The organism is Mycobacterium sp. Root265 (assembly GCF_001428895.1).
Taxonomy (GTDB): domain Bacteria; phylum Actinomycetota; class Actinomycetes; order Mycobacteriales; family Mycobacteriaceae; genus Mycobacterium.
The window spans coordinates 1-56,652 of the sequence record NZ_LMJA01000033.1; the positions used below are offsets into that span (position 1 = coordinate 1).

57 protein-coding genes, 1 tRNA gene and 1 pseudogene (1 of these 59 only partly in view) are annotated in these 56,652 nt (G+C 66.9%); 36 read left to right on the plus strand and 23 right to left on the minus strand.

Features of this window, described 5'->3' with window-relative positions; translation table 11 throughout:
• Positions 1-110: 110 nt before the first annotated feature.
• The 3 genes from ASE48_RS30595 to ASE48_RS30605 are packed head-to-tail and all read right to left on the minus strand — an operon-like array spanning position 111 to position 1,491.
• On the minus strand, positions 111-881 hold the full coding sequence (locus tag ASE48_RS30595; RefSeq protein ID WP_057170979.1) for an MBL fold metallo-hydrolase: 771 nt from the start codon (positions 879-881) through the stop codon (positions 111-113).
• Positions 878-1,333, minus strand: coding sequence for a RidA family protein (locus ASE48_RS30600; protein ID WP_057170980.1), 456 nt, complete (start codon positions 1,331-1,333; stop codon positions 878-880). Before ASE48_RS30600 ends, ASE48_RS30595 begins: the two co-directional genes overlap by 4 nt.
• A complete protein-coding gene (locus tag ASE48_RS30605; protein ID WP_105362063.1) occupies positions 1,330-1,491 on the minus strand; it encodes a hypothetical protein in 162 nt (53 codons plus the stop codon). Before ASE48_RS30605 ends, ASE48_RS30600 begins: the two co-directional genes overlap by 4 nt.
• Before the next feature lie 48 nt (positions 1,492-1,539).
• Here ASE48_RS30605 and ASE48_RS30610 point away from each other — a divergent pair, with 48 nt between their 5' ends.
• Complete coding sequence (locus tag ASE48_RS30610; RefSeq protein WP_057170982.1) at positions 1,540-2,568, plus strand: ArsA-related P-loop ATPase; 1,029 nt, start codon at positions 1,540-1,542, stop codon at positions 2,566-2,568.
• Between the two features lie 28 nt (positions 2,569-2,596).
• Positions 2,597-3,721 carry an ArsA family ATPase gene (locus ASE48_RS30615; protein WP_057170983.1) on the plus strand — a complete coding sequence of 375 codons (1,125 nt, stop codon included), beginning with the start codon at positions 2,597-2,599 and terminating at the stop codon, positions 3,719-3,721.
• On the opposite strand, the gene ASE48_RS30620 is transcribed toward ASE48_RS30615, so the two are convergent.
• Positions 3,718-4,044 (minus strand): WhiB family transcriptional regulator, encoded by a 327-nt coding sequence (locus ASE48_RS30620; RefSeq protein ID WP_057171209.1) that lies wholly within the window; start codon positions 4,042-4,044, stop codon positions 3,718-3,720. The two genes, ASE48_RS30615 and ASE48_RS30620, sit on opposite strands and share 4 nt — an antisense overlap.
• Before the next feature lie 255 nt (positions 4,045-4,299).
• Here ASE48_RS30620 and ponA2 point away from each other — a divergent pair, with 255 nt between their 5' ends.
• The 4 genes from ponA2 (at position 4,300) to ASE48_RS30640 (ending at position 9,111) form a co-directional block, all read left to right on the plus strand.
• Positions 4,300-6,744 carry a transglycosylase/D,D-transpeptidase PonA2 gene (gene ponA2, locus ASE48_RS30625; protein WP_057170984.1) on the plus strand — a complete coding sequence of 815 codons (2,445 nt, stop codon included), beginning with the start codon at positions 4,300-4,302 and terminating at the stop codon, positions 6,742-6,744.
• A 20-nt stretch (positions 6,745-6,764) separates the two neighbouring features.
• The gene (locus ASE48_RS30630; RefSeq protein ID WP_057170985.1) at positions 6,765-7,712 is read left to right on the plus strand and encodes a metallophosphoesterase; all 948 of its coding nucleotides are present in this window, start codon (positions 6,765-6,767) and stop codon (positions 7,710-7,712) included.
• Positions 7,709-8,812, plus strand: a complete 1,104-nt coding sequence (locus ASE48_RS30635; protein WP_057170986.1) for a PLP-dependent cysteine synthase family protein — start codon at positions 7,709-7,711, stop codon at positions 8,810-8,812. Before ASE48_RS30630 ends, ASE48_RS30635 begins: the two co-directional genes overlap by 4 nt.
• A gap of 225 nt (positions 8,813-9,037) precedes the next feature.
• Positions 9,038-9,111, plus strand: a tRNA-Pro gene (locus ASE48_RS30640).
• Between the two features lie 140 nt (positions 9,112-9,251).
• Here the strand turns inward: ASE48_RS30640 and ASE48_RS30645 are convergent.
• On the minus strand, positions 9,252-9,611 hold the full coding sequence (locus ASE48_RS30645) for an Rv2640c family ArsR-like transcriptional regulator (RefSeq protein ID WP_057170987.1): 360 nt from the start codon (positions 9,609-9,611) through the stop codon (positions 9,252-9,254).
• Between the two features lie 104 nt (positions 9,612-9,715).
• Here ASE48_RS30645 and ASE48_RS30650 point away from each other — a divergent pair, with 104 nt between their 5' ends.
• From ASE48_RS30650 to ASE48_RS30695, 9 genes and pseudogenes are all read left to right on the plus strand, one after another.
• Positions 9,716-10,183: an ArsI/CadI family heavy metal resistance metalloenzyme gene (locus tag ASE48_RS30650; protein WP_057171210.1), complete on the plus strand. Its 468-nt coding sequence runs from the start codon at positions 9,716-9,718 to the stop codon at positions 10,181-10,183.
• A gap of 67 nt (positions 10,184-10,250) precedes the next feature.
• Positions 10,251-10,610, plus strand: a complete 360-nt coding sequence (locus ASE48_RS30655) for an ArsR/SmtB family transcription factor (protein ID WP_057170988.1) — start codon at positions 10,251-10,253, stop codon at positions 10,608-10,610.
• A pseudogene (arsB, locus tag ASE48_RS30660) lies at positions 10,607-12,155 on the plus strand (ACR3 family arsenite efflux transporter). The gene ASE48_RS30655 and the pseudogene arsB overlap by 4 nt, the downstream one beginning before the upstream one ends.
• A 134-nt stretch (positions 12,156-12,289) precedes the next feature.
• Positions 12,290-13,078, plus strand: a complete 789-nt coding sequence (locus ASE48_RS30670; protein ID WP_057170991.1) for a bestrophin-like domain — start codon at positions 12,290-12,292, stop codon at positions 13,076-13,078.
• An 88-nt stretch (positions 13,079-13,166) separates the two neighbouring features.
• Complete coding sequence (locus ASE48_RS30675; RefSeq protein WP_057170992.1) at positions 13,167-14,069, plus strand: serine/threonine-protein kinase; 903 nt, start codon at positions 13,167-13,169, stop codon at positions 14,067-14,069.
• A gap of 201 nt (positions 14,070-14,270) precedes the next feature.
• Positions 14,271-15,755, plus strand: a complete 1,485-nt coding sequence (locus ASE48_RS30680; RefSeq protein ID WP_057170993.1) for an amino acid permease — start codon at positions 14,271-14,273, stop codon at positions 15,753-15,755.
• A gap of 93 nt (positions 15,756-15,848) precedes the next feature.
• Positions 15,849-17,327, plus strand: a complete 1,479-nt coding sequence (locus tag ASE48_RS30685; RefSeq protein ID WP_057170994.1) for an aldehyde dehydrogenase family protein — start codon at positions 15,849-15,851, stop codon at positions 17,325-17,327.
• Between the two features lie 74 nt (positions 17,328-17,401).
• On the plus strand, positions 17,402-18,187 hold the full coding sequence (locus tag ASE48_RS30690) for an acyl-CoA thioesterase (protein ID WP_057170995.1): 786 nt from the start codon (positions 17,402-17,404) through the stop codon (positions 18,185-18,187).
• Positions 18,188-18,245: 58 nt separating this feature from the next.
• A complete protein-coding gene (locus tag ASE48_RS30695) occupies positions 18,246-18,455 on the plus strand; it encodes a three-helix bundle dimerization domain-containing protein (RefSeq protein WP_057170996.1) in 210 nt (69 codons plus the stop codon).
• On the opposite strand, the gene ASE48_RS30700 is transcribed toward ASE48_RS30695, so the two are convergent.
• Positions 18,426-18,890 carry a GatB/YqeY domain-containing protein gene (locus tag ASE48_RS30700; RefSeq protein WP_057170997.1) on the minus strand — a complete coding sequence of 155 codons (465 nt, stop codon included), beginning with the start codon at positions 18,888-18,890 and terminating at the stop codon, positions 18,426-18,428. The two genes, ASE48_RS30695 and ASE48_RS30700, sit on opposite strands and share 30 nt — an antisense overlap.
• Before the next feature lie 34 nt (positions 18,891-18,924).
• Between ASE48_RS30700 and ASE48_RS30705 the strand changes: the two genes are divergently transcribed.
• Genes ASE48_RS30705 through ASE48_RS30725 form a run of 5 tightly spaced genes read left to right on the plus strand, consistent with a single transcriptional unit; the run spans position 18,925 to position 23,956 of the window.
• Positions 18,925-19,974: a hypothetical protein gene (locus ASE48_RS30705; RefSeq protein ID WP_057170998.1), complete on the plus strand. Its 1,050-nt coding sequence runs from the start codon at positions 18,925-18,927 to the stop codon at positions 19,972-19,974.
• A 1-nt stretch (position 19,975) separates the two neighbouring features.
• Complete coding sequence (locus ASE48_RS30710) at positions 19,976-20,575, plus strand: DUF4129 domain-containing protein (RefSeq protein ID WP_057170999.1); 600 nt, start codon at positions 19,976-19,978, stop codon at positions 20,573-20,575.
• The gene (locus ASE48_RS30715) at positions 20,572-21,675 is read left to right on the plus strand and encodes a DUF4350 domain-containing protein (protein ID WP_057171000.1); all 1,104 of its coding nucleotides are present in this window, start codon (positions 20,572-20,574) and stop codon (positions 21,673-21,675) included. The genes ASE48_RS30710 and ASE48_RS30715 overlap by 4 nt, the downstream gene beginning before the upstream one ends.
• Positions 21,672-22,637 carry an AAA family ATPase gene (locus ASE48_RS30720; protein ID WP_057171001.1) on the plus strand — a complete coding sequence of 322 codons (966 nt, stop codon included), beginning with the start codon at positions 21,672-21,674 and terminating at the stop codon, positions 22,635-22,637. Before ASE48_RS30715 ends, ASE48_RS30720 begins: the two co-directional genes overlap by 4 nt.
• The gene (locus ASE48_RS30725; RefSeq protein WP_057171002.1) at positions 22,634-23,956 is read left to right on the plus strand and encodes a DUF58 domain-containing protein; all 1,323 of its coding nucleotides are present in this window, start codon (positions 22,634-22,636) and stop codon (positions 23,954-23,956) included. The genes ASE48_RS30720 and ASE48_RS30725 overlap by 4 nt, the downstream gene beginning before the upstream one ends.
• Here the strand turns inward: ASE48_RS30725 and ASE48_RS30730 are convergent.
• The gene (locus tag ASE48_RS30730) at positions 23,953-24,945 is read right to left on the minus strand and encodes a stage II sporulation protein M (protein ID WP_057171003.1); all 993 of its coding nucleotides are present in this window, start codon (positions 24,943-24,945) and stop codon (positions 23,953-23,955) included. The genes ASE48_RS30725 and ASE48_RS30730 overlap by 4 nt on opposite strands.
• 27 nt (positions 24,946-24,972) lie before the next feature.
• Between ASE48_RS30730 and ASE48_RS30735 the strand changes: the two genes are divergently transcribed.
• The 3 genes from ASE48_RS30735 to lfrA are packed head-to-tail and all read left to right on the plus strand — an operon-like array spanning position 24,973 to position 27,891.
• On the plus strand, positions 24,973-25,737 hold the full coding sequence (locus ASE48_RS30735; RefSeq protein ID WP_057171004.1) for an RDD family protein: 765 nt from the start codon (positions 24,973-24,975) through the stop codon (positions 25,735-25,737).
• Positions 25,738-25,792: 55 nt separating this feature from the next.
• The gene (locus ASE48_RS30740; protein ID WP_057171005.1) at positions 25,793-26,356 is read left to right on the plus strand and encodes a TetR/AcrR family transcriptional regulator; all 564 of its coding nucleotides are present in this window, start codon (positions 25,793-25,795) and stop codon (positions 26,354-26,356) included.
• Positions 26,353-27,891, plus strand: coding sequence for an efflux MFS transporter LfrA (lfrA, locus tag ASE48_RS30745; RefSeq protein WP_057171006.1), 1,539 nt, complete (start codon positions 26,353-26,355; stop codon positions 27,889-27,891). The genes ASE48_RS30740 and lfrA overlap by 4 nt, the downstream gene beginning before the upstream one ends.
• Here lfrA and ASE48_RS30750 read toward each other — a convergent pair.
• From ASE48_RS30750 to ASE48_RS30760, 3 genes are all read right to left on the minus strand, one after another.
• Positions 27,839-28,285 (minus strand): anthrone oxygenase family protein, encoded by a 447-nt coding sequence (locus tag ASE48_RS30750; protein ID WP_057171007.1) that lies wholly within the window; start codon positions 28,283-28,285, stop codon positions 27,839-27,841. The two genes, lfrA and ASE48_RS30750, sit on opposite strands and share 53 nt — an antisense overlap.
• Before the next feature lie 52 nt (positions 28,286-28,337).
• Positions 28,338-29,486, minus strand: coding sequence for a hypothetical protein (locus ASE48_RS30755; protein WP_156409452.1), 1,149 nt, complete (start codon positions 29,484-29,486; stop codon positions 28,338-28,340).
• Positions 29,487-29,990: 504 nt separating this feature from the next.
• A complete protein-coding gene (locus ASE48_RS30760; protein ID WP_057171009.1) occupies positions 29,991-31,304 on the minus strand; it encodes a carotenoid oxygenase family protein in 1,314 nt (437 codons plus the stop codon).
• A gap of 58 nt (positions 31,305-31,362) precedes the next feature.
• Between ASE48_RS30760 and ASE48_RS30765 the strand changes: the two genes are divergently transcribed.
• The 7 genes from ASE48_RS30765 to ASE48_RS30795 all read left to right on the plus strand — a co-directional run bounded on the left by ASE48_RS30765 (position 31,363) and on the right by ASE48_RS30795 (position 37,669).
• Complete coding sequence (locus tag ASE48_RS30765; RefSeq protein ID WP_057171010.1) at positions 31,363-31,887, plus strand: PadR family transcriptional regulator; 525 nt, start codon at positions 31,363-31,365, stop codon at positions 31,885-31,887.
• 83 nt (positions 31,888-31,970) lie between these two features.
• Positions 31,971-32,642, plus strand: coding sequence for a PadR family transcriptional regulator (locus tag ASE48_RS30770; protein ID WP_057171011.1), 672 nt, complete (start codon positions 31,971-31,973; stop codon positions 32,640-32,642).
• Positions 32,643-32,663: 21 nt separating this feature from the next.
• A complete protein-coding gene (locus ASE48_RS30775; RefSeq protein WP_057171012.1) occupies positions 32,664-33,347 on the plus strand; it encodes a hypothetical protein in 684 nt (227 codons plus the stop codon).
• A gap of 68 nt (positions 33,348-33,415) precedes the next feature.
• A complete protein-coding gene (locus ASE48_RS30780; RefSeq protein ID WP_057171013.1) occupies positions 33,416-34,741 on the plus strand; it encodes an MFS transporter in 1,326 nt (441 codons plus the stop codon).
• A 27-nt stretch (positions 34,742-34,768) separates the two neighbouring features.
• Positions 34,769-35,485 (plus strand): class I SAM-dependent methyltransferase, encoded by a 717-nt coding sequence (locus ASE48_RS30785; RefSeq protein WP_057171211.1) that lies wholly within the window; start codon positions 34,769-34,771, stop codon positions 35,483-35,485.
• 10 nt (positions 35,486-35,495) lie between these two features.
• The gene (locus ASE48_RS30790) at positions 35,496-36,977 is read left to right on the plus strand and encodes a hypothetical protein (RefSeq protein WP_057171014.1); all 1,482 of its coding nucleotides are present in this window, start codon (positions 35,496-35,498) and stop codon (positions 36,975-36,977) included.
• Between the two features lie 20 nt (positions 36,978-36,997).
• Positions 36,998-37,669, plus strand: coding sequence for a class I SAM-dependent methyltransferase (locus tag ASE48_RS30795; RefSeq protein WP_057171015.1), 672 nt, complete (start codon positions 36,998-37,000; stop codon positions 37,667-37,669).
• Between the two features lie 162 nt (positions 37,670-37,831).
• On the opposite strand, the gene ASE48_RS30800 is transcribed toward ASE48_RS30795, so the two are convergent.
• Entirely contained in the window at positions 37,832-38,983 is a 1,152-nt protein-coding gene (locus tag ASE48_RS30800) for an acyl-CoA dehydrogenase family protein (RefSeq protein ID WP_057171016.1), read from the minus strand.
• Positions 38,984-39,089: 106 nt separating this feature from the next.
• Between ASE48_RS30800 and ASE48_RS30805 the strand changes: the two genes are divergently transcribed.
• Positions 39,090-39,482, plus strand: coding sequence for a nuclear transport factor 2 family protein (locus ASE48_RS30805; RefSeq protein ID WP_057171017.1), 393 nt, complete (start codon positions 39,090-39,092; stop codon positions 39,480-39,482).
• 31 nt (positions 39,483-39,513) lie between these two features.
• Here ASE48_RS30805 and egtE read toward each other — a convergent pair whose 3' ends face one another.
• The 12 genes from egtE to ASE48_RS30865 form a co-directional block, all read right to left on the minus strand.
• Entirely contained in the window at positions 39,514-40,593 is a 1,080-nt protein-coding gene (gene egtE, locus ASE48_RS30810; protein ID WP_057171018.1) for an ergothioneine biosynthesis PLP-dependent enzyme EgtE, read from the minus strand.
• Positions 40,590-41,540, minus strand: coding sequence for an L-histidine N(alpha)-methyltransferase (gene egtD, locus ASE48_RS30815; RefSeq protein WP_057171019.1), 951 nt, complete (start codon positions 41,538-41,540; stop codon positions 40,590-40,592). Before egtD ends, egtE begins: the two co-directional genes overlap by 4 nt.
• Entirely contained in the window at positions 41,537-42,226 is a 690-nt protein-coding gene (gene egtC, locus ASE48_RS30820; RefSeq protein ID WP_057171020.1) for an ergothioneine biosynthesis protein EgtC, read from the minus strand. The genes egtD and egtC overlap by 4 nt, the downstream gene beginning before the upstream one ends.
• The gene (gene egtB / locus ASE48_RS30825; RefSeq protein WP_057171021.1) at positions 42,226-43,500 is read right to left on the minus strand and encodes an ergothioneine biosynthesis protein EgtB; all 1,275 of its coding nucleotides are present in this window, start codon (positions 43,498-43,500) and stop codon (positions 42,226-42,228) included. Before egtB ends, egtC begins: the two co-directional genes overlap by 1 nt.
• The gene (gene egtA, locus ASE48_RS30830; protein ID WP_057171022.1) at positions 43,497-44,747 is read right to left on the minus strand and encodes an ergothioneine biosynthesis glutamate--cysteine ligase EgtA; all 1,251 of its coding nucleotides are present in this window, start codon (positions 44,745-44,747) and stop codon (positions 43,497-43,499) included. Before egtA ends, egtB begins: the two co-directional genes overlap by 4 nt.
• A 94-nt stretch (positions 44,748-44,841) precedes the next feature.
• On the minus strand, positions 44,842-45,480 hold the full coding sequence (locus ASE48_RS30835; protein ID WP_057171023.1) for a sensor domain-containing protein: 639 nt from the start codon (positions 45,478-45,480) through the stop codon (positions 44,842-44,844).
• Positions 45,481-45,516: 36 nt separating this feature from the next.
• Positions 45,517-46,047, minus strand: coding sequence for a hypothetical protein (locus ASE48_RS30840; RefSeq protein WP_057171024.1), 531 nt, complete (start codon positions 46,045-46,047; stop codon positions 45,517-45,519).
• 85 nt (positions 46,048-46,132) lie between these two features.
• On the minus strand, positions 46,133-46,582 hold the full coding sequence (locus ASE48_RS30845; RefSeq protein ID WP_057171025.1) for a hypothetical protein: 450 nt from the start codon (positions 46,580-46,582) through the stop codon (positions 46,133-46,135).
• 52 nt (positions 46,583-46,634) lie between these two features.
• A complete protein-coding gene (locus tag ASE48_RS30850) occupies positions 46,635-47,648 on the minus strand; it encodes a DUF4185 domain-containing protein (protein ID WP_082614553.1) in 1,014 nt (337 codons plus the stop codon).
• Positions 47,649-47,760: 112 nt separating this feature from the next.
• Positions 47,761-48,795, minus strand: a complete 1,035-nt coding sequence (locus tag ASE48_RS30855) for an aspartate-semialdehyde dehydrogenase (protein WP_057171027.1) — start codon at positions 48,793-48,795, stop codon at positions 47,761-47,763.
• Positions 48,795-50,060 (minus strand): aspartate kinase, encoded by a 1,266-nt coding sequence (locus tag ASE48_RS30860; RefSeq protein WP_057171028.1) that lies wholly within the window; start codon positions 50,058-50,060, stop codon positions 48,795-48,797. The genes ASE48_RS30855 and ASE48_RS30860 overlap by 1 nt, the downstream gene beginning before the upstream one ends.
• A gap of 84 nt (positions 50,061-50,144) precedes the next feature.
• Complete coding sequence (locus ASE48_RS30865; RefSeq protein ID WP_057171029.1) at positions 50,145-51,416, minus strand: glycosyl hydrolase family 28-related protein; 1,272 nt, start codon at positions 51,414-51,416, stop codon at positions 50,145-50,147.
• Positions 51,417-51,551: 135 nt separating this feature from the next.
• Between ASE48_RS30865 and ASE48_RS30870 the strand changes: the two genes are divergently transcribed.
• The 5 genes from ASE48_RS30870 to ASE48_RS30890 all read left to right on the plus strand — a co-directional run.
• Positions 51,552-52,805 carry an ammonium transporter gene (locus ASE48_RS30870; protein ID WP_057171212.1) on the plus strand — a complete coding sequence of 418 codons (1,254 nt, stop codon included), beginning with the start codon at positions 51,552-51,554 and terminating at the stop codon, positions 52,803-52,805.
• Between the two features lie 127 nt (positions 52,806-52,932).
• A complete protein-coding gene (glnT, locus tag ASE48_RS30875; protein ID WP_057171030.1) occupies positions 52,933-54,237 on the plus strand; it encodes a type III glutamate--ammonia ligase in 1,305 nt (434 codons plus the stop codon).
• A gap of 11 nt (positions 54,238-54,248) precedes the next feature.
• Positions 54,249-55,118, plus strand: coding sequence for a glutamine amidotransferase (locus tag ASE48_RS30880; protein ID WP_057171031.1), 870 nt, complete (start codon positions 54,249-54,251; stop codon positions 55,116-55,118).
• The gene (locus tag ASE48_RS30885) at positions 55,106-55,789 is read left to right on the plus strand and encodes a protein glxC (RefSeq protein WP_057171032.1); all 684 of its coding nucleotides are present in this window, start codon (positions 55,106-55,108) and stop codon (positions 55,787-55,789) included. Before ASE48_RS30880 ends, ASE48_RS30885 begins: the two co-directional genes overlap by 13 nt.
• A protein-coding gene (locus ASE48_RS30890; protein WP_057171033.1) for an FMN-binding glutamate synthase family protein crosses the window boundary here: on the plus strand, positions 55,790-56,652 show its 5' portion. 469 nt of this gene lie beyond the right edge of the window; 863 of the gene's 1,332 nt are visible here — the first part of the coding sequence; it begins with the start codon at positions 55,790-55,792; its stop codon lies off the right edge, out of view.

A 56,652-nucleotide genomic window follows, 5' to 3' on the forward strand; every position in this document is an offset into this window, starting at 1 on the left:
GGGCGATAACCCCTAGCCATCACCCCATTCTCGAGGACACCAACCGCCAAGTCACCCCGACACACTCACCAATTCGCAACAGCCACTGATTCCGACTGAGACTCCACAAATCACTGTCTGAGGTAATCCAGCTGGGCCTGCGTCGACTTCTCGGCGGCCGGCCACAGCTTCTTGTCCACATCGGTGTAGACGTGTGCGACGACCTGTTTCGCGGTGGCGTCCTCACCCAGAACACGCAGCGCTGCGCGGACCTGCCCCAGGCGGGCTTCGCGGTGGGCCAGGTATTTCGTGGTGGCGTCGGCCAGATCGGCGAGATCGGGTCCATGGCCCGGCAGCACGGTACGCGGGCCCAGTCCCTGCAGCCGGCGCAGCGATTCCAGGTAGGCCGCCAGGCTTCCGTCCTCATCGTCGATGACGGTGGTGCCGCGGCCCAGCACGGTGTCGGCGGTCAGGACGGCGTCATCGACGAGGAACGACAGCGAGTCCACGGTGTGGCCCGGGGTGGCCATCACGGTGATGCGCAGACCGGCCGCGTCGATGACCTCGCCGTCGGTCAGCGGTCCGCCCATACCCCGCAGGAACCCGCTGCCCACCGCACGGACCACGGCGCCGGTGCGCTCCACCAGCATGTCGATCCCGTCGGTGTGATCGCCGTGCTTGTGGCTGATCAACACCAGCGGGATCTTGCCCAGTGCCGCAATCCGCTCGATGTGCTCGGTGTCGTCGGGACCGGGGTCGACGATCACCATCTCGTCGCTGCGCGGGCCGCGCAGCACCCAGGTGTTGGTGCCGTCCAGCGTCATGATGCCCGGGTTGTCGCACAGCAGCACCGAGGCCGATGCGGTGACCGGCCTCAGGACGCCGTACGCGGGATGGGTCACGAAACCTCGACTATCACCTCGACCTCGACCGGGGCGTTGCGCGGGAGTTCGGAAACCCCGACGGCCGAGCGCGCGTGCGCGCCGGCCTCGCCGAAGACCTCACCGAACAGTTCGGAGGCGCCGTTGATGACGCCGGGCTGTCCGTCGAATCCCGGCGCCGAGGCCACGAAGCCGACGACCTTGACCACCTTGACCACCGAGTCGATGCCCACCAGCGAGTGCACGGCGGCCAGCGCGTTCAGCCCGCATTGGCGGGCCAGTTCCTTGGCCTGCTCCGCGGTGATCTCGGCGCCGACCTTGCCGGTGGCCAGCAGTGCACCGTCGCTGATCGGCAGCTGCCCGGCGGTGTAGACCAGGTTTCCGGTGCGCACCGCGGGCACGTAGGCCGCCAGCGGCGCCACCACGGCGGGCAGCTCGATGCCCAGTTCGGCGAGCTTCGACGAGACGGTCACTTGGGTCGCTTCAGATAGGCGACGTGCTGCTCACCGGTCGGACCGGGCAGCACCGACACCAGTTCCCAGCCGTCGACACCCCAGGTATCGAGGATCTGCTTGGTTGCATGCGTCAGCAACGGAACTGTGGCGTATTCCCAACGGGTTAACTCGCTCATGTGGGCGAGCTTATCCGGACGCGCGGTACGCATGGATAGCATGCAGTCGTGGAACAAGAATCCAACGACCGCAAACCGGTCGGCTGGCCGTCCCGCCTGACCAAGGCACGGCTGCACTTCGTCACCGGCAAGGGTGGCACCGGGAAGTCGACGATCGCGGCGGCCCTGGCGCTGGCGCTGGCCGCCGGGGGCCGCAAGGTGCTGCTGGTGGAGGTCGAAGGGCGCCAGGGCATCGCGCAACTCTTCGATGTGCCACCGCTTCCCTACAAGGAAGTGAAGATCGCCACCGCCGACGGTGGCGGGCAGGTCAACGCGCTCGCCATCGACACCGAGGCGGCGTTCCTGGAGTACCTGGACATGTTCTACAACCTCGGCATCGCCGGGCGCGCGATGCGCCGTATCGGTGCGGTCGAATTCGCCACCACCATCGCGCCGGGCCTGCGGGATGTGCTGCTCACCGGCAAGATCAAAGAGATCGTCGTCCGCAACGACAAACCGGCCAAAGGCGGCCAGACCGCCTACGACGCGATCGTCGTCGACGCTCCCCCGACCGGCCGGATCTCGCGCTTCCTCGATGTCACCAAGGCGGTGTCCGAATTGGCCAAGGGCGGCCCGGTGCATTCCCAGGCCGACGGCGTGGTCAAGATCCTGCACTCGGATCTGACCGCCATCCACCTGGTGACCCTGCTGGAGGCGCTGCCCGTGCAGGAGACCATCGAGGCGATCAGCGAACTGCGCGAGCTGGATCTGCCCATCGGTAGCGTCATCGTCAACCGCAACATCCCCTCACATCTGCCCGCCGCGGACCTCACCAAGGCCGCCGAGGGCGACATCGACGCCGACGCAGTCCGTGCCGGTCTCGCGTCGGCGGGTATCACGTTGTCGGACACTGATTTCGCCGGCCTGCTCACCGAATCCATCCAGCACGCCACCCGGATTGCCGCGCGCGCCGAGAGCGCGGAACTACTCGAGGATCTCGACGTGGCCCGCCTCGAACTTCCCGCCATCGCCGACGGCGTCGACCTCGGCAGCCTGTACGAACTCGCCGAAGCACTTGCCGCCCAGGGAGTCCGCTGATGAGCGCTTGCGCGAAGAGGAGTCAATCATGAGTAGCACGCCTCCTGTCCTGGACCTGGGCGCCATCCTCGCCGACACATCCAACCGGGTCGTCGTGTGCTGCGGCGCCGGCGGCGTCGGCAAGACGACCACCGCGGCGGCGATGGCATTGCGGGCGGCCGAAAGTGGTCGCACCGTCGTGGTTCTGACCATCGACCCGGCCAAGCGGTTGGCGCAGGCACTGGGAATCGAGAGCCTGGGCAACAACCCGCAGCGGGTGCCGCTGGCACCCGAGGTGACCGGTGAACTGCACGCCATGATGCTCGACATGCGCCGCACCTTCGATGAGATGGTGTTGCAGTATTCGTCGGATTCCGAACGCGCAGAGGCGATTCTGGAGAACCAGTTCTACCAGACGGTGGCGACGTCACTGGCGGGCACGCAGGAGTACATGGCGATGGAGAAGCTCGGCCAGCTGCTGGCCGAGGACAAGTGGGACCTGATCGTGGTCGACACTCCGCCGTCGCGCAATGCGCTGGACTTCCTGGACGCACCGAAGCGGCTCGGCAGCTTCATGGACAGCAGGCTGTGGCGACTGTTGCTGGCCCCGGGCCGCGGCATCGGCAAGCTCGTCACCGGGGCTGTCGGTTTGGCGATGAAGGCGCTGTCCACGGTGCTCGGATCCCAGATGCTTTCTGACGCAGCAGGTTTCGTGCAGGCGCTGGATGCCACCTTCGACGGTTTCCGGCAGAAGGCGGACAAGACCTACGAGCTGCTCAAGCGCCGGGGCACCCAGTTCGTCGTGGTGTCGGCGGCCGAACCGGATGCGTTGCGCGAGGCGTCGTTCTTCGTCGACCGGTTGTCGCAGGAGAAGATGCCGCTGGCCGGTCTGATCCTCAACCGCACCCACCCGACGCTGACCGGGCTGGCCGGAGAGAAGGCGGCCGAGGCCGCCGATCAGCTGGACGCCAGCCAGGGCGAGGGCGGGTTGACCGCGGCGGTATTACGTGTGCACGCGGCGCGGGCAGCCACCGCCAAGCGCGAGGTGCGGCTGCTGTCCCGGTTCACCGGCGCCAACCCGCACGTGGCGATCGTCGGGGTGCCGTCACTTCCGTTCGACGTATCGGATCTGGAAGCGCTGCGCGCCATCGGCGATCAGCTCGCGGGCGTCTAGACCGCGCTGCGGTGCTTGCGCTGGGCGGCGAAGAAGTCCGCCCAGGAAACCACCTCGGGATGCTGCTTGAGCAGGGCGCGGCGCTGACGTTCGGTCATACCGCCCCAGACACCGAACTCGACCTTGTTGTCCAGGGCGTCGGCGCCGCATTCGGCGATGACGGGACAGTGCCGGCAGATGACTGCGGCCTTACGTTGGGCTGCTCCACGCACGAAAAGCTCATCCGGGTCTGCCTGCCGGCAGCGCGCCTGCGAAACCCACGCGATCCTGGCCTCGGCCTCAGCTCCGGGGGCGGCTGCGTGGAGTTGGGGGCTAACGCCAATCTTGTGCGTGACAGATGATGTAACTGACACCAGCGATCCCTTCGTCCGGACTACATAACACGTAGATGTAATCTGCGCCACATTGCGTCAAGAGTGTTACCTGAATCGCATTGTGTGTCCAAGCTAGGTGGTCAGTGGCCTTTTACGCAACAGTCAGATCACGCTTTTTTGGGACGACCGTGCCGTCAGGCCCCCAAAATCGATATTTGCGCGGCTCGCGGGCCCCGATTGGACCCCCTGGCTACTCTGTAACTCATGCCAGAGCAGCCCCCGACACGTCCACCGGTAGCGGTGACGGTCATCAAACTGATGTGGTGCTGCCTGCTGGCCGCGGTCATCGCGGCCGGATTGATGTTCCCCGTCGTCGGTGGAATCGGCCTGATGTCCAACCGGGCCTCCGATGTGGTGGCCAACGGATCGGCCCAGTTGGTCGAGGGTGACATTCCTGCTGTTTCGACGATGACCGACGCCCGCGGCAACCCGATCGCCTGGCTGTACACCCAGCGCCGTTTCGAGGTGCCCACCGACCAGATCGCCAACGCCATGAAGTTGGCCATCGTCTCCATCGAGGACAAGCGGTTCGCCGAGCACAACGGCGTGGACTGGCAGGGCACGCTGACCGGCCTGTCCGGCTATCTGTCCGGCAACCTGGACACCCGCGGCGGCTCCACCATCGAGCAGCAGTACGTGAAGAACTACCAGCTGCTGGTGGTTGCGCAGACCGACGCCGAGAAGCGTGCCGCCATCGAGACCACCCCGGCCCGCAAGCTGCGCGAGATCCGGATGGCGCTGACGCTGGACAAGACGCTGACCAAGCCGGAGATCCTGACCCGGTATCTGAACCTGGTGTCGTTCGGTAACGGCGCCTTCGGGGTCCAGGACGCCGCCCAGACGTATTTCGGTGTCAATGCCTCCGAGCTGAATTGGCAGCAGGCCGCGCTGCTGGCCGGCATGGTCCAGTCGACCAGCGTGCTGAACCCCTACACCAACCCCGAGGGGGCACTGGCCCGCCGGAACCTGGTGCTGGACACCATGATCGAGAACGTCCCGCAGGAAGCCGAGGCGCTACGGGCCGCCAAGCAGGAGCCACTCGGCGTGCTCCCGACGCCCAACGAGTTGCCGCGCGGCTGCATCGCGGCCGGGGACCGCGCCTTCTTCTGCGACTACGCGCTGGATTACCTGGCCCGCGCCGGAATCAGCAAGGAGCAGATCGCCAAGGGCGGCTATCTGATCAAGACGACGCTGGATCCCGACGTGCAGGCCAACATCAAATCCGCCGTCAACCAGTTCGCCCCGCCGGACATCGACGGCGTTGCCAGCGTGATGAGCGTCGTGCGGCCGGGCAAGGAAGCCCATCCGGTCGTCGCGATGGCCAGCAACCGCACTTACGGCCTGAACACCGACGCAGGCGAGACCATGCAGCCACAGCCCTTCTCGCTGGCGGGCAACGGCGCGGGCTCGGTCTTCAAGATCTTCACCGTGGCCGCCGGCATGGAGATGGGGATGGGCATCGACACCCAGCTTCCGGTGCCGCCGGCATTCCAGGCCAAGGGGTTGGGCAGCAGTAGTTCGCCGGGTTGCCCCCCGGCCACCTGGTGTGTGCGCAACGCCGGTAATTACCAGGGCTCGATGAACGTGACCGATGCACTGGCCACCTCGCCGAACACCGCGTTCGCGAAGCTGATCTCGCAGGTGGGCGTGCAGAAAGCCGTCGACATGTCGGTGCGGCTGGGCCTGCGGTCCTACGCGCTGCCCGGCACGGCCCGCGATTATGACCCTGACAGCAATGAGAGCCTCGCCGATTTCGTGAAACGGCAGAACATCGGCTCTTTCACCCTGGGCCCCATCGAGGTCAACGGCCTCGAGCTGTCCAATGTCGCCGCCACCATCGCCTCGGGTGGGACGTGGTGCCCGCCGAACCCGATCGACAAGGTCTTCGACCGCAACGGCACCGAGGTCGCGGTGACCACCGAGACCTGCGAGCAGGTCGTGCCCGAGGGCTTGGCCAACACCCTGGCCAACGCGCTGAGCAAGGACGACACCGGTGCGGGCACCGCCGCCGGGGCCGCCGGTTCGGTGGGCTGGAACCTGCCGATGTCCGGTAAGACGGGGACCACCGAGTCGAACCGCTCGTCGGCCTTCCTCGGTTTCACCAGCGAGTTCGCCGCCGCCAACTACATCTACGACGATTCGACCACCCCGAGTGAGCTGTGCTCGTTCCCGTTGCGTCAGTGCGGCTCCGGCAACCTGTTCGGCGGTAACGAACCGGCCAGGACGTGGTTCGCCGCGATGAAGCCGATCACCCCGGACACCGTGGTGCTCCCGCCGACGGATCCGCGCTACGTCGAGGGCGGGCCGGGTTCCCGGGTGCCCAGCGTGGGTGGCATGAACCTGGACCTGGCCCGCCAGCGTCTGCGGGAAGCCGGTTTCCAGGTCGCCGACGAACCGCAGCCGGTGAACAGCACGTCGCCGGCCGGATACGTGGTGGGCACCTCGCCGTCCGGGCAGACCATCCCCGGCTCGATCATCACCATCCAGACCAGCAACGGCATCGCGCCGCCTCCGCCGCCACCGCCGGTGGGCATCCCGGGCCTGCCCGCACCGGTCGGGGAGACGGTCATCCAGATCCCCGGGCTACCGCCCATCACGGTGCCGGTGCTCGGGCCGCCACCTCCGCCGCCACCCCCTCCGGTGCCGTGACGGAGCAGTAAGCTGCTCACATGTCGCACCTGAAGAACACTGCCGCGATCGCCGCCGGCACCCTGGCCGCAGGGATCGGCTATGCGTCGTTGATCGAGCGCAATGCGTTCGCGCTTCGGGAACTGACGATGCCGGTGCTGACACCGGGATCGACCCCGCTGCGGGTGCTGCACCTGTCCGACCTGCACATGCTGCCGCGTCAGCGGCGCAAGCAGGCCTGGCTGCGCGAGCTGGCGACGTTGGCGCCCGACTTCGTGGTGAACACCGGGGACAATCTCTCGCACCAGAAGGCGGTGCCCGCCGTCGTGCAGGCGCTCGGTGACCTGCTGTCGGTGCCCGGCGTGTTCGTGTTCGGCAGCAACGACTACTTCGCGCCCAGGCCCAAGAACCCGGCCAACTACCTGTTCAACAAGAAGCGCCGCATCCACGGTGATCCGCTGCCCTGGCAGGACCTGCGGGCCGCGTTCACCGAGCGGGGCTGGCTGGACATGACGCACACCCGCCGCGAGTTCGATGTGGCCGGGCTGCGGATCGCCGCCGCCGGGGTGGACGATCCGCACCTCAAGCGGGACCGCTACGAGACCATCGCCGGAGCGCCCAGCCCGACGGCGAACCTGTCCCTGGGCGTCACGCACTCCCCCGAGCCGTGGGTGCTGGACCGGTTCGCCGCGGACGGCTACCAGCTGGTGATGGCCGGGCACACGCACGGCGGTCAGCTCTGCCTGCCGTTCTACGGCGCCATCGCGACCAACTGCGAACTGGACCGCACACGTGCCAAGGGCCCGTCGCAGTGGGGCGCCACCATGAAGCTGCACGTGTCGGCGGGGATCGGCACCTCCCCGTACGCGCCGGTGCGGTTCTGCTGCCGGCCCGAGGCCACCTTGCTGACTCTGGTGGCCACACCCACCAAGGGTTCGGTGCTGGGTACCCGTGCCGGGCAGGCACATCCGACCGTATCGGCACGGTGAGCGCCGGAGGCGATATCGCCTGTAGTCGGCCGCGGGACTGGGTGGACAACGCCGTCCGGTTGATCGAGGCCGATGCACGACGCAGCGCCGATACCCACCTGCTGCGCTATCCGCTGCCGGCGGCGTGGGCGGACGAGTTCGACGTCCAGCTCTATCTCAAGGACGAGACGACGCATATCACCGGCAGCCTCAAGCACCGGTTGGCGCGTTCGCTGTTCCTGTACGCGCTGTGCAACGGCTGGATCGGCGAGGGCACCACCGTCATCGAGGCCTCCTCCGGCTCCACGGCGGTGTCCGAGGCGTACTTCGCGGCGCTCCTGGGCCTGCCGTTCATCGCGGTGGTGCCGTCCTCGACCAGCCCGTCGAAGATCGCCCTCATCGAATCACAGGGCGGGCGTTGCCATTTCGTCGCGGCGTCATCCCAGGTGTACGCGGAGGCCGAGCGGCTGGCCGAGCAGACCGGCGGGCATTACCTGGACCAGTTCACCAATGCCGAGCGCGCCACCGACTGGCGCGGGAACAACAACATCGCCGAGTCGATCTTCGAGCAGATGGGCCAGGAGACGCACCCGATACCGGACTGGATCGTGGTGGGCGCCGGGACCGGAGGCACAAGCGCCACCATCGGCCGCTATCTGCGCTACCGCCGGCACCGCACCCGGTTGTGCGTCGTCGATCCCGAGAACTCGGCCTTCTTCCCGTCCTACGCCCAGCGCGACCCGGCAGTCGAGACCGGGGCTTCCTCCCGCATCGAGGGCATCGGGCGGCCGCGGGTCGAACCCTCGTTCCTACCCGGCGTGGTGGACCGGATGATGACGGTGCCCGACGCGGCCTCGGTCGCGGCGTCCCAGCACGTCAGCCGGGTCCTGGGCCGCCGGGTGGGGCCGTCGACAGGCACCAACATCTGGGGCGCGTTCCGGCTCCTGGCCGAGATGATGTCCCAACAGCAGAGCGGCTCAGTGGTGACGTTGTTGGCCGACAGCGGCGACCGCTACGCCGACACCTACTTCGACAGCGAGTGGCTGGCCAGCCAGGGGCTGAACCCGTCCGAACCAGCCTCGGTGCTGGCCCAGTTCGAATCCTCGGGCCGCTGGGCCTGATCCTCGCGCCGCCCGCTGAGGTACAGCCACACCGCCGCCAGTACGAAGAACCCGATGTAGATCGCCGCTCCCAACCCGGTCATATCTGCCTCACTTCATGTCATGGACCGCCCCCGACGGCGTCCTTGCCATCTACAACACCATTGGGGTCCGACATCCTTCCCGGGAGGCGGTAGCCGTTTGGCTTTCCGCCCGCCCGGTGCGATACGCTGTCGTGGCTTCACACGGGGTGTGGCGCAGCTTGGTAGCGTGCTTCGTTCGGGACGAAGAGGTCGCAGGTTCAAATCCTGTCACCCCGACACATGAGAGGCCCTCATCCGGTTCAACCGGGTCAGGGCCTTCTTGCTGTCGGGGTGTCAGCGGATGAGCGGGCGGCCGAGAGGTAGTGCGGTGCCGCCGGTTTCCGCCCAGAGTGCCGCGCCGTAGCAGCACACGGCGATCAGCGGCAGCAGTTCGGGTCGAGCACGGTGCACAACGCCTGCAGGGCCTCTGGGTGCGCGCGGTGAAACATGTTCATACCGCGGCGCTCCGAGAGGACGAGACCGGCCTTGCGCAGTTGGGCCAGGTGATGACTCACCGTGGATTCGGTCAGCCCCAGCGCCGCGGCGAGGTCGCCACTGTTCTGCTCCCCCGCCGACGACGAGAACAGGTACGACATCAGTTTCACCCGCGCTGGTTCGGCGAGCGCCTTGAGCCGCAACGCGACGTTGAGCGCGTCGTCATCGGTCATCGGCCCGGCCGCGACCGGGGCGCAGCACACCGGTGCGGACGTATCGATGACAGGCAGCGCTTTGGGCATGACGCCAGTCTGCCAGATGGATTGACATATATCTAAAAGGTGGCAAGCTGGGCCGTGACGCGCCACTTCGATATATGTCAAACAACCCCCAGGAGGATGAGTTCATGTCTCGTGTGCAACTAGCGCTCAATGTCGATGACCTCGACACAGCGATCGCGTTCTACCGCAAGCTGTTCGGCACCGATCCGGCCAAGGTGAAACCCGGCTACGCCAACTTCACCGTGGCGGATCCGCCGTTGAAGCTGGTACTGCTGGAGAACCCCGGCAAGGGCGGCACCATCAACCACCTCGGCGTGGAGGTCGCGTCCAGCGAGACCGTCCACGCCGAGATCGCTCGCCTGAGCGACGCGGGCCTGTTCACCGACGAGGAGATCGGCACCACGTGCTGCTTCGCCACTCAGGACAAGGTGTGGGTGACCGGGCCGGCCGGCGAAAAGTGGGAGATCTACACGGTGCTCGCCGACTCCGACAGCTTCGGTTCCAGCCCGCAGCATCTTGATGACAGCACCGACGTCTGTTGCGGCAGTCAGCGCACCACTGCATCGACTGCGACGGAGACCTCCTGCTGCTGACCCACCCGACGGGTCGTTCACCAACTGTTCGCTTGCTACCTGATTCGATGGATGTCAATATCGATGCATGTCGAACTCGTCCGATGCGGGAGACGCGTGTTGCGTCACTCCACCCCTGCTGAATGAGCCGCTGACCGAGCAGGCCGCCACCGAGATGGCCAAGAAATTGAAGGCGCTCGCCGACCCGGTGCGGCTGCGCTTGTTCAGCGCCATTGCCAGTCATGCCGGCGGTGAGGCCTGTGTGTGTGACATCTCGGGCGGCATCGATGTGTCGCAGCCGACGGTGTCTCACCATCTGAAGGTGCTGCGCGACGCCGGCCTGTTGACCTCCGAGCGCCGGGCCTCGTGGGTGTATTACGCCGTGATCCCCGCAGCATTACGCGAGCTGTCCGCGTTGTTGGACCCCGACACGTTGGTGCCTGCGTGACCTCGGCGCAGACGTCGGCGTCGCCCGTGGTCGCGAAGCTGTCCGTCCTCGACCGGTTCCTGCCGGTGTGGATCGGCATCGCGATGGTCGCCGGTCTGTTCCTGGGCCGATCGATCCCCGGGCTGAACACTGCCCTGGAAAGCGTTCAGCTCGACGGCATTTCGCTCCCGATCGCTGTCGGTCTGCTGATCATGATGTACCCGGTGCTCGCGAAAGTTCGGTACGACCGGCTCGACACGGTGACCGGCGACCGGCGACTGTTGCTGAGCTCGCTGTTCTTGAACTGGGTGTTCGGGCCGGCGTTGATGTTCGCCCTGGCCTGGCTGATGTTGGCGGACCTGCCGGAATATCGGACCGGCCTGATCATCGTCGGACTCGCCCGGTGCATCGCGATGGTCATCATCTGGAACGACCTCGCCTGCGGCGACCGCGAGGCCGCCGCCGTCCTGGTGGCGCTGAACTCGATCTTCCAGGTCGTCATGTTCGCCGTCCTGGGCTGGTTCTACCTGTCGGTGCTGCCCGGCTGGCTCGGCCTGGAACAGACCACCATCGACACCTCACCGTGGCAGATCGCCAAATCGGTGCTCATCTTCCTGGGCGTACCGCTGCTCGCCGGTTACCTGTCCCGCCGGATCGGCGAGAAGACCAAGGGCCGCGACTGGTACGAGTCGACATTCCTGCCCCGGATCGGACCGTGGGCCCTCTACGGGCTGCTGTTCACCATCGTGATTCTCTTTGCGCTGCAAGGCGAACAGATCACCGGCCGGCCTCTCGACGTGGTGCGCATCGCGCTTCCCCTGCTGGCGTACTTCGCGATCATGTGGGGTGGCGGCTACCTGCTCGGCGCCGCAATAGGCCTCGGCTACCAACGCACCACCACTCTGGCATTCACCGCCGCCGGCAACAACTTCGAACTCGCCATCGCGGTGGCGATCGCCACCTATGGTGCCACCTCGGGCCAAGCCCTGGCCGGCGTCGTCGGGCCACTGATCGAGGTTCCGGTCTTGGTCGCCCTCGTCTATGTATCACTTGCTCTGCGTAAGCGGTTCGCCGACCGCACGGCCTCAGCCGCCACATCGACGACGAAGGATTCCTGACACCATGCCCGACAGCCACGCAGCCCGGGTCGACGACGGCAAGCCCACCGTGCTGTTCCTGTGTACCCACAACGCCGGCCGCTCCCAGATGGCGCTGGGTTACTTCACTCACCTTGCCGGCGATCAAGCGGTGGCCTGGTCGGGTGGATCCGAACCCGGCGACCACATCAACCCTTCCGCCATTGCTGCCATGGCCGAGGTGGGCATCGATATCACCGGCGAGTTCCCCAAGCCGTGGACCGACGAGATCGTGCGGGCCGCCGACGTGGTGATCACCATGGGCTGCGGGGACGCCTGCCCGATCTTTCCCGGAAAGCGTTATCTGAACTGGGAACTGCCCGACCCGGCCGGCCAGGACGTCGACGCGGTGCGTCCCATCCGCGATGACATCGAAGAACGCGTACGGCGCCTGCTGGCCGAACTCAACGTGACCACACGCCAGGGCTGACCGTGCGCAGGCCGCACGACAAACTCACAAACGTCGCCACCTGAGGTTCGGACGCCCTAGATTGGCAGCGATGGTTGCGCGTTGCGCCAACCGAACCAGTAACACCGTGCTGGCCGAGCCGAGGAACTTCACCGATGAGTCAATGGCTCGTAAGTCATATTCCGTCCCTCGCTCTGTTGATCGGCCTGATCGTGATCATCTCCGGTGGTGCGGTCCTGGCCCAGAAGCTCATCCGCCGTCGATACCCGCGACTCGCGGTCGGCGAGCACAACGACGTCACCAAATTCACCTACGGCTTCATCGGATTCGTCTACGCCTTCTTCATCGGGTTCGTCGTCTCCGCCATGTGGAGCCAGATCAGCAGCGCCGACACCGCGGCGCGCGCTGAAGGTGCCGCGGCGGTCCAGATGGCCAGAGACCTCACCGTGTTCGAGCAGGCAGACCAGGACCGGATCCGGGAAGCACTGCTGGCCTACGAGCAGGCCGCTGTCGCCGAATGGACCAACGCCCATGCCGCAATCTCCGAAGAGGCCGACAGAGCCCTCGCCGAGGTGTACAACGTCTACCAACAAGTCCAGGCGAAGACCGACGTCCAGAAGACCTTTCTCTCAACGTCGTTTTCCAACCTCGACAAGATGAGTCAGGCCCGCACCGCCAGAATCTCGACCGCCAGGTCAGATGTCGGACCCCCGTGGCCGCTGTGGGCGGTCATCTTTCTGACCAGCGCGATGGTGCTCGGCACGGTGATCATCTACGGCGTCGAGAAGCCCGGCCAGCACTATCCCATCGTGGCCATCGTCGGCGCCATCATCGCGATGAATCTCTATCTGGTCCTTCAGTTGTCCCACCCTTACGTCGGCGAGATCGCGACATCGTCCGACCCGCTGCAGGCAGTGGTCCAGGTACTCACAAAACCGCGCTAGCAACACGCGGCGTCGTCGCGATTGCCATCAGCGTCCCGGCGGCCGTGATCGCGCTGCGCCGGCGGCATTCGCTGACTACCCTTTCCCTGTGCTGGAACCCGGTGACGTCATCGCCGACTACACCGTCGACGCCCTGTTGGGCCGTGGCGCCAGCGCCGATGTCTACCTCGTGCATCACACCGGGCGCACCGATGCGGTGGCGTGCAAGGTTCTGCACACGGATCCGACACGCCACCCACGGACGCGCGAGCGGTTCGCCCGCGAGTTCACCATCGCCGCGATGCTCGATCACCCGCACATCGTGGCCATGTACCAGCAGGGCGAGATACCGGCCCGGCCGCTGGCCCACCCCACCCTGTGGATGACAATGCAGTACATCGACGGCCCAGAATCCTCGGTGCTGGTGCCCAAGCCCGGACACGAACCCGATATCGCGTCCATCCTGCGGGCCTCACGCCAGATCGCCGACGCCCTCGACTACGCCCACTCGATGGATGTGCTGCATCGAGATGTCAAGCCCGCCAACATCTTGCTCAGCGCCGATCACACCGATGCCTTTCTGAACGACTTCGGGATCGCGCAGCTGATCGATGACGTATTGCCGCTGGCGCGCAACGGGCGCATCAGCGGCTCGATCGCCTACGCGGCACCGGAACTGCTTCAGGGCCAACAATTGACGCCGGCAACAGATCTCTACGCGTTGGCCTGCACCATGGTCGAGTGGATCACATCGGTACCGCCATATCCGCGCGGCACACCATTCGCGATCACCTACGCACACCTGCACGATCCCGTCCCCTCACTCAGCCGGCGAGTCCGCTGGCTGCCCAGCGGACTCGACTCCATCTTCACCAAAGCTCTGGCGAAAGATGCTGCAGCACGCTACGACTCGTGCACCGAGCTCGTCGAGATCGTCTCGCATATGCTGCGCGATGTTCCGGCGCCAGTGTCCCGCCCTGCCGGCCACCGATGGCCATGGGACCGGAACTGACAGCGCCTGACACTTGACCCTGCCGAATCCCACTGCCCGGCAATGGTGTTGATTGATCTTGATGAACAGCGTGTCAGTTGACGCAATGTTTACACGCTCAAGTATCGCCCCTCGCCAACCAGGCCTACGCTCAGCCAGGAACCACAGTGTGCGCCCAACGGTGAGCGTGCCTCACCACTGCGCACATTCATCGGGGGCGACATGTCGACCGACGCTTCAACGTATGACAACTCGGCACTGACACACGAGGACGAGGGCTACCACAAGTCCCTCAAACCCCGGCAGATCCAGATGATCGCCATCGGCGGGGCAATCGGCACCGGCCTGTTCATGGGCGCCGGAAGCCGACTTCACGACGCCGGCCCCGGCCTGTTCCTGGTGTACGCGTTCTGCGGCGTTTTTGTGTTCTTCATCATGCGCGCACTCGGCGAACTCGTGCTGCACCGGCCGTCGTCCGGCTCCTTCGTCTCCTATGCGCGCGAATTCTTCGGTGAGAAAACGGCTTACGTCACCGGCTGGCTGTACTTCTTCAACTGGGCGGCAACGGCCATTGTGGATGTCACCGCGGTGGCGCTCTACGTGCACTTCTGGGGAATGTTCGAGGCCATCCCGCAGTGGCTCATCGCCCTGGTCGCGCTCGCGATCGTGATGACGATGAACATCATCTCGGTGAAGCTGTTCGGCGAGATGGAGTTCTGGGCGTCCATCATCAAGGTCGCCGCGCTCGTGACGTTCCTGGTCGTCGGCATCGTGTTCCTCGCCGGACGCTTCGAGATCGAGGGTGCATCAACCGGTTTCAGTGTGATCAGTGACAACGGCGGGCTACTGCCCACCGGGATGTTCTCCTTGGTGATCGTCACCTCCGGCGTCATCTTCGCTTATGCGGCAGTCGAACTCGTCGGTATCGCGGCCGGCGAGACAGCCGAACCCGCGAAAGTGATGCCGCGCGCCATCAACTCGGTGATCGTGCGCATCGCGGTGTTCTACGTCGGATCGCTGATCCTGCTGGCACTGCTGCTCCCGTACACCACCTACCAGGCCGGTGAGAGCCCGTTCGTCACGTTCTTCTCCAAGATCGGCGTCCCCGCCGCCGGCGGCATCATGAACCTGGTGGTGCTGACCGCCGCCATGTCCAGCCTCAACGCCGGCCTGTACTCGACCGGCCGCATTCTGCGCTCGATGGCGATGAACGGCAGCGCCCCCGCGTTCACCGGCAAGATGAACCGCAACGGGGTGCCGTTCGGTGGCATCGCGCTGACCGGCGCACTGACCCTGCTCGGCGTGATCCTGAACCTCTTCGTCCCGGAGGAGGCGTTCAACATCGCGCTCGATCTTTCGGCGCTGGGCATCATCGCCACCTGGGCCATGATCGTGGCCTGTCAGCTCCAACTGTGGCGCTGGGAGCAGAAGGGCATCCTGCAACGACCGAAGTTCCGGCTGCCGGGCACGCCGTACACCAGCTACGCGACCCTGGTCTTCCTCGCCGCGGTGACGGTGCTCATGTGCTACGAGAACTACTGGAACCTCATCGCCATCCTGGTCATCGGCCCGATGCTGGTGGGCGGCTGGTACGTGGTCCGCGGCAAGGTCATGACGATGGCACAGGAGCGCATCGGCTACACCGGTGACTACCCCGTCGTCCCGCAGCCCCCCATCCCGGAACGCGGACACGGCGACGACAAGTAACCCTCGCCGCCTGATGCCGCGCTATTGACCCGGCCGTCGCCGCAATGCTAAGCAGGTGCTCAGCATTTACGAACAGGCGACGAAGGGCCACCGATGACATCCACGATTCCCGACAGTGCACTGCAGAGCGTCATCGACGACCTGCGGAACCGACCGGGCAGCGGCGAGCTCATCCCCGTCATCGACCCCGCCACCGAAGAACAGATCACCGAGTTCCGCGACTGCGGGGTGGAGGCCGTGAACGAGGCGGTCGCCAGCGCCAAGGCGGCCTATCTGTCCGGCGTCTGGACCGACATCCCGGCCCGGCAGCGCGCCAAGGTGTTGTGGAAACTGGGCGACCTGATCGATGAGCACGCCGAAGAATTCGCCCAACTGGAGTCGTTGGACGCCGGCATGCCCCCGTTCCAGGCCGGGATGATCGTATCCACCTGCGCCGAGTTCTTCCGTTACTACGCCGGCTGGTGCACCAAGATCAACGGCAACAGCTACCAGGTGCAGATGGAGGGTGGCGTCAACAGCAACTTCTCCAACCTGCACGCCTACACCACCAAAGAGCCCTACGGCGTTGTCGGACTGATCTATCCGTGGAACGGACCACTGTTCAACGCATGCGCCAAGATCGCCCCGGCGCTGGCTGCCGGCTGCTCGATCGTGGTCAAGCCGGCCGAGGAGACACCCCTGTCGGCGGTGTTGCTGGAGCGGCTGATCCGGGAGGCCGGCGTGCCCGACGGTGTGGCGAACTTCGTGATCGGCTACGGCGCCACCGCCGGTGCCGCGATCACCGCCCACCCCGATGTGGAGAAGGTCGCCTTCACCGGCTCGACCGAGGTCGGCAAGCAGATCATGCGCGACTCGGCCGACAACCTCAAGAAGGTGACGCTCGAACTCGGCGGCAAGTCCCCGGTGCTGATCTACGAGGACGCCGATCTGGACATGGCGATCATGATGGCCTCGATGGGTATCTTCGTGCACTCCGGTCAGGGCTGCGTCTGCGGCTCGCGAATCTTCGTGCAGCGCAGCGTCTATGAGCGAGTGGTGGCCGGCATCTCGATGATCGGCGACAACCTGGTGCTGGGCGGACCCAAGGACGAGGGCGCGATGATCAGCCCCCTGGTCAGCCAGAAGCAGCTCGACCGGGTGCTGGGCTACATCGAGCAGGGCAAGAAAGAGGGCGCCGAGATCGTTTCCGGTGGCTACCGCTTGGATCGCAAGGGCTACTTCGTCAAGCCGACCGTCGTCACCGACGTCGACCCGGCCACCAGCCGGCTGTACAGGGAGGAGATCTTCGGTCCGGTGGTGACGATCCTGCCCTTCGACAGTGACGACGAGGCGGTGGCCATGGCCAACGACACCAGCTACGGCCTGGCGGCCACCGTCTGGACCACCAACCTGGCCCGCGCACACAGCCTCGGCAAGCGCCTGCAGGCCGGCATGGTCGGACTGAACTGCCAGCTGACCTTCGACCACAATGTGCCGTTCGGCGGGTACAAGCAGTCGGGCCTCGGCAAGGAGTTCGGCTACGAAGGTATCGAGGCGTACCTGAAGACGAAGAGCATCTGGGCTCAGCTGTAGCGACCCGAGACCGGGCACTGCTGCAATCCCCCGTCGCTTCGCTCGCCCAACCAAGCGGTTGATACGGTCCGGGGATGACCACCGAGAGCTGGATCGCCGGCCTGCTCGACTTCGACCGTGATGGCGATGTGTTCATCGCGCCGCAGTGGAGTGGGCCGGGCGAGCGGTTGTTCGGCGGCCTGATCGCCGCCCAGTCGTTGGGCGCCGCGGGCGCGACCGTCGATCCCGACAAGCATCCGCAGTCCCTGCACGCCTACTTCGTGCGCGGCGGCCGGCACGGGGTCGACGTCGAACTACAGGTCGAGCGCACCCGTGACGGCCGATCCTTCGACACCCGCCGGGTCACCGCCCGCCAGCAGGGCAAGGTCATCCTGGAGATGATCGCGTCCTTCCAGGTCGACGAGGCGGGCGCGGACTGGTTCCCGCCGCGGCCGCCGGGCGTGGAGTTCGACGACGCCATCGAGAAGAACCCGGATCTGGACGTGGTGGACCGGTTCGAACTGCGCTGCAATCCCGACGACGACTCGCCGTTCGCGGTCCCGCCGTTCTGGATCCGCACCCGCGACCGGATCGAGGACGATCCGTTGATCCGGGCCTGCACCCTGACCTACATGTCCGACCTGGGGCCGGTCCCTGCCGCCCGCCCGCCCGGCACCCCGGTCGGTGAGGACGTCGGCTACGCCGCCAGCCTCGATCATTCGGTGTGGTTCCACCGCCCGTTCATCCCCGATGCGTGGCATCGCTACGAGGTCGACTCGCTGGGCAACAGCCATTCCCGCGGACTGGTCGTCGGCGGGTTGTATGACAAGGCCGGCTCGCTGATCGCGAACACCACCCAACAGGCTCTTTGGCGCGTGTGAGCAAAGACTCGCCGGGCAGACTTGACCGGCGAGTCGACTGTCAACAAAGATCCGTGACGTGCTCAAGATCGATGAGGGTGAACAGATCGCGAACGTCGAAGATCGACTCATGAAACGTTTCACCGAGGTGCCTGCGGAGACGGTCAGTGCCACCGTCGCCGAGGCCCACAGCCGTTTCATCACCAGCACGGTCCGCGACTACGTCGCGCTGCTCGTCGAGCGCCGTGCCCACGCGGAGCTACAGGCGAGCCTTCACAGCCGCGGATAACCGTGCCCCGTCGGCCTTGCCGGCGGCGATGACATTGGCCGCCTTCATCACCTGACCCATCTGCCGAACCCCGGGCCGCTCACCGAGTTCCTCGGCGACCTGGGCCAGCGCGGTGTCCACCACGTCGGCCAGCTCCGCATCGGTCAACGGAGTGGGCAGGTACTCGTCGATGATGCGCGCCTCGGCGTGCTCATTGGCGGCCAGCTCGCCGCGCCCGTTCTGGGTGTAGATCTCGGCGGCCTCGCCGCGCTTCTTCGCCTCCCGCGCCAACACCTTGAGCACATCCTCGTCGGACAGCTCGCGCGCCTGCTTGCCCGAAACCTCTTCGGACTGGATCGATGCAAGCAACATGCGCAGCGTCGCCGTACGCAGTTTGTCCTGGGCCTTCATCGCCGCCGTCAGGTCGGCACGCAACCTGTCCTTCAATTCCGACATGGCTGCGACGCTACGCCAATGACAGGATGGAGCCATGAGTAGTGACGCAGGCGGGTACCACCCGTACTACCCGCCACCGCCCTACCAATCGCCGTACAACCCGCTTCCGATCAAGCCCGGCATCATCCCGCTGCGCCCGCTGAACCTGTCCGACATCTTCAACGGCGCCTTCGCATATATCCGGGCCAACCCGAAGACCACCCTGGGCGTCACGACGATCGTCGTCGTCATCGCCCAATTGCTGGCGCTGCTGCTGCAGTTCGGGCCCCTGGCGACCAGCGGCATTCTGGAGCCCCCGAATCTGACCGGCCCGGATCCCGACGTCTCGATCCTGGTCGGGTCGGTCCTCGGCGCGCTCGCCGGTGGTCTGGCCACCTGGATCTCGATGATCCTGCTGAGCGGACTGCTCACCGTCATCGTGGGCCGGGCGGTGTTCGGCTCGCCCATCACCATCGGCGAAGCGTGGCAGCGGGTGAAGAGCAGGCTGGTCGCCCTGCTGGTCTACACCGCCCTGGAATCGCTGGGCGTGGTCCTGTTGGTGGCGGCGGTGGCCGGAGTCATCACGGCGGTCGCCTTCGCCTTGAACGGCTGGTTCGCGTTCGCGGTCGGCCTCCCGTTGGTGCTCGGTTCGATTGTGGCGCTGGCGTTCCTCTTCACCAAACTCAGCTTCGCTCCCACCCTCATCGTGCTGGAGCGACTCCCCGTCATCGCCGCGATCGAGCGGTCTTTCGCCCTGGTGCGCAACGACTTCTGGCGAGTTCTCGGCATCCGGCTGCTGGCCGTGCTGGTCGCCGGGCTGATCTCCGGGGCGGTCGCCATGCCCTTCAGCCTCGGATCGCAGGCCCTGATCATCATGGGCGGCTCGGCCGGCACCGCACTCGCGGGGCTGGCGCTCGCCTCCATCGGCGGCGCGATCGGGCAGATCCTCACCGCCCCGTTCACTGCCGGGGTGGTGGTGTTGCAGTACACCGATCGCCGCATCCGCGCCGAGGCCTTCGACCTCGTGTTGCAGACCGGCGCCGGTATCGGTCCGGCCTCACCCGCCGATTCCACCGACTACCTGTGGCTGACCCGCCGGCCCTGACGTGACCGGTATCAACATCGACAGCGACGCCGCGCACGATGCTGCCCAGCGCGAGCTCGGCAAGCCCATCTACCCCCGGCCCTCGCTGACCGAACAACTGATGGCCTGGCTCGACGAGATCCTCTACAAGGTCTTCACGAACGGATCATGGTTACCCGGCGGCTGGATCACCCTGGCGCTGCTGCTGACGGTCCTCGCCGTGGCGGTCTTCGTGGCGATCCGCGTCGCCCGGCACACCATGCGGACGAACCGCGGATCGGCGCAATCGCTGTTCGGCGGCCATGACCTCAGCGCCGCGCAGCACCGTGCCGAAGCCGAGAGGTCTGCCGCACAAGGTGATTGGGCATTGGCGATCCGGCACCGGTTGCGCGCGGTGGCGCGGGGGCTCGAGGAGACGGGCATCCTGGACCCAATTCCCGGACGCACCGCGACCGAACTGGCCCGCGACGGCGCGGCCGCGCGACCCGACCTGCAATCCGAGTTCCGTCATGCCGCAGACACATTCAACGATGTCAGCTACGGGGAACTTCAGGGCACCGAGACCGAGTACCGCCAGATCGCCGAGTTGGACCAAAATGTGCTCCGGGCGGTCCAGGCGTGACACGACAACGCTGGCGGACGGCACGCTGGGTCCTGTTGGCGCTGTTGGTGATTACGCTGGTGTCCACGCTCAGCACCTACCTGACCGCACCGCGCCCGGGCGGACCGATGGAGGCCGGCTCGACCTCTCCCGACGGTGCGCACGCGCTGGTCACCCTGCTGGAGGACCACGGCGTCGACGTGGTGGTCGCCGAGGACGTCAATGATGTTGCCGCGGCAGCCCGTCCGGACACGTTGATCCTCATCGCCCAGACCTTCTTCCTGCTCGACGAGGACGGCCTGAACACGCTGGCCGATCTTCCCGGTGATCGGCTACTGGTCGCCCCCTCCGCACGCACCCGGGAACGACTGGCGCCGACGATCCGGCTGGACGGTTCGGTCCAGTTCGGCGGCCCACCGGGTTGCGATCTGCGCGAGGCCGTGACATCGGGTGACGTGCAGTTCGGCATCAGCGACAGCTACCGCAGCGACGGTGATCTGCCGGTCGCCCGCTGCTATGACGGTGCGCTGGTGCGCTTCACCGAATCCGGGCGCACCACCACCGTGGTCGGCAGCTCGGACTTCATGACCAACGCAGGCCTGCTCGGTGTGGGCAGCGCGGCGCTGGCGATGAATCTGGCCGGCACCCACGACCGGGTGATCTGGTACGCACCGCAGCGCCTGCAGGGTGAATCGTCCGGGGAGGCATCGCTGTTGGATCTGGCACCGAGCCAGGTCGGCTGGGCGGTACTGCAGTTGTGCCTGGCGGTGGCGCTGGTGGCCTGGTGGCGCGGGCGCAGGCTGGGGCCGCTGGTCGCCGAGCGCCTACCCGTCGTGGTGCGGGCATCGGAGACGGTGGAGGGCCGGGCCCGGCTGTACCGCGCGCACCGCGCACGCGACCGCGCGGCCGACGCCCTGCGCACCGCGACACGTGCCCGCCTGCTGCCGCGGCTGGGCCTCGGACGCACCGCGGCGCCGTCGGCGGTGACCGCGGCTGTCGCCCAACGTATCGGCCGGGACTGCGGCACCGTGCTGTTCGGGCCGGCCCCCGGCACCGACGCCGAACTTCTCGAACTCGCCCACCAACTCGATGATCTCGAAAGGCAGGTCGCACAGTCGTGACGTCACCTTCGCACCCGGACGCCGCACGGGAGGCGCTGCTCGCGCTGCGCAACGAAATCTCCAAGGCCGTGGTCGGGCAGGACGCCGTGGTCAGCGGACTCGTCATCGCGCTCCTGTGCCGCGGGCACGTCTTGCTCGAAGGTGTACCGGGCGTGGCGAAGACCCTGCTGGTGCGCAGCCTCGCCGCCGCCCTGCAGCTGGATTTCAAACGGGTGCAGTTCACCCCGGACCTGATGCCCGGCGATGTCACCGGATCCCTGGTCTACGACGCCCGCACCGCGGAGTTCGAGTTCCGCGCCGGCCCGGTGTTCGCCAACCTGCTGCTGGCCGACGAGATCAACCGCACTCCACCGAAAACCCAGGCGGCGCTGCTGGAGGCGATGGAGGAGCGACAGGTCACCGTCGACGGGCAGGCCCGCCCGCTGCCCGACCCGTTCATCGTGGCGGCCACCCAGAACCCCATCGAGTACGAGGGCACCTACCAACTGCCCGAGGCCCAGCTGGACCGATTCCTGCTCAAGCTGAATGTGCCGCTGCCGCCGCGTGATCAGGAGATCACCATCCTGGGCAGACATGCCGCCGGATTCGACCCCCGCGATCTGTCCGGGCTCGCCCCGGTCGCCGGGCCCGCCGAACTGGCCGCCGGCCGCGAGGCGGTACGCAAAGTCCTGGTGGCCCAGGAGCTCCTCGGCTACATCGTCGACATCGCGGGGGCCACCCGACATTCGCCGGCCCTACAGCTCGGGGTGTCACCGCGCGGTGCGACAGCGCTACTCGCGACGGCGCGGTCCTGGGCCTGGCTGTCGGGACGCGATTACGTGACCCCCGACGATGTGAAGGCGATGGCCAGGCCGACCCTGCGCCACCGGATCGCGCTGCGACCGGAGGCCGAGCTGGAAGGCGCCAGCCCCGACGGCGTGCTCGACGGCATCCTGTCTTCGGTCCCGGTGCCGCGCTGGTGATCCTGACCGGCCGGGCCTGCCTGCTGGCGCTGATCGGCATCCTGCCGATCGCGGTATCACCTTGGCCTGCGGTCACTTTCGTCATCGTGCTGGCGGTGATCGCCACCGCACTGATCGTCGACACCGCCCTGGCGGCCGCCCCGGGGCGGCTGGTCCTGGCCCGCTCGGGTGATACCTCGGCACGGCTGGGACAGGCGATAGACATCCACCTCGAGGTGCACAATCCGGGGTCACGGCGGCTGCGCGGGCAGATCCGCGATGCCTGGGCGCCCAGCGCCCGCGCGTCTCCGCGCACCCGGCCCGTCGACGTTCCGGCCGGCGGGCGGGCGCGTCTGGTCACCACCTTGGCGCCCGTGCGGCGTGGTGACCAGGATGGCGCCCAGGTCACCGTGCGCGCCGTCGGCCCGCTGGGGCTGGCCGGGCGGCAACGCTCCCACGACGTGCCCTGGCAGGTGCACGTGCTGCCGCCGTTCCTGTCGCGCAAGCACCTGCCCTCGCGGCTGGCCAAACTGCGCGAGCTCGACGGGATGGTGCCGATCCTGATTCGCGGACAGGGCACCGAATTCGATTCGTTGCGTGAGTATGTCGTCGGCGACGATGTGCGATCCATCGACTGGCGCGCGACGGCCCGGCGGGCCGATGTGGTCGTGCGCACCTGGCGTCCCGAACGCGACCGGCGGGTGGTCATCGTGCTGGATACCGGCAGGACATCGGCGGGCCGGATCGGGGTGGACCCACTGTCGTCGGATCCCGCCGGCTGGCCGCGGCTGGACTGGTCGATGGATGCGGCACTGCTGCTTGCGGCATTGGCCGCCCGGGCCGGAGATCACGTGGATTTTCTTGCCCACGACCGGGTCTCCCGGGCCGGGCTGTTCAACGCGTCCCGCCGCGAACTGCTCGCCCAGCTGGTGACGGTGATGGCGCCGCTGCAGCCCGCACTCGTGGAGTCCGATGCCACCGCGATGGTCGCCGCTGTCCAGCGCCGGGTGCGCCGCCGGGCGCTGGTCGTCCTGCTCACCGACCTCAACGCCTCAGCTCTCGACGAGGGATTGATGAGCGTGCTGCCGCAGTTGTCCGCCAAGCATCAGGTGATGCTGGCGGCGGTCTCCGATCCGCGGGTGGACGCACTGGCGGCCGGCCGCGCCGATGCGGCGCAGGTGTACGACGCCGCGGCGGCAGAACGCTCCCGCAATGAGCGGCACACGATCGCCACCCGGCTGCGCAACCACGGCGTCGATGTCATCGACGCGCTCCCCGAGCAACTCGCACCGGCGCTGGCGGACCGCTACCTGGCCATGAAGGCCGCCGGGAAGCTCTAACCGGTGGGCACCACGTCGGGTGCATCGTCGAGGTCACCGGTCTCCCCGGCTCGCGAGGCCTTGCGCCCGAAGTGGAACACATAGGCCAGGAAGGCGATCTCGGCGGCCACACCGATCGCGATGCGGGCATACGTCGGCAGCGGTGACGGCGTCACCAGCGCCTCGATCAACCCGGATATCAGCAGCACCACGACCAGTCCGCCGGCCACCGAGACCACGGCGCGGCCCCGCTCGGCCAGCACCTGCGCGCGCGGGCGGTCCCCCGGTGCGATCACCGACCAGCCCAACCGCATACCGGCCGCCGCGGCCAGGAACACCGCCGTCAACTCCAGCAGGCCGTGCGGGGTGAGCAGCCCGAGGAACAGGTCGCCCTTGCCGGCACCGAACATCAGGCCCCCGGACACCCCGACATTGGCGGCGTTCTGGAACAACACCCAGGGGATCGGCAGGCCCAGCAGGACGGCGAAGGCGATGCACTGCGCGGCCACCCACGCGTTGTTGACCCAGACCTGCAGCCCGAACGACCCGGCCGGGTTCTCGCTGTAGTACGACTCGAAGTCGTGGTTGATCAGCTGCTCCAGCTCGGCCGGTGTGCCCAGGGTCGCGCGCACCTCCGGGCTGCCGGCCACCCAGAAGCCGATCACGATCGCGACGACCAGAAAGCTCAGCGCCGAACCCAGCCACCAGCGCCGGCAGTCGTAGGCGACGACCGGGAACGAGACCGTCCAGAACCGGACGAATTCGCGACCCAGCGGGGCGTGCGCACCGGTGACGGCGGCGCGCGCCCGCGCGACCAGACCCGAGAGCCTGCCCACCAGGACGGCGTCACCGGTCGCGCTGCGCGCCATCGAAAGATGGGTCGACACCCGCTGATACAGGTCGACCAACTCGTCGACCTCGGCGCCGGTCAGCCTGCGGCGGCGCTTGACCAACTGCTCGAGGCGGTCCCAGGTCGGGCTGTGGGCGAGCACGAACGCGTCGACATCCACGGTTCAGATCCTAGTAGCGTTTATCTCATGGTCTTCCAGCCAGAACCCGTGGTGACCGGTGATGCCGTCCAGCTCGAGGTGTCGATCGCCCAGCTGCCGGTGCGTGCCGCGGCGGCCCTGATCGACGTCGCGGTGATGGCCACCGGTTACGGGGTGCTGGCCGTGTTGTGGGCGCTGACGTTGTCCGAGCTGGACCCGGCGCTTTCGGCCGCGGTGCTGCTGATCTTCATGGTGCTGGTCCTGGTCGGGTATCCGGTGGTGTTCGAGACGGCCACCCGTGGCAGATCGCTGGGCAAGATGGCCCTGGGACTGCGGGTGGTCTCCGATGACGGTGGCCCGGAGCGGTTGCGGCAGGCGATTTTTCGTGCTCTGTCCAGCGTCATCGAGATCTGGATGCTGACCGGCGGGCCTGCGGTGATCTGCAGCATGCTCTCACCGCGGGGTAAGCGCATCGGCGACGTGTTCGCCGGCACCATGGTGATCAGCGAGCGCGCCCCGAAGCTGAACCCGCCGCCGATGATGCCGCCGGAACTGGCCTGGTGGGCGGCGAGCCTGCAGCTGTCCGGCCTGGCCGGCGAGCAGGCCGATATGGCACGGCAGTTCCTGTCCCGGGCCGGCCAGCTGGAACCCGGTATGCGCGAACAGATGGCACACCGCATCGCCGGTGACGTGGTGGCGCGCATCGCTCCTGCGCCGCCGCCCGGTGCGCCGCCCGAGTACGTGCTGGCCGCGGTGCTCGCCGAACGGCACCGCCGCGAGTTGGCGCGGTTACAGGCCAGACCTCTCGCCTGACCCAAAATGGGACATGAGTGTCCCATTTTGGGATATTGGTGCTACAGTTGGCGCCATGAGTGTCCTTGATATGGGTGAAACGGGTGCGCGTGGCCGCACCCGTCGCGCCATCATCGAGGCCGCCATCTCGGTCCTCACGGACAAGCCGGCGGCCACGCTGACCGATATCGCCGAGGTCGCCGGCGTCGGGCGCAGCACGCTGCACCGCCATTTTCCCGAGCGCAGCGATCTGCTCCGCGCGGTGGCCATCCAGGTGCACGCCGCCAGCAATGCGGCCATCGAAACGGCCGACCCGACCTGCGGCCCCGTGCACGCCGCACTGCGCCGGGTGGTGGAATCCCAGCTCGACCTCGGCCCGATCGCGCTGTTCATCTACACCGAACCATCGATCCAGGCCGATCCCGAACTGGCCGCCCACCTCGACACCGGGGACGAGGCGATCGCCGAGATCCTCGCGCGCGCAAGCGCGGACAAGCCGGAGTACCCGCCCGGATGGTCGCGACGGGTGTTCTGGTCACTGCTGCTGTCGGGCTACGAAGCCATGAAGCAGGACCGCACACCGCGACACCAGATCGTCGACGCCATCATGAGCAGCCTCACCGAAGGAACCATCAAATGACCACCCGGTCGGTCACACCGCCGACAACCACACCGCGACGCTCCTGGATAGCGCTCGCGGTCCTCACCCTGCCGGTGATGCTGATCGCGATCGACAACACGGTCCTGGCGTTCGCGCTCCCCGCGATCGCCGAGGACTTCCGGCCCGCGGCATCCACCCAGCTGTGGATCGTCGACGTGTATTCGTTGGTGCTGGCGGCGCTGTTGGTCGCCATGGGCAGCCTCGGTGACCGCATCGGCCGGCGCCGATTGCTGATGATCGGCGCCGCCGGGTTCGCGATCGTGTCCGCGGTGGCGGCCTTCGCACCCAGCGCCGAGATGCTGGTGCTCGCGCGCGCCGTGCTCGGCTTCTTCGGCGCCATGCTCATGCCCTCGACGCTGTCGCTGATCCGCAACATCTTCACCGAGGCGTCGGCACGCCGGTTGGCCATCGCCATCTGGGCGTCGTGCTTCACCGCCGGATCGACTCTCGGGCCGATCGTCGGCGGTGCGCTGCTCGAGCACTTCCATTGGGGTTCGGTCTTTTTGATCGCGGTCCCGATCCTGCTGCCGCTGCTGATTCTGGCCCCGAAGCTGGTGCCGGAGTCCCGCGACCCGAATCCGGGCCCGCTCGACCTGTTCAGCGTGGTGCTGTCCTTCGTGGCGATGCTGCCGCTGGTCTGGGCGATCAAGACGGCCGCGCACGACGGTCTGTCCGTACTCGTCGCGACCGCGGTTGTGGTGGGCATCGGCGCGGGCGTGCTGTTCGTGCGACGCCAGAACCGCAGGCCCATACCGATGCTCGATATGGAGCTGTTCCGCTCCGGGCCGTTCACCTCGTCGGTGCTGGCGAACTTCCTGTCGATCGTCGGGCTGATCGGGTTCATCTTCTTCGTATCCCAGCACCTGCAGTTGGTGCTCGGGTTGAGCCCGCTGGCGGCCGGCCTGGTCACCCTGCCAGGCGCTGTGGTGTCCATGATCGCGGGTATCTCGGTGGTCAAGGCGGCCAAGCACTTCAGCGCGCAGGCTCTGATCGTCTTCGGCCTGGTGTTCGTCGCTGCCGGCTTCATCTTGATCCTGCTGTTCCGTCACGATCTGTCGGTAGGCGCGATCATCGTGTCGTTCATCGTGCTCGAACTCGGTGTCGGTGTCTCGCAGACGATCTCGAACGACACCATCGTGGCCTCGGTGCCGGCCGCGAAAGCCGGAGCCGCGTCCGCCGTTTCGGAGACCGCATACGAACTGGGCGCAGTGGTGGGAGCGGCGACGCTCGGCACCATCTTCACGGCGTTCTACCGAACCAACGTCGAGGTGCCTGCCGGCCTGACGCCCGTTCAGGCCGGCGACGCGGCCGAAAGCATCGGTGGCGCGACCGCGGTGGCGCGCGAACTGCCCGCACCGACCGCCGAGAAGCTGCTCGAATCCGCGCATACCGCTTTCGATTCGGGGATCGCTCCGACCGCGACCCTCGCGGCGACGCTGGTCCTCGCCGCCGCGGTGATCGTCATCGTTGCGTTCCGGCGATCACCAGCAGCGCCCCTCCCAGCAGACCGGTGACGGTGCGGACGTGGTTCCACGCGGTCCACGGCCCCAGGTAGGACGCCCAGTCCAGACCGGCTTCCAGGCGGTTGTTCAACGGCACGTTGAAGGCGATGGTGATGACCGTCGGCAGCAGCGCGAGCACCGCACCCGCCAGGAGACAGCCGTCCCGGTTGATGACGGCGATGACGCCGAGCACGAGCGCCAGCACGCCGGTTCCGAGGAACAGCACCAGGAATGGGGCGTTCGCCTGGGCCTCGGCGTTGATACCGCGCATCGTCACCGCGGCTTCAACAGGGTCGGTGCGGTCCAGTCCGCGCATGACGAATGTCGAGAACGCGTAGAAAAGGCCGCCGACCGCCGCGCTGCACACGGCAGTCACGGCGGTCAGGGCCAGGACAGGGTTGGTCATGCGAGTAGTCTCCCCCGCCGACCGGCGAGGGAGACCACTCGTTTTTGTGCGATCAGGCCGCGGCGCGCGGGTTGCCCGCCCGTTTCGGCGAGGTCTTGCCGGACCCGGCCTGCTTGAGGCTCGGTCGGGTGACGGGCTCGGCGGCCTCCGGCTCCTCGATCTCGACCTCCTCGAGGGGTGCCTCTTCGACCGGCGTCTCGGTCACGGCTTCCTCGGCGGGCACCTCGGCGGGGGTTTCGACCGGAGTCTCGGCGGGGGTCTCAGCCGGCGTCTCGGCCGACTCAGCACCGGTGCTGACCGGGGTCACCGCCGGTGCGGCGCCGTCGGATTCGGCACCCGGGATCGAGATCGTGAAGGTCTGCGCATCGGCCGTGGGGGCGGTCGCCACCGACGCGGTCTTGGTCGCCGCGGCGGGCTGACCGGCCTTGAGCGCGTTGACGATCACATCGCGGATGTAGGACACGGTCTGCGTCATGAAATCACTGGTGTGCTGGATTCCGTTCAGCAGGATATCGGCGACGCCGTTCTGGACGGCGTTGATGATGTTGATCGGATTCAGCGTCCCGATGGACTTCAGGATCGACTCGGTGACGCTGACGAGGTTCTGCAGCACCGGGGTGGTCCCCACCGGGAAGCCGATGCCGATGAACGTCTGCGCCAGCGCCACCGTGAGGGCGAGCCCGCTCTCGAATGCCCCGGCGACCAGTGCTTGGCCGACCGCGAACGGACGCTCGAACGCGTCCTGCAGCGGCACGGTGACGCCGGAGATGAAGTTCAGGATCGGTCCCAGGCCGCTGGCGACCAGGCTGTCGATCGCACCGTTGATGTCGCCGGTGCGCGCGATGGCGCCGGCGGCCTGCAGTGCCGCGGGAAGCCCCTGAACCAGCTCGGTCAGGGCGGCCCCGCCACCGTTGATGGCCGCCAGCAGCTTCGAGACGGTGTACTGCTGGTTGGCGAAGATCTGGCGCAGGATGGGGAACGGATCGGCGAACTCGGCCTGCAGCGTCTCGCGGATCAGGTCGCCGGCAGCATTGACGACCGGTTTGAAGACCGTGATGGGATTCTCGATGGAGGCCGCCAGGGTGACCGACGGCATGTGCAGCTCGGCCCGCGGCGCGATCGGCGCCACCGCGATCACGCTGGCTCCGACCAGCGCGACACCGACCGTCACATACGGCTTCATCGTCAATTGCATGGACATTTTTCTCTTTGCCATCCCTTCAGGCGCTTCCCCCGGACTGGAGAGAACTTACCCACCAGTAAGTTGACGTCAAGAGAGATTTGTAAAGTTGCACCCTCTGCCAAATTTCCGAGACCCGCACATTGCGGTTTCGTAACGTTGCTGTTGAGAGCAATTTTTAGCTGTGGTCGAAAACCCGGCAAACAGTCGTACACGGCAAGTCGATAGTTTCGCCTACAAACTAATCAGTTGTTATTGCAACTACCGCCCCGGCGGTGTCAGCGTTTGCTGCTTATAAGCTACCCACCAGTACGACCTGCGTGATTCTGCGCACATCTCGGTGAGTGTGTGGTTTGCGCCACCTCGCGCTGCGGGTATCCCCGCAGCGCAGTTCGGCAATTTCATTTCGCACACCGGCCGGTCATTCCAGCAACAGCGCACACCCGGTCACATCTCGTTGCCGGGACCGCCGGTACCGTGCGGTAGGTGCGGATTTACGACGTCCACATCGTGAGACGCCGATGCTCACGCGCCGATCCAGTTGCCGTGGAACCCGAACGGCACCCGCTGCGGTAGCGAGATGGTCGCCACCGGTGCGCCTCCGAAATCGGACGCGTCCAGGATCACCAGATCGCTACCCTCGCGCACCGGGTCATACACGTAGCTCAGATACCAGCCGCTGCTCTCATCGCCCGGGCCCGCCGCCGGTACGAACACCGCTTCTCCGGACCTCCCCGGCCCGAAGGAGTGCGTCTCGGCGGCACCGGTGGACAGATCGTGACGAACCAGTGCGGTGTCTCCCACCGAGACCGAGAAACGGGCCGGCAGGCCGACCAGCCGGTCGTCGATCCTCGGGAACTCGATCCCCCGATCGTCGAGCTGGCGTTCGGTCACCGTGCCGGCGTTCAGGTCGATCCGCCACTCCCACAGCACCGCCTGCTCACCGAATCCGCCGTCGTTGCGCCACAGCTCCGGGTATCGGGCCGCCTGCAGCACAATCGAATTCGCGTGGTCGTAGGCGTTCGCAACGTGGAAGACGTAGCACGGGTCGATATCGAACCAGCGGATGACACCGAACGGGTCATCGCGGCGCAGCACGCCGAACCGAGCGCCGTAGGTGTCGCTCCAGCGGTAGGGCATATCGCCTTCGCCCTTGCCTGCGACGTCCAGGTCGAACACGATCGGCAGGTCCATGAAGATCACGTGATCGGCCGTCAAGGCGAAGTCATGCATCATGGTGTGCGCCTTGACATCCACCGGCCGGTTGATGATCAGTTCGCCGTCGGCGGACACCCGGTGGTAGGTGACATACGGCTCGAAGATGCTGCCGTAACCGAAGAAGTGCATCTCACCGGTGGTCGGGCAGATCTTCGGGTGGGCGGTCATCGAGTTGGTGAGCTTGCCACCGAAATCGTAGGCACCCAACGTTTCCAGCTCGTTGCTGATCTCATACGGCAACGATGATTCGACCAGCGCCAGCGTCTTCCCGGCATGGTTGACCACGTGTGTGTTGGCGAGAGCGGCGCGCAGGTTGCGGGAGCCGTCGGGATTGTAGAGCGGGAAGTCCTCGACGAAGCTGTCGGTGCGGACCCAGCGGTTGCGGTACCACTTGGCCGCCCCGTTCTCGATCCGGACGCCATGGACCATGCCGTCACCGGCGAACCAGTGCGCGTTGGCCTCGCGCGGGTTGGGCCCGTTGCGCAGGTACCACCCGTCGATCTCGGGCGGGATGACGCCCAGGACGGGCAGGTGGTATTCGGTGAGTTCGTCGGCGACGGGCGCGTAGTTGCCGCGCCGGAAGAAGTCACCTTCGGCGGGCAGTGCGGAGGCTGTGGTCATGACACCACGATGACATTCCACTAGTGACATGTCAAGAGTGGAATGTAGGATCTGTTTCATGAGTTTGCGAATGGCGGCGCTCGGCCTGCTGACCCAACATCCCGGCAGCGGCTACGACCTGCTCAAGCGTTTCGAGAAGTCGATGGCCAACGTCTGGCCGGCCACCCAGAGCCAGCTCTACGGTGAGCTGAACCGCTTGGCGGACAACGGATTCATCGAAGTGGCCGAGATCGGCCCTCGCGGACGCAAGGTGTACCGCGTCACCGAAGCCGGGCATGCCGAACTCCTGCGGTGGGTGACCAATCCCCAGGACGATCCGCCCGACCGGAGGCCGGAGTTGCTGCGCATCTTCCTGCTCGGCGAACTCCCACGCCGCGACGCTGCCGACCACGTTAAGGCACTCGTCGAGCACGCCGAATCCGAACTGGCACGCCTGCAGGCGCTGCGCGACGGTCTGCACCTCGACGACTCCGACAACTCCTTCTACGCAAATGCCGCCCTGGAATATGGCCTGCGCTTCGAGGCCATGCAGGCGGAATGGGCGCGCTGGTTGGTGACCGCCATCGACGGCCGCTCAAAATGATAGTTGCATCGCGATAGCTTCCGATATATCGTTAACGCATCGGAAGTGCAGACCGTGCTTCCCTCTCCAGAAAGAAGCACCCCATGAACACCCCCTTCACACCCCCCAACCCCGCATTCGGCTTCGGTCCCCTCGGGTTCGATCGCCGCCACGCCCGCCGCGAGTTCCGCGACCACATCCGCGAGCAGGCCGCCGGCCCGCAGGGTCCGTTCGGCCCGGGATTCGGTCCCGGCTTCGGCAGAGGTTTCGGTCCCGGCTTCGGTGGTCCCGGCTTCGGCGGCGGACCCCGTGGTCGCGGCGGTCGTGGTCCCCGCGGCCGCGGCAAGCGCGGTGACGTGCGCGCCGCGATCCTGACCCTGCTCACCGAACGTCCCATGCACGGGTACGAGATGACCCAGGAGATCGCCGCCCGCAGTAACGATCTGTGGAAGCCGAGCCCCGGCTCGGTGTATCCGACCCTGCAACTGCTGGTCGACGAGGGTCTGATCACCCCGACCGAGAGCGAAGGCAGCAAGAAGACCTTCGAGCTCACCGAGGAAGGCCGCACGGCGGCCGCCAAGATCGAGACCGCCCCGTGGGACGAGATCGCCGAGGACGCCGACCCGAACGCGGTGAACCTGCGGGCCGCGCTGGGCCAGCTGTTCGGTGCTGTCGGACAGTCCGCGCACGCCGCGTCTGCCGAGCAGCAGCAGCGCATCCTCGACATCGTCAACAACGCACGCCGGGAGATCTACCAGATCCTCGGCGAGGAGTGACGCCCGTAGCATTGCCAAACGATGATCACCGGTAATTTTCTCGATGTTCTGATCCCGCTGCTGGTCGCGGTTCTCGCCGCGGCCGGCAGCGTGATCGGGATCCCGTTCCGCGACGCGGATTCCTATATGCGCCGCCGCGGCATCTGGGTCTTGATGTTGGTCGCGGTGTCGGCGATCGCCACCTACGCCGCGCTCGACTCGACCTCCGCAGGAGGAAGCGCGCTCGCGGCGGCGGGGCTGGCCGCCGCGGCCGTCGCCGCCGCGATCGGTGCCCATCTGCTCTGGCGCAGGCTGGTCCTCGATGCCGAGCGGAGCACCGCCATGAAGGCCATCGCTGCCACCGGACTTGCTGCGGCTGTCGTCATCGCCGCGGTGTCGTTCAGTTACATCGATGGCAAGGCCTGCCGTCAGGTCGAACCACTGATCGCGCTGAGCGCCCAGTCCTTCGTGATGCCGAGCTTCTCGACGGAACAAGGGCCGACGGCCGGCGATTTCGACGAACGCGCCCGGGCAATCCGCGACCAGGCACGTCAGATCGCTCCCGGCGAGGTCGCGGATCACGCGACCAGGCTGGCCGATCTGGCCGGCCAGATCGCGTTCGCGGTCCGCAATGATGACACCGCCCAGCACGCTCTGTTGGGCGCGCAGTACTACGACGAACTGAAACCCATCGTGCGCAAGTGCCGGATCACGTTGAGCAGCTAGACGCGGTCTTCGGATCACCGTAAGCACAACCCTGGCGCGATCTCCGGATCACCGCCATATTGCGACCGGTGACCGTCACCGACAGCTCGCCGCCCGAACAGACCGCCGCGGACCGTTCGAAAGTTCGGACGGCCCTCACGGCCAGCCTCGTCGGCACCACCATCGAGTGGTACGACTTCTTCCTCTACGCCACCGCGGCCAGCCTGGTGTTCAACACCGCGTTCTTCCCGGACCAGAGTTCCTTCGTCGGCACGCTGCTGGCGTTCGCCACCTTCGCGGTCGGATTCCTGGTCCGGCCCATCGGCGGCTTCGTCTTCGGGCACATCGGTGACCGCATCGGCCGCAAACGCACCCTGGCGCTGACGATGTTGCTGATGGGCGGCGCGACCGCGCTGATGGGTCTGCTGCCCACCGCCGCCCAGATCGGCGTCGTCGCGCCGATCCTGTTGCTGCTGCTGCGCATCGTCCAGGGCTTCGCGCTCGGCGGTGAATGGGCCGGCGCGGTGCTGCTCGCGGTCGAACACAGCACCCCGAAGCGGCGGGGGTTCGCCGGCAGCATCCCCCAGGTCGGACTGGCGCTCGGTCTGGCGCTGGGCACCGGCGTCTTCGCACTGCTGCAGACGGTCATGACGGCGGAGGCATTCCTGTCCTACGGCTGGCGCATCGCGTTCCTGTTCAGCATCGTGCTGGTGATCTTCGGCGTCGTCGTGCGGCTCAAGGCCTCCGAGACCCCGGCCTTCGAGAAGCTCAAAGAGGACGACGACGTGTCGTCGACGCCGCTGCGGGAACTGTTCCGCGGCCCGTCACTGCGCCCGACGCTGCTGGGCATGCTGAGCCGCTGGGGTGAGGGCGCGGCGTTCAACACCTGGGGCGTGTTCGCCATCGCCTACGCCACCAGCGCGACCGGCCCGTTGCACCTGGGCAAGGTCGACGTGCTGATCGTGGTGACCGTGGCCGCCCTGTTGATGGCGGCGCTGCTGCCGGTATCGGGTCTGCTCGCCGACCGTTTCGGACCCCAACGCGTCTACGCGACCGGTATCGCCGCCTACGCGGTGGCGGTGTTCCCGGTGTTCGCCTTGTTCAACACCGGAAGTCTGACCGCGTTCGCGATCGGCATCGCCATCGTGTTCGGCATCATCCACGCCTGGTTCTACGGCGCGCAGGGCACGCTGTACGCCTCGCTGTTCCCGACCCGGATCCGCTACACCGGACTGTCCACGGTCTACCAGCTCTCCGGCGTCTACTCCTCGGGGCTGACCCCGCTGATCCTGACCACGCTCATCGCGGTCGGCGGCAACGCACCGTGGTTGGCCTGCGGCTACCTGGTGACCACGGCGGTCATCAGCGTCGTGGCGACGCTGCTGCTCAAGCCCAGGGACCTCGCCGACTTGTAGCCTGACGGCGTGACCGATCTGGATCGCATGCCGCGCGGTGGCCCCGACGCATCCTGTCTGGACCGGCTGCTGCAGACCGACCGGACCGAGTACCTGGATCGCACCGACGTCCATCCCGCGGTCAAACGCAGTGTGGTGGACGCGTTGGAGTGGACCGGTCGGGTGTTCGGCAACCACCGGCAGTTCGCGCACCTGGTGCTCGAGGAGATCGCCGACGTGCCGGACCCGAAGGTCCTCGAACTCGGCGCCGGCCACGGCGCGCTGTCGACGGTGGTGCTGGAGGGACATCCCACCGCTCATGTCACGGTGACCGATATCGAGCACGATTCGGTCGCCGCGATGGCTGCCGGTGAGCTGGGCAGCCATCCGCGGGCCCAGGTGCGGGAAATGGACGCCACCGCAATCGACGCACCCGACGGCCATTTCGCGCTGGCGGTGTTCGCCTTGTCGTTTCATCATCTTCCACCGGTGACGGCCGCCGCGGTGCTCTCCGAGGGCACCCGCGTCGCGGACAAGCTTCTGATCATCGACCTGCCCAGGCCACCGGCACCGTTGCATCTCCTGCGACTGGCCACCATGCTGCCGCTGGCCCCGTTCATCCCGTTCGTGCACGACGGTGTCATCAGTTCGTTGCGCAGCTACAGTCCGTCGGCGTTGCGCGCACTGGCCGAACACGCCGGCGTCGACCTCGAATTGCGGGGCGGTCTGCTCAGTCCACAGATCGCGGTGGCCGTTCGGCGCTAGTGTCGACGCTGTGGGCGAAGAGGTTTCCCGCACGGAATTCAGCCGCGCACAGCGCCGCGAATACCGGCGCAAGGTCCAGCTGTGCCTGGACGTGTTCGAGACGATGCTGTCCCAGTCCAGCTTCGAGTTCGACCGACCGCTCACCGGCATGGAGATCGAATGCAATCTTGTCGACGCTGACTACCAGCCGGCGCTGCGCAATCAGGAGGTACTGGCCTCCATCGCCGATCCGGCCTATCAGACCGAACTGGGCGCGTACAACATCGAATTCAATGTTCCGCCGCGTCCGTTACCCGGGCAGTCCGCGCTGGAACTGGAGGCCGAGGTGCGGGCCAGCCTGAACGCCGCCGAGGCCAAGGCCACCGAGGACGGCGCGCACATCGTCATGATCGGCATCCTTCCCACCCTGATGCCCGAGCATCTGGAGTCGGGGTGGATGAGCGAGTCGACCCGCTACCAGGCACTCAACGACTCCATCTTCACCGCGCGCGGCGAGGATATCGACATCGATATCACCGGGCCCGAACGGTTGTCCCTGCAGTCGGCCGATATCGCACCCGAATCTGCCTGCACGAGTATGCAATTGCATCTGCAGGTCTCACCCGCGGAGTTCGCGCAGAACTGGAACGCCGCGCAGGTGCTGGCCGGCCCGCAGATCGCCCTGGGCGCCAATTCGCCGTACTTCTTCGGCCACGAACTGTGGGCCGAGACCCGCATCGAACTGTTCGGGCAGGCCACCGACACCCGCCCCGACGAGCTCAAGACCCAGGGCGTGCGCCCCCGGGTCTGGTTCGGCGAACGGTGGATCACCTCCATTTTCGATCTGTTCGAGGAAAACGTCCGCTACTTCCCGTCGCTGCTGCCGGAGATCTCCGACGAGGATCCGGTGGCCGAGCTCGCAGCCGGGCGCACCCCGGCGCTCTCGGAGTTACGCCTGCACAACGGCACCATCTACCGGTGGAACCGGCCGGTCTACGACGTGGTGAACGGCAAACCGCACCTGCGCGTCGAGAACCGGGTGCTGCCCGCCGGGCCCACGGTGGTGGACATGCTGGCCAACTCGGCGTTCTACTACGGCACCCTGCGGGCACTCACCGACGAGGACCGACCGCTGTGGAGCAAGATGAGTTTCGCTGCGGCACAGCACAATTTCTTTGCATCGGCCCGGCACGGGATGGACGCCCGGCTGTACTGGCCCGGCCTGGGTGAGGTGACCGCCGACGAACTCGTGCTGCGGGAGCTGCTGCCGCTGGCCCATGACGGGCTGCGGCGCTGGGGGGTTGCCGCCGATGTTCGGGACCGCTTCCTCGGGGTCATCGAGGCACGCGCCAAGACCGGCCGCAACGGTGCCGCCTGGCAGACCGCCACCGTGCGTGCGCTGCAGGAACGCGGTTTGGCGCGGCCCGCCGCGCTGGCCGAGATGCTGCGTATGTACTGCGAACACATGCACACCAATGCGCCGGTCCACACGTGGGAAACACCCACCGCGTGAGCGCGCGTACGTTGGATGTCATGGCATCTGAGGTACTGGACTGGGACAGCGCATATCGCCACGACAGCGAGTTCCAGGGACCGCCGCCGTGGAGCATCGGTGAACCGCAACCCGAACTGGCAGCGCTGATCTCGGCGGGCAAGGTGCGCAGCGACGTCCTGGACGCCGGCTGTGGACACGCTGAGTTGTCACTGTCGCTGGCGGCAGACGGTTACACCGTGGTGGGCCTGGACATTTCGCCGACCGCCATCGCTGTGGCGAATCGTGCAGCACAGGAACGCAACCTGCGATACGCCAGCTTTGCCCAGGCCGACATCACCTCGTTCACCGGCTACGACGGCCGATTCCACACCGTCATCGACTCGACGCTGTTCCATTCACTGCCCATCGACGGCAGGCACAACTACCTGCACGCGGTGCAGCGCGCCGCCGCCCCGGGCGCGCACTACTACGTCCTGGTGTTCGCCAAGGGAGCGTTCCCGGCCGAGCTGGAGACCAAGCCCAACGAGGTCGACGAGTACGAACTGCGCGATATCGTCGCGGCACACTGGACCGTCGACGACATACGCCCGGCCTTCATCCACGCCAACATGCCGTCAGGGCCGGGGTCGCCGTTCGAGCTGCCCCCGCACGATCACGACGACAAGGGCCGGATGAAGCTGCCGGCCTTCCTGCTGTCCGCGCACAAGTAGCGCTCAGACCAGCGTGGCCCGATGGATCCACGTCGTGGCATAGTCGGCAAACCCGGAAGCCCCCGTGCCGCGGTATCTCTGCGCCGCGAACGTCAGGCCGACCTCTCCCGCCTCGACCAGATCCAGGAACGCGACACCCCGGCCGTGCCCTGGGCTATCGAGTCAGATGCCGCCGCGCGACACCAACTGGGCAGCAATGACATTGCGTTGGATCTCGTTGGTGCCCTCGCCGACGATCATCAGCGGGGCGTCGCGGAAGTAGCGCTCCACGTCGTATTCGGTGGAGTAGCCGTAGCCGCCGTGGATACGGACTGCGTTGAGCGCGATCTCCATCGCGGTCTCGGAGGCGAACAGTTTGGCCATGCCGGCTTCCATATCGCAGCGCTCGCCGCTGTCGTACTTCTCGGCGGCATACCAGGTGAGTTGGCGGGCAGCGGTGAGCTTGGTGGCCATATCGGCCAGATAGTTGCCGATGGACTGGTGCTTCCAGATCGGCTGCCCGAAGCTCTCGCGCTGCTGGGCGTAGGCCAGCGAGTCCTCCAGCGCCGCGGTGGCCACCCCCAGCGCCCGGGAGGCGACCTGGATGCGGCCGGTTTCCAGGCCCTTCATCATCTGCGCGAAGCCCTTGCCGGGGGTGGCGCCGAGGATGGCGGTGGCCGGGATGCGGTAGTCGTCGAAGGACAGCTCGCAGGACTCCACCCCCTTGTAGCCGAGCTTGGGCAGATCGCGTGAAACCGTCAGGCCGGGGCCGTGTTCGACGAGCACGATGGAGATGCCCTTGTGCTTCGGCTGCGCGCTGGGATCCGTTTTGCACAGCAGCGCAATCAATTCCGAGCGCCTGGCATTGGAGATCCAGGTCTTGGCGCCCGAGATCACCAGGTCATCGCCGTCGGTCTTCGCGACGGTGGTCATGGCCTGTAGGTCGGAGCCGCCGCCCGGTTCGGTGAGCGCCATGGTGGCACGGACATCGCCGGTGGCCATCCGCGGTAGATACGTCTGCTTCTGTTCCTCGGTGCCGAACAAGGTGAGCAGCTTGGTGACCACGGTGTGCCCGCCCATCGCGCCGGCCAAGCTCATCCACCCGCGGGAGAGTTCCTGGGTGACCTGCGCGTAGCAGGGCATCGATACCGGCGATCCGCCGTATGTCTCCGGCACCGCCAAACCGTAGATGCCGATCTGCTTCATCTGCTCGATCCAGCGTTCGGGGTATTCGTTGGCGTGCTCGACCTCTTGCACGCTGGGCTTGACCTCCCGGTCGACGAAGTCGCGCACCGTCTGGATCAGGAAGGTCTCTTCATCGCTGAGCATGGACAACCCTATCTTTCGCCCAACGTCGACTTGTTGTCGATTCCAAGCGCGGATGTCGACAACAAGTCGACGTTGGGCCCCACGGGCGCATCCAGGCGACTACGTTGACGAAATGGACGATCCGATGGACGCAGTGCTGGAATATGTCGCGGCGTTCAACGACGGTGACGTGGCGGCAATGGCGGCGACGTGCGCTGATCCCATGCAAATTCTCGACGGAATGTCACCCCATGTCTGGCAGGGGGAAACGGCCGCCGAAGACTGGTGGAAGGACGTGCTTGCTGAGGGCGCGCACCTCGGGGCTTCGGGCTACCGCATCACCCTCGGCGCGCCATTGCATGTCGATGTCACGGGCGACTACGGCTATGTCGTGGTCCCTGCGTCCATGACGTTCGACCTCCGCGGCAGTCAGATCACCCAAACAGGCTCGGTCTACACGGTCGCGCTCCGCAGAGTCGGCACACACTGGCGGCTCACTGCCTGGGCGTGGGCCAAAGGCAGCTAGGCAGAAGCGACTTCGGCGCCCACACGCATCCTCAGCTGACCGCGACCAACGCCTCGGCGAAGAGCTCCAGATCCTCGGCAGCGACATCCACGTGCGGGGACACCCGCAGCACCGGCCCGGCCATCTCGCTGGGAGCCCGCACCACCTCGCATGCGGTGGTGACGATCCGGTGTTCGGCGATCAGCTTGGCCCGCACCGGTGTCGGTGCGGCACCGTTGGTGGGGCGCAGCGTGGTGATCGCGGTCGGCTCGTCGACGGGTTCGACCACCTCCCAGCCGGGAATGTCGGCGAGCACCGTCCGGGTGAGCCGGCCGACCTCGGCCAGCCGGGCCTGCACCCGATCGGGGCCGGCGGCCAAGTGTTCGCCCAGCGCCAGCGAGAAGCCGAGCCGCGACCCGATATTGGCCTCGTGCAATTCCATCGGCGCCCACCGCGGCGTCAACCGCCCGTACAACTCGGGCCGTACCGCCAGCGTGCCGACACCGCGCGGCCCGGCCAACCACTTGCGCGAGGACGAATACAGGACGTCGGCGCCCACCGCACAGTCCACGTGCCCGAGTCCCTGCGCCGCGTCGACCACCAGCAGCAGTCCCAGCGCTCGGCACACCGGCGCCAACTCGGCCAGTGGCTGGGCCACACCGCGGTGGCTGCCGAGCACGGTCAGATGCACCATCGCCGGCGGGTCGGCCTCCAGCACGGCCGCGGCCTCGTCGACCAGCAGTCGGCCCAGCTCATCCACGGGCAGGCTGCGCACCTCGAATCCGTTGGCCGCCATGATGACCAGGTTGGGTCCGTACTCGCCGGGCGGGCATGCCACGGTGCGCGGTCCGGTCCAGCTGCTCAGCAGCAGATCCAGCGCATGGTTGGAGCCGGTGGTGAAGATGACCTCCGCATCGGGCATCCCGGCCAGGGCGCGCACCGCGGCCCGTCCGGCGTCCAGCGCCGGCACCGCGGCTTCGCCCGCCACGTAACCGCCGACCTCGGCCTCGTGCCGGGCGTGCGTGGCACCCGCCTCGATCACCGCATTGCTCTGCCGTGAGCAGGCCGCGCTGTCCAGATGTAGACCCGCCACCGGCACCCGCGCCGACCGCCAGGCTTCGGCCAGGCTCATTTCACCGCCAGCGAAAGACCGAAATCGCCTGCGCCATCGGTCCACCAGTGGGTGCGACGCAGTCCGGCGGCGGCCAGTTCAGCTTCCACACCCTCGGGGCGGAACTTGCTGGACACCTCCGTGAGCATCTCCTCGCCCGCCGCGAAGTCGACCGTGAGATCAAGCTGCGCGATCCGCACCCGTTGATCCGCGGTCGAGCGCAACCACATCTCGATGCGTTCCTGCTCCGGATTCCACCGCGCCACATGATCGAAGGCGTCCAGGTCGAAGTCGGCGTCGAGTTCGCGGTTCACCACGGTCAGCACATTGCGGTTGAACGCGGCCGTCACACCCGCACTGTCGTCGTAGGCGCGCACCAGCCGGCCGACATCCTTGACCAGGTCGGTACCCAGCAGCAGTGAATCGCCGGGCTGCATGGAGTCGGCAAGCGCGGCAAGGAATTCGGTGCGGGGCTCCGGGGTGAAATTGCCGATCGTGGACCCGAGGAAGACCACCATGCGCCGGCCGGCCTTGGGAATCGTGCCGAGATCCTGCTCGAAATCGCCGCACACCACGTCGATCTCGATATCCGGGTATTCGGCATGCAGCGCCCGGGCAGCATCACGCAGGACGCTCGGGTCGACATCGAACGGGATGAAGCGCTTCAGCGCTCCGCTGTCCCGCATGGCATCGAGCAGCAGTCGCGTCTTCTCCGAGGTGCCGCTGCCCAGCTCGACCAGAGTGTCGGCACCCGAGGCGGCCACGATATCGGCGGCCCGGTCCTGCAGGATCGACGCTTCGGTGCGGGTGGGGTAGTACTCGGGCAGGCGGGTGATCTGATCGAAGAGATCACTGCCCTTCGCGTCGTAGAACCATTTGGGCGGCAGCGTTTTCGGGGACTGCGCCAAGCCGTGCCTGACGTCGCGGCGCAGTGCTTTGGACAGGTCCGATGCCGTGCCGGTCGTCATGAGGGTCCTTCCAGAGGGGTGATGGTGAGGTTCGTGCCAGTGACCTCGACGAGGTGTCGGTCGGGGATGTCACGCCAGGACGGGTCATCGTCGTAGGGTTCGCTGGCCAGCACGATGCCATCATCGCGCTGCAGCGAGAACAGGGTGTCGCCCCAGGTGGTGGCGAGCAGGGTGGAACCGTTGGCGGCCAGGATGTTCAGGCGGGCACCGGGATCCTGCGCGCCGACGGCGGCAACGGTGTCTCCGAGCGCGCCCATACCGCGCGCGAAGATGTGTGCGGCCAGCAGCGCACTGTCGACGGTGGATTCGGCTGTCGCCGAGGAGGGTAGGACGGCGCGGTCGACGATGCCGTTGTGTGAGAGCAGCCAGGTGCCGTCGCTGAAGGGCGCCGAAGCCGAGGGCTCGATGGGCATGCCGACCGTCGCCGAACGCACGGCCGCCACAAAGCAGTCACTGCGTAGCGCCGGCGCCACTGACGCGAACGACGCGTCCCCCCACAACGGTTTGTCGCTGCGCCAGCGCCGCACGCCCTGATCGAAGAAGCCGACACCCCAGCCGTCGGCATTGATGGTGCCGTGCTTCTGCCGACGCGGCGAATAGGACTGCACCAGAAGGCCGCTCGGTGGCTCCAGCACCAGCGACGATACCGATACCGGTGCACCGAGCCAGCCCAGGTGGCGACACATCAGGCGTCCCAGGCCAGGCGGACCCCGGAGAAGATCTGCCGCCGGATCGGATGGTCCCAGTTGCGGAAGCTGGGCCGCAGGATGCCGGCCGCCACCGCCCACGAGCCGCCGCGCAGGATCCGATAATCACCGTCGAAGAAGGGCGCCGTGTACTGGTCGTAGATCATCGGGGTGAACCCGGGCCAGGGGCGCAGTGGTGAGGTGGTCCACTCCCACACATCGCCGAGCATCTGCTCCACCCCGTAGGCCGACGCCCCCGCCGGGTAGGCACCGACCGGCGCCGGGCGCAGGGCATCGCCGCCGAGATTGGCCAGCTCGGGTGTGGGTTGTGCGTCGCCCCAGGGGAATCGGCGACGCGTACCGGCCACCGGGTCCCACGCGCAGGCCTTCTCCCATTCCACCTCGGTCGGCAACCGAGCACCCGACCACGCCGCGAAGGCCTCCGCCTCGAAGTAGGTGATGTGCTGCACCGGTTCGTCACCCGGGATGGATTCGTGGTGGCCGAACCGGGTGCGGCTGCCGTCGGTGTTCCAGAAAGCGGGTGCACTCAGACCGGCGTGCTCCCGGTGCGCCCAGCCGCGTTCGGACCACCACTGTGGTGTCCGGTAGCCACCGTCGTCGATGAACTCGCGCCACTGCGCGTTGGTCACCGGTACCCGCCCGATCCGGAACGGCTCGACGTGCACGACGTGGCCGGGACGTTCGTTGTCGAGCGAGTACGGTTCCTCGGAAGCATTGACGCCCAAGGTGAACGGGCCGCCAGGTACCAACACCGAGGTTCCGGCCAGGCCAGCACGCCCGGGCGGCAGCGCCGCTCCCACGCTCAGCAGCGCGGGGCCCGTGCGCAGATTGAGTGCCTGCAGCATGGTCTCGTCGTGTTGGTTCTCGTGGGAGACGACCAACCCGAAACGGAACAACGCCTCGTCGCCGTCGGTGCGGTCCAGGACGTCGAGAGCACGGTCGCGGACGGTGCGGCAGTAGGTCCGGGCATCGGCCGGCGGGAGCAGCGGCAGGTCGACGCGGCTGGCGCGGGAATGCACGAATGCGTCATACAGCGAGTCGATCTCGGGTGTGAGGATGCCCGGGGCGTTGGGGTCACCATCGCGCAGCAGCCAGAACTCCTCCTGCTGGCCGATATGGGCGAGGTCCCACACCAGCGGGCTCATCAGCGGGTCGTACTGGCGATGTAGTTCGGCGTCATCGAAGTCGACCAGTGCCAGGGTGCGCTCCCGGGCACGGGTCAGTTCGGTGGCCAGCACCTCCGGTGATGTCACGAGTCGCCTCTCGCCAATTGGGTCAGAGCTGTTGGTATGCCGTGTTCGACAACGAGATCGGAGAAGTCATCACCGGGACATCGGCCGGCCTCGGCGTCGGCGAGCAGGCGGGTCATCGCATCGGCCAGGCCGGCCGGGGCGTGCTCGGCGGCGGCGGCCACGCAGGTCACCGCCGCGGCCCGCAGGCCCGGGTCCGCGAGCCCGGCCCGGGCCGCGAGGTCCCATTCACCGGAGACCGGTGCGGTGGCACTGGTGGCGATCTCGGCGGCAGCCGGGTTGTCCAACAACGTGGCCAAGGTGAACACCACGGCCGGCCAGATGTCGTCGGGCACGCTGTCCAGGTACCGGATCTCCAGCCAGCGGCGCGGCCGCACCGGCGGGAAGAGCGTGGTCAGGTGATATTCGAGGTCCTCTTCACCGGGAACACGGTCGTCCAGTGGCACCCGGCCGTCAGCCCAGTCGGCGTACGAGACGAACTCGGTCATCGGCACCGCGTCCGGTGTGCGCACCAGCATCACCGGGGCCCGAAGTGCGTAATGCGCCCAGTCGGCGGCCGGATCGTCGCCGTTGTCGCCCAGCACCGGGCCGCACCGCGCCGAGTCCAGCTGGCCCCAGACGCGTTGTCGGGAGCTGCGCCATCCGGTGAAGTGCCCGCCCAGCAGCGGCGAGTTGGCCGACAACGCGATCATGGTCGGCCCCAGGGCGTGTGCCAGCCGGACGCGGTCCGCCCAGCCCGCCCGCGGGCCGGCCTCGATGTTGAGCTGCACCGACGCGGTCGAGGTCATCATGGCTGCGCCGGCCTCGGCGGTACCCGTCGCGGTGAAGAAGCTCTCCATCGCCTGATAACGCGCGCCGGGGTTGATGCGCTGTGCGGGCCGCAGCGGGTCGGCACCGAGCAGCACCAGGCCGAGGCCGTGTGCGGCGAAATGTTCTTTGAGCACCGTGCGGTCGGCGATCATCCCGACGATCGCGTCGGCGACACTGCCGGCCGGTGGGCCGGACAGTTCGACCGCGCCACCGGGTTCGACGGTGATGGCGCTGCCGCCGGGCAGCGCCGGTGCCGTCGCGATGACCCCGCTGAGTTCATCCCAGCCCGGGCGGCGCAGGGGATCGGTGATGTCGAAACAGTGCGCCTCGATCTCCAGGCCGACCTTGCCGACCGGACCGTCGTGCAGGCAGTTCGCCGCGATCGCGGCGGCCACCCGACCGGAAGCGCACTCCATATCGCGCGCGGCAGCGGTCGTCATGCGAACCACTCCTCCCCCGGATCTGGACGCTACGTGCTTTTGCTATTCAATCTTCCAGACAGGTCTGACATATTCCCAAGGGTTTTGTTCGCCCTTATTGCCCGAGGGTGTTCTGCATGGCCCCGGCCAGCACGTTGACCGCGGGCCCACCGTTGCCGGGTTGGCAGACTTTCGCCTGCAGCAGAACGTTTTCCCGCAAACGGGTCTGGGTGAAACACCTGCGGTCCGTGCCGCCCTCCTGTTTCACCCAGACCGCGTCGGTGGCGGTCGCCGCGCCGCCGGAGAAGGTCCACACCTGGTTGACCAGGTTGTCCAGATGCATCGTGGTGGTCTGCCCGGCGCATCCGGTGGTGCGGTCGGTGACGCGGTGATACGCGCGGGTGGCCGCATCGTTGGTGGCGAAAACGCCGACCGCCTGTTTGACCAGTCGCGTCGAATCCGTGGCAGAGGTCTGCGCGACGGCGCCGTTGAAGGACGCCAGGTCCGGATCGGCGTACACGTCGGGGAGACCGATATCGGCCCAGTTGTTGCAGGCCGGGTTGTCGACGTAGAAGGTCTGGCCCGGGTTGGTGAACTGGGCTTCCCACGCCAGCGGCGCTCCCACGATATTGCTGACCGAACCCTTCGGCAGGACCGCGTAACTGACGACGCCGGGATCAGACGGTCGGGCCGAGGCCGGAGCTGCGAGGGCCAGCGCCACTCCCACCCCGGCGGCCAGTGCAGTCAGCCGCATGGCTCGATCATGCCAAAACCGGCTGGCTTGCCAAAGCTAGAAGAGTGTCTGCGTGCAGTACGTCCGGGCCGGCGCGGGATAGGGCCATGCGTAGGAACCGGCATCCGCCGGGCAGGCGGACTGATCCTGGACGTCGAGACGCTGGGTGACCTGGACCAGCACACCGTCGTCGCGATCATCGCAGGAGGCCTTCTCGACCAGCCCGATCGGCATTTCCATCAGGTAGCACTGGTTGGCGACGAGGTTGGGCACCAGGCACAGCCGGGCGGTCGACGGTTCGGCGTAGTCGGTCGGCACGTGCTGGTACTCGTTGGTCGGGCATTCGCCGGCGGCGTTGGTGGTGGCGCCGACGGTGTAGCTCGGGTCCTGGGCGCAGGACACCTCACTGGCGCGCACCGGATCCGGCGTCGGAGCCTCGCCCGCATCGATATCCACGCAATCGCCGACGGCGAAGACCGTCGAGGCGGCCACGTCAGGATCGTCTGCACGCAGGCTGCAGCCGGACAGGCCCACCGATACCACGAGTACGGCGACAAACGCGGCAATGCGCAGCGGTCGGCGTGTCATGGTTAGCGACACTCTCACGAATGAGGTCAGAGTGCCAAGAGTTACGGATGATTCCTCACGCGCCCGCGAGGGTCCTCTTAGTGTTTCAGGGGCGCGGTGGCGTGGCCGGTGCGTTGCCGGGACCGGGGCTCTGCCCCTGCTGCGGGCCCTGGAAGCCCGGACCGAAGCCGGGGCCGCCTTGCGCTCCCGGTCCAGCGGGTCCGCCCGGTCCGCCCGGGAAGAAGATGTGCGGCGGTCCCATCGGCGGCCCGCCCCGGTGGAACATGCCGGACTCGCGGTCCGGTCCGCCGCGATGATGTCCGCCGCCGTCGGAGTGCTTACCCAGGATGAAACCGGAGAAGAAGATCACCGCGACGACGAAGGTGACGCCCGCGACGATGCCCACCCAGGCGGCGACCTGGGTGACACGGTTGTGCCGGGGTCGCTCCTCGGTGGGCACCACCACCGCCGGTGGCGGTGATGTAGGCGGTGGGGGTGCTGCAGCGGCTGCCACGGGGGCCGTGGTGCTGGTCGAGTTGTCGGCTTCTTCGCTCATGGATTCATGATGCCGACGGGCGGCAATGTGCCGGCTGGTTAGAGCATGTGAATCAGCTATGAAACGGGTGCACCGCGTACTGGATCACCCGGTAGGGCGTGCCACCGCGGGGCGTGGTGTTCCACTGGCTGACGAATACCCGCAGGTCGTCCAGCGTCGAGGCCGGTGAGATGTAGCCGCCGTACGGCTGGGCCAGCCGGTTGTCCTGCGGTGCCGGCAGGTCCTCGGGCCGATCCGGCCATGACGACCCGACCACGACCGTCGTCACCGGCGCGGCACCGAGCTGGGTCGGGTCGGAAGCGACCCGGACCTCCATGTTGCCGGTGCCGGCGTTGAAGTAGGACAGCACCGTCTTGCCGTCGATCTGGCGCACGCTCATCTCGCCCACCCGGTCCGGCCACAGCGGGGTCGGCTCCGCGCCCCATCCCTGCACCGACGACCAACCTTGCCAGGCGGCCCGGTCGGTGAAATCCTGCGGTGCAACGCGATACAGCGTCGCCGGCGCGCTGCGGTCGAAGTTGTCGGCCACGATGTACACCCAGCCACGCTCGGATTCCGGTGTGGGAATGGGGTCGTAGTAGCCGCTGATCTGGGACTGCCCGCCTCCCGCGAAGTCGGCCGGGCGCTCGGATCCCGCGACCGTCGGCCAGTTGTCCTTCGCGGCATCGGCTTTCACCAGACGCGAGGTCGCCGGGCGGAGATTCTGCGTCGTGGTGACCAGCATGTAGTTCTCGCGGTTGATCGACACGATCCCGGCGGGAAGCTGCGATGCACCCACGGGCGTCGGGTCGGCCAGCAGCCGTGTCGAGGTGCCGGTCACGCCGGTGATGCGGATACCCGCTGGGGCGTCGATCGAGTCGGGGTCCACGTGCAGCGCGATCGGCGAGTACCAGCCACCGAAGCCGACTCCCTGCCCCGCGAAACTGTCACCGCAGACCTGCAACAGCCGGGTCGGGAACTCCATGAACTCGCACAGGTCCGTGGCACCGATACCGTAATCGCCGGTGGCAGTGCCCGTTCCGGCTACCGGACCGAGCATGACGACCTGGCCGGGGTGCAGGAACATATCCGCGTGCGCGGGTGCCGAAAGGACCAATGCCGATACCACGGCCCCCGAAACTGCGTTCCGGAAGGTGGTTACTCGCACTTTTCCTTCTGGAATACAGTTTCGGCGTCGGTCAGAGCTGGGCGGCGAGCAACTCGGCAATCTGAATGGTGTTCAGCGCGGCACCTTTTCGCAGGTTGTCACCGGACACGAACAGGGCGAGGCCGCGACCTTCCGGCGCACCCGGATCCTGACGGATCCGACCGACCAGCGAATCGTCGGCACCGGCGGCAGCCAGCGGCGTCGGCACGTCCACCAGCGTCACGCCCGGCGCGCCGGCCAGCAGCTCCTGGGCCCGTGCCACCGAAAGCGGTTGCGCGAACTCGGCGTTGATGGACAGCGAGTGCCCGGTGAAGACCGGCACCCGCACGCAGGTACCCGACACCAGCAACTCCGGGATACCGAGGATCTTGCGGCTCTCGTTGCGCAGCTTCTGGTCTTCGTCGGTCTCTCCGGAGCCGTCGTCGACGAGCGCACCGGCCAGCGGCACCACGTTGAAGGCGATCGGCGCGACGTACTTGACCGGTGCCGGGTAGTTCAGCGCCGAGCCGTCGTGCACCAGCTGCTCGACCCCGTCGATCACGGCACGCGCCTGTGACGCGAGTTCCTCGACGCCGGCCAGCCCGCTGCCCGAGACCGCCTGGTAGCTCGACACGATCAGCCGGGTCAGGCCCGCCTCGTCGTGCAGCGGCTTGAGCACCGGCATCGCGGCCATGGTGGTGCAGTTCGGGTTGGCGATGATGCCCTTCGGGCGATTGGCCGCATCGCGCGCGAAGTTGACCTCGCTGACGATCAGCGGGACCTCGGGGTCTTTACGCCACGCCGAGGAGTTGTCGACGACGACGGCGCCTGCCGCGGCGAATCGTGGTGCCTGTACCCGCGACATGGTCGCGCCGGCGGAGAACAGCGCGATGTCCAGCCCGGACGGGTCGGCGGTCTCGCTGTTCTCGACCTCGATCTCCTGGCCCCGGAAGGTCAGCTTCTTACCCTCGGAGCGTGCGGAGGCGAAGAACCGCACCGAACTCGCCGGGAAGTTGCGCTCTTCGAGCAGTGCGCGCATCACCTGGCCGACCTGACCGGTCGCGCCGACCACACCGATCGAAACCATTAGATTCCCGTTCCCGCGTAGACGATTGCTTCCTCGTCGCCACCGAGACCGAAGGCTTCATGCAGCACGGCGACGGCGGTGTCGAGCTCAGTGTCCTTGATCAGCACCGAGATCCGGATCTCGGAGGTCGAGATCAGGTCGATGTTGATACCCGCTTCGGCCAGCGTCTCGCAGAACGTGGCGGTGACGCCCGGGTGGCTGCGCATCCCGGCACCGACCAGCGACACCTTGCCGATGTGATCGTCGTAAAGCACCTGGGTGAAACCGATCTCGCCCTGCAGCGAGGCCAGCTTCTGCACCGCGGACGGGCCGTTCTCCCGCGAGCAGGTGAACGTGATGTCGGTCTTGCCGTCCTCGATCTTGCTGATGTTCTGCAACACCATGTCGATGTTCACGTCGGCATCGGCGATCGCACGGAACACCTTGGCGGCGTATCCGGGTACGTCGGGCACACCGACAACGGTGACCTTCGCCTCGCTGCGGTCGTGCGCGACTCCGGTCAGGATTGCGTCTTCCATGGGGATGTCCTCGATCGATCCTTTGACGATGGTGCCTGGCTTATCCGAGTACGACGAGCGGACGTGTATCGGAACGTTGTAGCGACGGGCGTATTCCACGCAGCGCAGCATCAGCACCTTGGCGCCGCATGCAGCCATCTCCAGCATCTCCTCGAAGGAGACGCTGTCGAGGTGCCTGGCGTTGGGGACGATGCGCGGGTCAGCGGTGAAGATGCCGTCCACGTCGGTGTAGATCTCGCAGACGTCGGCGTCCAGCGCGGCGGCCAATGCGACCGCCGTGGTGTCCGAGCCGCCGCGGCCCAGCGTGGTCACGTCCTTGCTGTCCTGGCTGACGCCTTGGAACCCGGCGACCAGCACGATCAGGCCCTCGTCCAGCGCCTCACGCAGCCGGGTGGGGGTGACGTCGATGATCTTGGCGTTGCCGTGGGTGCCGGTGGTGATCACGCCGGCCTGGGAACCGGTGAAGGACCGGGCGTGCGCGCCCAACGACTCGATGGCCATCGCCACGAGCGCGTTGGAGATGCGTTCACCCGAGGTGAGCAGCATGTCCATCTCGCGGGCGGGTGGTGCCGGGGAGACCTGGCGGGCGAGATCGAGCAGGTTGTCGGTGGTGTCACCCATTGCCGAGACGACGACGACGACGTCGTTGCCGGCCTTCTTGGTTTCCACGATTCGCTCGGCGACGCGCCGGATCCGATCGGCGTCCGCCACCGATGATCCGCCGTATTTCTGCACGACGAGCGCCACTGTGAACCTCTCAACCAGCCGGGGATGTCCTGACAAGGATAAGGGGTCGGGATATCCGTTTTCCGCCCCACCGTGGGCGAACGCTCAGACGGTCCACCAGTTCGTGCCGTCGGAGATGACGTCGACAGCGGCCCGCGGTCCGAGCCGGACATACTGTTCGCCGTCCACCCGTTGCCCGCGCGACGCGATCAGTCGGGTGCCGGTCATCGCCAGGTTCTTCACCGTGTAGCGGTTGGTGTTGCCCGCCGCGTCGGGAAGCGTGGCCTCGGCGCCGTCGTCCAGCAGAAAGATCTGGTCGGTCCCGAGCGCGGCGCCGACAGAAACATCGGAATCAGCGCGCACGACCATTCTCGTCGGCAGATTCGCGGAGGTATTGCCCGAAATTCCGACATTGCGGCCGGCGGCCCGCACCGCGGCCACGCTGTACCCGTTGTTGTCCCATTGGTTGCCGGAGATCGCGAGATCATCGACGTACTCGGCGTCCACCGCGTAACTCCAGCCCGCATCGGCGTCGGTATTGGCGATGAAGTTGCCGGTGATGCTGAAGCCCTTCGTCCGGTGCTCGGCATCCAGGGAGTAGATACCGATGGCCGGATAGGTGCCGGGCGCTTCCTTGCCGCCGTTGGTGATGTTGTTGCCGACGATCTGGACCTGCTCGGCGTCGGTGTCCATCCAGGCAGGCATGGTGAACACGATCGCTTCTTGTCGAGCGCCCTCGCAGATGTTGCCGATCACCGTCAGCTGCTTGTTGCCCCGGAGTTCGATGTTGTGCTGCGGCGCGCCGTTCAGGTGGTTGGCGATGATGCGCAGCGGTCCGCTTTCCACCGACAGGTTCGGGCCGGTCGACCCGACATTGTTGTTGACGATCCAGGAGTCGTAGAAGCGGTAGGTGGTGTGGATGCCGTAGCCCTCGCGCTGCTCGATGAAGTTGTCGTCGATCCAATTGAGCAGGCCCTCGGCCGAGGCGTTCAAACGCATGCCGAATCCCGTCCAGCCGTCGACCCAGCAGTGCCGTATGTAGCTCTTGTCCAGGTCGACATCGAAGCCGGGAGAACCCAACGAGCCTGCGTCGACGAACAGGTTCTCGATGCGGCTCTCGATCCACCGTCCGCTCACCGGAGCGACACCGGTGGTCACGCGCAGCCGGGCGGCGCGCTCGCCGTCCCCGAGCAGCCATACCCTGGCGAATCCGTGGGCGCCGTTGCCGATCGTTCCGGACAGTGCATAGTCGCCCGCCGGGAAGAACACGGTGCCCCCGCCCGCACCGGCGGCGCGCACCGCGGCCAGCACCGCGGGGTGGTCGTCGGTGACGCCGTCGCCCGTGGCGCCGTACGACCGGACGTCGATGACCGCCATCGGTTCACCCTAAATGCGCCCGCGCCCGAAACAGGTTTAACGCCACAGCAACGCAGGATGACGCGCGCTGTAACACAAACATCGGTTACTGCCGTTGGTCGGCCCGCTCGGGCCGCGCATCTGTAGGAGATGTTGATGGATACAGGAACCACGGCCTTCATACTCTGTTGCATCATCGGCCTCACGCTGATGATTCCCGGGCTGGCGCTCTTCTACGGCGGCATGGTCTCGGTCAAGAGTTCGACCAACATGATGATGATGACGTTCGGAGCGGTCGCGATCGTCGGACTGCTCTGGGTGCTCTTCGGCTTCTCGATGGTGTTCGGCACCTCGATGGGCGGCTTCGTCGGCGACATCACCGAATTCGCAGGCATGACGGATCTGCTCGAACCGATGACGACCATCGACGGGCTGCCGATCAGCCTGTTCGCACTGTTCCAGGCCCTGTTCGCGGTGATCACCGTCGCCCTGATCTCCGGCGCGGTCGCCGACCGGATGAAATTCGGCGCATGGATGGTCTTCGCGGCCGTCTGGGCAGTGCTCGTCTACTTCCCGGTCGCGCACTGGGTGTTCGCCTTCGACGGCGTTGTCACCGAGAACTCGGTGGGCGGCTGGATCGCCAACACTCTGGGCGCGGTCGACTTCGCCGGTGGCACCGCGGTGCACATCAACGCCGGTGCCGCCGCCCTCGCGGTGGCCATCGTGCTCGGCAAGTCCGCGATGTTCGGACAGCTGCGCAAGCCGCACAATGTGCCGCTGACGCTGCTGGGCGCGGGCATGCTCTGGGCCGGTTGGTACGCCTTCAACGGTGGATCGGCACTGGCGGCGGGTAATTCGGCGGCGATCGTCATGGTCACCACCTTCGTGGCGACCTGTGCGGCGGTGCTGGCCTGGTTGGCCGTCGAGAAGATCAAAACCGGTCACGTCACCGGCGTGGGCGCGGCATCCGGCGCGATCACCGGCCTGGTCGCCATCACCCCGGCCTGCGGTGCGGTCACGCCGATCGGCGCCATCTTCGTCGGTGGTATCGCCGGCGCCATCTGCGTGTACGCGGTCGGAGTCAAGGACAAGTTCGGTTATGACGATTCGCTGGACGTGGTCGGCGTGCACCTCGTCGGCGGTGTCGTCGGCACCCTGCTGATCGGTTTCTTCGCCAGCGAGGGCATGCCCAACGGCGTGAACGGCCTCCTCTACGGCGGCGGCATCGATCTGCTGTGGCGCCAGGCGGTCGCGGCCGGTGCGGTGATGGCGTACTCGTTCGTCATCGCCTTCGCGATCGCTTTCGCCATCAAGAAGACGATGGGCATCCGCATCTCCCCGGATGAGGAGGAGAAGGGCATCGACGCCAAGTTCCACCGTGATTCGGCATACGAGCTCGAATTCTCCTGATCTACCGATGATTCCCCGGTGGCCTTGGGTCGCCGGGGTTTCCTCGGCTTGCGTGAGTTTCATACCGTGATACTCTGTTTCTTACAAAGAGACGAGTCATAACAAGATGACGAAAGTTCTGGTAACCATGACCACCGATCTCGCCACCCTCGCCGAGCAGTCCGGCACCCGGTTCATCCTCGCCCTCTTCGTCGACCTACGCGGAAAGCCTTGCGCCAAGCTGGTTCCCGTCGAAGCCGTCGAACAGCTGGCCACCGAAGGCGTCGGTTTCGCCGGCTATGCAGTCGGCGCCATGGGCCAGGAGCCCAAGGATCCCGACCTGATCGCCGTACCGGACCCGGCCTCGTTCACCCCCATCCCGTTCATCAAAGAGGGTCTGGCGCTGGTGCACTGTGACCCGCACGTGGAGGGCAAGCCGTGGCCGTACGCGCCACGGATCATCCTGAAGAATCTCGTGCAGCAGGCTGCCGACGCCGGCTTCGAGCCATGGGTCGGGGCCGAGGTGGAGTACTTTCTGTTGCGCCGCAACGCCGATGGCGCTCTGGTCACCGCCGATGCAGCCGACACCGCCGCCCAGCCCTGTTATGACGCCCGCGGCGTCACCCGGATGTATGAGCACCTCACCGCCATCTCGACGGCGATGAATTCGTTGGGCTGGTCCAACTACGCCAATGACCATGAGGACGGCAACGGGCAGTTCGAGCAGAACTTCCAGTTCGCCGAGGCACTGGTGACCGCCGACCGGGTGATCACGCTGCGCTACCTGCTGTCCATGATCGCCGCCGAACGCGACATGGTGGCCACCTTCATGCCCAAGCCGTTCGCCGACCGCACCGGCAGCGGCCTGCACTTCCACCTCTCGCTGACCAGCGCGGGCAATCCGGTGTTCCCCACCGACACCGATGAGCGCGGCCTGGGGCTGTCCGACACCGCCTATGCCTTCATCGCCGGGATTCTCGATCACGCCTGCGCGTTGCAGTCCGTCATCGCCCCAACGGTGAACTCCTACAAGCGAACCGGAGCCACCAGTACGACTTCGGGCGCATCGTGGGCACCCCGCAAACCCAGCTACGGCGGCAACGATCGCACCCACTACATCCGGGTTCCCGACAACCAGCGCGTCGAACTGCGCGGCGGGGACGGTTCGGCCAACCCCTATCTGGCCATCGCCGCCGCCTTGGGTGCCGGGCTGGACGGCATCAAACGCAGTCTCGACCCCGGTGCCGTCGGCGCCCAGGGCCCCGCGAACCTGCCGCCCACACTGCTGCACGCGATCGACGAGCTGGACGCCGACCCGGTGATGACCGGAGTGCTCGACGCCGCCGGCGACGGGGTGGCCACGTATTTCGCCGGCATCAAGCGCGAGGAGTTCTTCACCTACCACGGCACCGTCACGCCGTGGGAGGTCGACCAGTACCTGACAGCCTTCTAGAAAGGAACGCTATGTGCGGGATCGTGGGTTTGCACCTGCGCACACCTGAGCTTTATCCCCGGCTGGGAGAACTGCTCAGCGGCATGCTCGGTGAAATGTCGGACCGGGGTGCTGATTCGGCCGGTGTCGCGGTGTACGGCGACCCGCTGTGGTCGCCGCCGGGGCGGGGCTGCGTGTCGGTGACCGATGTCGCCGTCGCACCCGACCTCGGACCCGACGTCGAGGTGGTGCAGGTGGATTCGACCTATCTGCTGTCGGCCGGCAGCTCCTCCGAGGAGCTGCTGGAACGGGTACGGCAGTCCTATCCCGAGGCACTGATCGCCGGCTTCGGCGCCGACCTTGCTGTGCTCAAAGGTGTCGGACATCCACGCGCGTTGACCGACGCGTGGGGCCTGTCCAAGGCCCAAGGTTGGCAGGGCGTCGGGCACACCCGGATGGCCACGGAATCGGCGGTGACACCGTCGGGCTGCCACCCCTACACCGTCGGGCCGCAACAGTGCCTGGTGCACAACGGATCCTTCGCCAACCATGCCACCATCCGCCGTGACCTGCGCCGTGCGGGTGTGGTCTTCGACAGTGAGAACGACACCGAGGTGGGTGCGCGGTTCGTCGCGCAGCAGCTGGCCGCCGGCCGTGATGTCGAGACCGCGTTGAAAGAGTTGTGCGCCACGTTCGACGGTTTCTACACCCTGCTGGTCTCCAATCACGATTCGTTCGCCGTGGTCCGTGACGCCATCGCCTGCAAGCCCGCCGTCATCGCCGAGACCACCGAATGGGTGGCCATGGCCAGCGAGTACCGCGCGCTCTCCGAGCTGCCCGGCGTCGAATCGGCCAAGATCTGGGAACCCGAGCCGGAGGTGGTGTACGCATGGACACGCTAGTGCGATACGACTTGCGCACAACGCCGTTGCGCGAGGTGAACACCGCGCTGCACAAGCCCAAAGTCAAGGGCGAGTTCGTCATCGACCATCCCGACGGCGCGCACAACGTCGCGGTCGGCGTGAACGCGCCGGTGCATGTCACCGTCAACGGTCATGTCGGCTACTACGCGGCCGGGATGAACCAGCAGGCGGAGATCCTCATCAACGGCAACGCCGGCACCGGCGTCGCCGAGAACATGATGAGCGGCAGCGTGCGGGTCAACGGGAACGCCTCGCAGTCCGCGGGCGCCACCGCCCACGGCGGCCTGTTGGTCATCGAGGGAGACGCGGCCGCGCGCTGCGGGATCTCGATGAAGGGCGTCGACATCGTGGTGGGCGGCGACATCGGTCACATGAGCGCCTTCATGGCTCAGGCCGGGCGACTGGTGGTGCGCGGCAACGCTGGTGAGGCACTGGGCGACTCGATCTACGAGGCGCGCATCTACGTGCGCGGCGCGGTCGCCTCGCTGGGCGCGGACTGCGTCAAGAAGGACATGCGGCCCGAGCATCATGCCGAACTGGCCGAACTTCTTGCCGCGGCGGGGTTCACCGATGAGACCTCGGAGTACACCCGGTACGGCTCGGCCCGCAACCTCTACCACTTCCACGTCGACAACTCTGCGAGCTACTAGATGACTTCCACCGACGATCGGGCCCGCCGCGGTCTGCGCGAGTCCGCCACCTTCGACCGGCCCACCATCGCCGCGATCCAGCGTGCCGCCGAGACGGGTATCTATGACATCCGCGGCTGGGGCGCCAAGCGGCCGCTTCCGCACTTCGACGACCTGCTGTTCCTGGGTGCGTCGATGTCTCGGTACCCGCTGGAGGGTTACCGCGAGCGGTGCGGCACCGATGTGGTGCTCGGGGATCGGCACGCCAAACATCCTCTGCACCTCGACATCCCAGTCACCATCGCCGGAATGAGCTTCGGCGCGCTGTCCGGGCCCGCCAAGGAGGCCCTCGGTCGCGGCGCGAGCGAAGCGGGCACCTCGACCACCACCGGCGACGGCGGCATGACCCCCGAGGAACGCGGCCAGAGCAAAAACCTAGTCTACCAATACCTTCCGTCACGGTACGGGATGAACCCCGATGATCTGCGCAAGGCGGACGCCATCGAGATCGTGCTCGGCCAGGGCGCCAAGCCCGGCGGCGGCGGAATGCTGCTGGGGCAGAAGATCTCTCCGCGTGTCGCCGGGATGCGCACCCTGCCCGAGGGCATCGATCAGCGCAGCGCCTGCCGCCATCCGGACTGGACCGGGCCCGATGACCTCACCATCAAGATCAACGAGTTGCGTGAAATCACCGACTGGGAAAAGCCGATCTATGTCAAGGTCGGCGCCACGCGCACCTATTACGACGTGAAGCTGGCGGTGCACGCCGGGGCCGACGTCGTGGTGGTCGACGGCATGCAGGGCGGCACCGCCGCCACCCAGGACGTCTTCATCGAGCATGTCGGCATCCCCACCCTCGCCGCGGTGCCGCAGGCGGTCCAGGC

Excerpts from the sequence above, each read along its gene's own strand:
- ASE48_RS30705 (WP_057170998.1), top strand. The coding sequence starts at position 18,925 with ATGAGTAGTGACGCAGGCGGGTACCACCCGTACTACCCGCCACCGCCC.
- ASE48_RS30855 (WP_057171027.1), bottom strand. The coding sequence starts at position 48,795 with ATGGTTTCGATCGGTGTGGTCGGCGCGACCGGTCAGGTCGGCCAGGTG.
- ponA2 (WP_057170984.1), top strand. The coding sequence starts at position 4,300 with ATGCCAGAGCAGCCCCCGACACGTCCACCGGTAGCGGTGACGGTCATC.
- ASE48_RS30795 (WP_057171015.1), top strand. The coding sequence starts at position 36,998 with ATGGCATCTGAGGTACTGGACTGGGACAGCGCATATCGCCACGACAGC.
- ASE48_RS30750 (WP_057171007.1), bottom strand. The coding sequence starts at position 28,285 with ATGACCAACCCTGTCCTGGCCCTGACCGCCGTGACTGCCGTGTGCAGC.
- egtA (WP_057171022.1), bottom strand. The coding sequence starts at position 44,747 with ATGACGACCGCTGCCGCGCGCGATATGGAGTGCGCTTCCGGTCGGGTG.
- ASE48_RS30680 (WP_057170993.1), top strand. The coding sequence starts at position 14,271 with ATGTCGACCGACGCTTCAACGTATGACAACTCGGCACTGACACACGAG.
- ASE48_RS30615 (WP_057170983.1), top strand. The coding sequence starts at position 2,597 with ATGAGTAGCACGCCTCCTGTCCTGGACCTGGGCGCCATCCTCGCCGAC.
- lfrA (WP_057171006.1), top strand. The coding sequence starts at position 26,353 with ATGACCACCCGGTCGGTCACACCGCCGACAACCACACCGCGACGCTCC.
- ASE48_RS30760 (WP_057171009.1), bottom strand. The coding sequence starts at position 31,304 with ATGACCACAGCCTCCGCACTGCCCGCCGAAGGTGACTTCTTCCGGCGC.
- ASE48_RS30785 (WP_057171211.1), top strand. The coding sequence starts at position 34,769 with ATGCCGCGCGGTGGCCCCGACGCATCCTGTCTGGACCGGCTGCTGCAG.
- ASE48_RS30880 (WP_057171031.1), top strand. The coding sequence starts at position 54,249 with ATGTGCGGGATCGTGGGTTTGCACCTGCGCACACCTGAGCTTTATCCC.
- ASE48_RS30630 (WP_057170985.1), top strand. The coding sequence starts at position 6,765 with ATGTCGCACCTGAAGAACACTGCCGCGATCGCCGCCGGCACCCTGGCC.
- ASE48_RS30670 (WP_057170991.1), top strand. The coding sequence starts at position 12,290 with ATGAGTCAATGGCTCGTAAGTCATATTCCGTCCCTCGCTCTGTTGATC.
- egtD (WP_057171019.1), bottom strand. The coding sequence starts at position 41,540 with ATGACGACCGGCACGGCATCGGACCTGTCCAAAGCACTGCGCCGCGAC.
- ASE48_RS30755 (WP_156409452.1), bottom strand. The coding sequence starts at position 29,486 with ATGTCCATGCAATTGACGATGAAGCCGTATGTGACGGTCGGTGTCGCG.
- ASE48_RS30845 (WP_057171025.1), bottom strand. The coding sequence starts at position 46,582 with ATGAGCGAAGAAGCCGACAACTCGACCAGCACCACGGCCCCCGTGGCA.
- egtC (WP_057171020.1), bottom strand. The coding sequence starts at position 42,226 with ATGTGTCGCCACCTGGGCTGGCTCGGTGCACCGGTATCGGTATCGTCG.
- ASE48_RS30655 (WP_057170988.1), top strand. The coding sequence starts at position 10,251 with ATGTCGAACTCGTCCGATGCGGGAGACGCGTGTTGCGTCACTCCACCC.
- ASE48_RS30840 (WP_057171024.1), bottom strand. The coding sequence starts at position 46,047 with ATGACACGCCGACCGCTGCGCATTGCCGCGTTTGTCGCCGTACTCGTG.
- ASE48_RS30700 (WP_057170997.1), bottom strand. The coding sequence starts at position 18,890 with ATGTCGGAATTGAAGGACAGGTTGCGTGCCGACCTGACGGCGGCGATG.
- ASE48_RS30740 (WP_057171005.1), top strand. The coding sequence starts at position 25,793 with ATGAGTGTCCTTGATATGGGTGAAACGGGTGCGCGTGGCCGCACCCGT.
- ASE48_RS30870 (WP_057171212.1), top strand. The coding sequence starts at position 51,552 with ATGGATACAGGAACCACGGCCTTCATACTCTGTTGCATCATCGGCCTC.
- ASE48_RS30805 (WP_057171017.1), top strand. The coding sequence starts at position 39,090 with ATGGACGATCCGATGGACGCAGTGCTGGAATATGTCGCGGCGTTCAAC.
- ASE48_RS30690 (WP_057170995.1), top strand. The coding sequence starts at position 17,402 with ATGACCACCGAGAGCTGGATCGCCGGCCTGCTCGACTTCGACCGTGAT.
- egtE (WP_057171018.1), bottom strand. The coding sequence starts at position 40,593 with ATGAGCCTGGCCGAAGCCTGGCGGTCGGCGCGGGTGCCGGTGGCGGGT.
- glnT (WP_057171030.1), top strand. The coding sequence starts at position 52,933 with ATGACCACCGATCTCGCCACCCTCGCCGAGCAGTCCGGCACCCGGTTC.
- ASE48_RS30775 (WP_057171012.1), top strand. The coding sequence starts at position 32,664 with ATGATCACCGGTAATTTTCTCGATGTTCTGATCCCGCTGCTGGTCGCG.
- ASE48_RS30605 (WP_105362063.1), bottom strand. The coding sequence starts at position 1,491 with ATGAGCGAGTTAACCCGTTGGGAATACGCCACAGTTCCGTTGCTGACG.
- ASE48_RS30645 (WP_057170987.1), bottom strand. The coding sequence starts at position 9,611 with ATGCCCAAAGCGCTGCCTGTCATCGATACGTCCGCACCGGTGTGCTGC.
- ASE48_RS30685 (WP_057170994.1), top strand. The coding sequence starts at position 15,849 with ATGACATCCACGATTCCCGACAGTGCACTGCAGAGCGTCATCGACGAC.
- ASE48_RS30770 (WP_057171011.1), top strand. The coding sequence starts at position 31,971 with ATGAACACCCCCTTCACACCCCCCAACCCCGCATTCGGCTTCGGTCCC.
- ASE48_RS30835 (WP_057171023.1), bottom strand. The coding sequence starts at position 45,480 with ATGCGGCTGACTGCACTGGCCGCCGGGGTGGGAGTGGCGCTGGCCCTC.
- ASE48_RS30650 (WP_057171210.1), top strand. The coding sequence starts at position 9,716 with ATGTCTCGTGTGCAACTAGCGCTCAATGTCGATGACCTCGACACAGCG.
- ASE48_RS30885 (WP_057171032.1), top strand. The coding sequence starts at position 55,106 with ATGGACACGCTAGTGCGATACGACTTGCGCACAACGCCGTTGCGCGAG.
- ASE48_RS30735 (WP_057171004.1), top strand. The coding sequence starts at position 24,973 with ATGGTCTTCCAGCCAGAACCCGTGGTGACCGGTGATGCCGTCCAGCTC.
- ASE48_RS30765 (WP_057171010.1), top strand. The coding sequence starts at position 31,363 with ATGAGTTTGCGAATGGCGGCGCTCGGCCTGCTGACCCAACATCCCGGC.
- ASE48_RS30865 (WP_057171029.1), bottom strand. The coding sequence starts at position 51,416 with ATGGCGGTCATCGACGTCCGGTCGTACGGCGCCACGGGCGACGGCGTC.
- ASE48_RS30850 (WP_082614553.1), bottom strand. The coding sequence starts at position 47,648 with ATGTTCCTGCACCCCGGCCAGGTCGTCATGCTCGGTCCGGTAGCCGGA.